The organism is Enterococcus columbae DSM 7374 = ATCC 51263, assembly GCF_000406925.1.
Classification (GTDB): domain Bacteria; phylum Bacillota; class Bacilli; order Lactobacillales; family Enterococcaceae; genus Enterococcus_E; species Enterococcus_E columbae.
Genome location: NZ_KE136350.1, coordinates 159873 through 217543 on the forward strand (window position 1 = coordinate 159873; position 57671 = coordinate 217543).

At 35.7% G+C, this 57671-nt stretch carries 51 protein-coding genes (1 of these 51 only partly in view); 13 read left to right on the forward strand and 38 right to left on the reverse strand.

Annotation, left to right across the window (positions count from 1 at the left end; translation table 11 throughout):
• On the forward strand, positions 1 to 401 hold the 3' end of the coding sequence (locus tag RK02_RS09865) for an ISL3 family transposase (RefSeq protein ID WP_016184099.1). Its footprint begins 895 nt before the window's first position; 401 of the gene's 1296 nt are visible here — the last part of the coding sequence; its start codon lies off the left edge, out of view; it ends in the stop codon at positions 399 to 401.
• Positions 402 to 535: 134 nt separating this feature from the next.
• On the opposite strand, the gene RK02_RS09870 is transcribed toward RK02_RS09865, so the two are convergent.
• The 4 genes from RK02_RS09870 to RK02_RS09885 form a co-directional block, all read right to left on the reverse strand.
• On the reverse strand, positions 536 to 1093 hold the full coding sequence (locus tag RK02_RS09870; RefSeq protein ID WP_018451676.1) for a dTDP-4-dehydrorhamnose 3,5-epimerase family protein: 558 nt from the start codon (positions 1091 to 1093) through the stop codon (positions 536 to 538).
• A gap of 54 nt (positions 1094 to 1147) precedes the next feature.
• Positions 1148 to 2290: a PIN/TRAM domain-containing protein gene (locus RK02_RS09875; RefSeq protein ID WP_016184101.1), complete on the reverse strand. Its 1143-nt coding sequence runs from the start codon at positions 2288 to 2290 to the stop codon at positions 1148 to 1150.
• Positions 2291 to 2714: 424 nt separating this feature from the next.
• On the reverse strand, positions 2715 to 4097 hold the full coding sequence (gene radA / locus RK02_RS09880) for a DNA repair protein RadA (RefSeq protein ID WP_016184102.1): 1383 nt from the start codon (positions 4095 to 4097) through the stop codon (positions 2715 to 2717).
• 21 nt (positions 4098 to 4118) lie between these two features.
• Positions 4119 to 4646, reverse strand: a complete 528-nt coding sequence (locus RK02_RS09885) for a dCTP deaminase/dUTPase family protein (protein WP_016184103.1) — start codon at positions 4644 to 4646, stop codon at positions 4119 to 4121.
• A gap of 201 nt (positions 4647 to 4847) precedes the next feature.
• Here RK02_RS09885 and proB point away from each other — a divergent pair, with 201 nt between their 5' ends.
• The 5 genes from proB (at position 4848) to RK02_RS09910 (ending at position 12133) form a co-directional block, all read left to right on the forward strand.
• Positions 4848 to 5648 (forward strand): glutamate 5-kinase, encoded by an 801-nt coding sequence (gene proB / locus RK02_RS09890; protein ID WP_016184104.1) that lies wholly within the window; start codon positions 4848 to 4850, stop codon positions 5646 to 5648.
• Positions 5649 to 5650: 2 nt separating this feature from the next.
• A complete protein-coding gene (locus RK02_RS09895; RefSeq protein WP_016184105.1) occupies positions 5651 to 6898 on the forward strand; it encodes a glutamate-5-semialdehyde dehydrogenase in 1248 nt (415 codons plus the stop codon).
• Between the two features lie 293 nt (positions 6899 to 7191).
• Entirely contained in the window at positions 7192 to 8820 is a 1629-nt protein-coding gene (locus RK02_RS09900; protein ID WP_016184106.1) for an ABC-F family ATP-binding cassette domain-containing protein, read from the forward strand.
• A gap of 241 nt (positions 8821 to 9061) precedes the next feature.
• Entirely contained in the window at positions 9062 to 10774 is a 1713-nt protein-coding gene (locus RK02_RS09905) for a methyl-accepting chemotaxis protein (protein WP_016184107.1), read from the forward strand.
• A gap of 165 nt (positions 10775 to 10939) precedes the next feature.
• A complete protein-coding gene (locus tag RK02_RS09910; RefSeq protein WP_016184108.1) occupies positions 10940 to 12133 on the forward strand; it encodes an MFS transporter in 1194 nt (397 codons plus the stop codon).
• 173 nt (positions 12134 to 12306) lie between these two features.
• Here the strand turns inward: RK02_RS09910 and RK02_RS09915 are convergent, their stop codons facing one another.
• The 6 genes from RK02_RS09915 to RK02_RS09940 form a co-directional block, all read right to left on the reverse strand.
• Positions 12307 to 13137, reverse strand: coding sequence for an energy-coupling factor transporter transmembrane component T family protein (locus RK02_RS09915; protein WP_016184109.1), 831 nt, complete (start codon positions 13135 to 13137; stop codon positions 12307 to 12309).
• Positions 13127 to 14842, reverse strand: coding sequence for an ABC transporter ATP-binding protein (locus tag RK02_RS09920; protein WP_016184110.1), 1716 nt, complete (start codon positions 14840 to 14842; stop codon positions 13127 to 13129). Before RK02_RS09920 ends, RK02_RS09915 begins: the two co-directional genes overlap by 11 nt.
• A 16-nt stretch (positions 14843 to 14858) precedes the next feature.
• A complete protein-coding gene (locus RK02_RS09925; protein ID WP_016184111.1) occupies positions 14859 to 15413 on the reverse strand; it encodes an ECF-type riboflavin transporter substrate-binding protein in 555 nt (184 codons plus the stop codon).
• 217 nt (positions 15414 to 15630) lie between these two features.
• The gene (locus tag RK02_RS09930; protein WP_016184112.1) at positions 15631 to 16923 is read right to left on the reverse strand and encodes an adenylosuccinate synthase; all 1293 of its coding nucleotides are present in this window, start codon (positions 16921 to 16923) and stop codon (positions 15631 to 15633) included.
• A gap of 175 nt (positions 16924 to 17098) precedes the next feature.
• Positions 17099 to 17911: an endonuclease/exonuclease/phosphatase family protein gene (locus tag RK02_RS09935; RefSeq protein WP_016184113.1), complete on the reverse strand. Its 813-nt coding sequence runs from the start codon at positions 17909 to 17911 to the stop codon at positions 17099 to 17101.
• A gap of 307 nt (positions 17912 to 18218) precedes the next feature.
• Positions 18219 to 20378, reverse strand: a complete 2160-nt coding sequence (locus RK02_RS09940; protein ID WP_016184114.1) for a PTS transporter subunit IIBC — start codon at positions 20376 to 20378, stop codon at positions 18219 to 18221.
• 289 nt (positions 20379 to 20667) lie between these two features.
• Here RK02_RS09940 and RK02_RS09945 point away from each other — a divergent pair, with 289 nt between their 5' ends.
• Positions 20668 to 20970 carry a hypothetical protein gene (locus RK02_RS09945; protein WP_016184115.1) on the forward strand — a complete coding sequence of 101 codons (303 nt, stop codon included), beginning with the start codon at positions 20668 to 20670 and terminating at the stop codon, positions 20968 to 20970.
• Between the two features lie 116 nt (positions 20971 to 21086).
• Here RK02_RS09945 and RK02_RS09950 read toward each other — a convergent pair whose 3' ends face one another.
• From RK02_RS09950 to RK02_RS10040, 19 genes are all read right to left on the reverse strand, one after another.
• Positions 21087 to 22307, reverse strand: coding sequence for a sensor histidine kinase (locus RK02_RS09950; protein WP_248623574.1), 1221 nt, complete (start codon positions 22305 to 22307; stop codon positions 21087 to 21089).
• Between the two features lie 73 nt (positions 22308 to 22380).
• On the reverse strand, positions 22381 to 23121 hold the full coding sequence (locus RK02_RS09955) for a LytR/AlgR family response regulator transcription factor (protein ID WP_016184117.1): 741 nt from the start codon (positions 23119 to 23121) through the stop codon (positions 22381 to 22383).
• 81 nt (positions 23122 to 23202) lie between these two features.
• Complete coding sequence (locus tag RK02_RS09960; RefSeq protein ID WP_016184118.1) at positions 23203 to 24771, reverse strand: ABC transporter ATP-binding protein; 1569 nt, start codon at positions 24769 to 24771, stop codon at positions 23203 to 23205.
• Positions 24772 to 24983: 212 nt separating this feature from the next.
• Complete coding sequence (locus RK02_RS09965; RefSeq protein ID WP_016184119.1) at positions 24984 to 25394, reverse strand: hypothetical protein; 411 nt, start codon at positions 25392 to 25394, stop codon at positions 24984 to 24986.
• A 15-nt stretch (positions 25395 to 25409) separates the two neighbouring features.
• On the reverse strand, positions 25410 to 26027 hold the full coding sequence (locus RK02_RS09970) for a CPBP family intramembrane glutamic endopeptidase (protein WP_016184120.1): 618 nt from the start codon (positions 26025 to 26027) through the stop codon (positions 25410 to 25412).
• Positions 26028 to 27191, reverse strand: coding sequence for an ABC transporter permease (locus tag RK02_RS09975; protein WP_016184121.1), 1164 nt, complete (start codon positions 27189 to 27191; stop codon positions 26028 to 26030).
• Positions 27166 to 27849: an ABC transporter ATP-binding protein gene (locus RK02_RS09980; protein WP_016184122.1), complete on the reverse strand. Its 684-nt coding sequence runs from the start codon at positions 27847 to 27849 to the stop codon at positions 27166 to 27168. Before RK02_RS09980 ends, RK02_RS09975 begins: the two co-directional genes overlap by 26 nt.
• Before the next feature lie 280 nt (positions 27850 to 28129).
• The gene (gene dnaB, locus RK02_RS09985) at positions 28130 to 29500 is read right to left on the reverse strand and encodes a replicative DNA helicase (RefSeq protein ID WP_016184123.1); all 1371 of its coding nucleotides are present in this window, start codon (positions 29498 to 29500) and stop codon (positions 28130 to 28132) included.
• A gap of 183 nt (positions 29501 to 29683) precedes the next feature.
• Entirely contained in the window at positions 29684 to 30136 is a 453-nt protein-coding gene (rplI, locus tag RK02_RS09990) for a 50S ribosomal protein L9 (protein WP_016184124.1), read from the reverse strand.
• A gap of 14 nt (positions 30137 to 30150) precedes the next feature.
• A complete protein-coding gene (locus tag RK02_RS09995) occupies positions 30151 to 31602 on the reverse strand; it encodes a GGDEF domain-containing protein (RefSeq protein WP_016184125.1) in 1452 nt (483 codons plus the stop codon).
• A 392-nt stretch (positions 31603 to 31994) separates the two neighbouring features.
• Positions 31995 to 32231 carry a 30S ribosomal protein S18 gene (gene rpsR, locus RK02_RS10000; RefSeq protein WP_016184126.1) on the reverse strand — a complete coding sequence of 79 codons (237 nt, stop codon included), beginning with the start codon at positions 32229 to 32231 and terminating at the stop codon, positions 31995 to 31997.
• A 29-nt stretch (positions 32232 to 32260) separates the two neighbouring features.
• On the reverse strand, positions 32261 to 32773 hold the full coding sequence (gene ssb, locus RK02_RS10005) for a single-stranded DNA-binding protein (RefSeq protein ID WP_016184127.1): 513 nt from the start codon (positions 32771 to 32773) through the stop codon (positions 32261 to 32263).
• Between the two features lie 41 nt (positions 32774 to 32814).
• Positions 32815 to 33114, reverse strand: coding sequence for a 30S ribosomal protein S6 (gene rpsF / locus RK02_RS10010; RefSeq protein ID WP_016184128.1), 300 nt, complete (start codon positions 33112 to 33114; stop codon positions 32815 to 32817).
• Positions 33115 to 33309: 195 nt separating this feature from the next.
• The gene (locus RK02_RS10015) at positions 33310 to 34305 is read right to left on the reverse strand and encodes an aldose epimerase family protein (protein ID WP_016184129.1); all 996 of its coding nucleotides are present in this window, start codon (positions 34303 to 34305) and stop codon (positions 33310 to 33312) included.
• A 2-nt stretch (positions 34306 to 34307) separates the two neighbouring features.
• Entirely contained in the window at positions 34308 to 35720 is a 1413-nt protein-coding gene (locus tag RK02_RS10020; RefSeq protein ID WP_016184130.1) for a glycoside hydrolase family 43 protein, read from the reverse strand.
• 87 nt (positions 35721 to 35807) lie between these two features.
• Positions 35808 to 37610 carry a glycoside hydrolase family 2 protein gene (locus RK02_RS10025; protein WP_016184131.1) on the reverse strand — a complete coding sequence of 601 codons (1803 nt, stop codon included), beginning with the start codon at positions 37608 to 37610 and terminating at the stop codon, positions 35808 to 35810.
• 20 nt (positions 37611 to 37630) lie between these two features.
• A complete protein-coding gene (locus tag RK02_RS10030; RefSeq protein WP_016184132.1) occupies positions 37631 to 38464 on the reverse strand; it encodes a carbohydrate ABC transporter permease in 834 nt (277 codons plus the stop codon).
• A 12-nt stretch (positions 38465 to 38476) separates the two neighbouring features.
• Positions 38477 to 39358, reverse strand: coding sequence for a carbohydrate ABC transporter permease (locus tag RK02_RS10035; RefSeq protein WP_016184133.1), 882 nt, complete (start codon positions 39356 to 39358; stop codon positions 38477 to 38479).
• A 122-nt stretch (positions 39359 to 39480) separates the two neighbouring features.
• Positions 39481 to 40722: an ABC transporter substrate-binding protein gene (locus RK02_RS10040; RefSeq protein ID WP_016184134.1), complete on the reverse strand. Its 1242-nt coding sequence runs from the start codon at positions 40720 to 40722 to the stop codon at positions 39481 to 39483.
• A 301-nt stretch (positions 40723 to 41023) separates the two neighbouring features.
• Between RK02_RS10040 and RK02_RS10045 the strand changes: the two genes are divergently transcribed.
• Positions 41024 to 41938 (forward strand): ArsR/SmtB family transcription factor, encoded by a 915-nt coding sequence (locus RK02_RS10045; RefSeq protein ID WP_016184135.1) that lies wholly within the window; start codon positions 41024 to 41026, stop codon positions 41936 to 41938.
• Positions 41939 to 41989: 51 nt separating this feature from the next.
• On the opposite strand, the gene RK02_RS10050 is transcribed toward RK02_RS10045, so the two are convergent.
• The 9 genes from RK02_RS10050 to dnaA form a co-directional block, all read right to left on the reverse strand.
• Positions 41990 to 43066, reverse strand: coding sequence for an endonuclease/exonuclease/phosphatase family protein (locus tag RK02_RS10050; protein WP_016184136.1), 1077 nt, complete (start codon positions 43064 to 43066; stop codon positions 41990 to 41992).
• Positions 43063 to 43428, reverse strand: a complete 366-nt coding sequence (locus RK02_RS10055; protein WP_016184137.1) for an MmcQ/YjbR family DNA-binding protein — start codon at positions 43426 to 43428, stop codon at positions 43063 to 43065. Before RK02_RS10055 ends, RK02_RS10050 begins: the two co-directional genes overlap by 4 nt.
• Positions 43429 to 43548: 120 nt before the next feature.
• Positions 43549 to 46023, reverse strand: a complete 2475-nt coding sequence (gene gyrA, locus RK02_RS10060; RefSeq protein ID WP_016184138.1) for a DNA gyrase subunit A — start codon at positions 46021 to 46023, stop codon at positions 43549 to 43551.
• 25 nt (positions 46024 to 46048) lie between these two features.
• On the reverse strand, positions 46049 to 47998 hold the full coding sequence (gene gyrB, locus RK02_RS10065) for a DNA topoisomerase (ATP-hydrolyzing) subunit B (protein WP_016184139.1): 1950 nt from the start codon (positions 47996 to 47998) through the stop codon (positions 46049 to 46051).
• Positions 47999 to 48001: 3 nt separating this feature from the next.
• A complete protein-coding gene (gene recF, locus RK02_RS10070) occupies positions 48002 to 49120 on the reverse strand; it encodes a DNA replication/repair protein RecF (RefSeq protein ID WP_016184140.1) in 1119 nt (372 codons plus the stop codon).
• Positions 49107 to 49349: a S4 domain-containing protein YaaA gene (gene yaaA, locus RK02_RS10075; protein WP_016184141.1), complete on the reverse strand. Its 243-nt coding sequence runs from the start codon at positions 49347 to 49349 to the stop codon at positions 49107 to 49109. The genes recF and yaaA overlap by 14 nt, the downstream gene beginning before the upstream one ends.
• Positions 49350 to 50173: 824 nt before the next feature.
• Positions 50174 to 51382 (reverse strand): MFS transporter, encoded by a 1209-nt coding sequence (locus RK02_RS10080; protein WP_016184142.1) that lies wholly within the window; start codon positions 51380 to 51382, stop codon positions 50174 to 50176.
• Positions 51383 to 51728: 346 nt separating this feature from the next.
• Entirely contained in the window at positions 51729 to 52859 is a 1131-nt protein-coding gene (gene dnaN, locus RK02_RS10085) for a DNA polymerase III subunit beta (RefSeq protein ID WP_016184143.1), read from the reverse strand.
• A 168-nt stretch (positions 52860 to 53027) separates the two neighbouring features.
• Positions 53028 to 54374, reverse strand: coding sequence for a chromosomal replication initiator protein DnaA (gene dnaA / locus RK02_RS10090; protein ID WP_016184144.1), 1347 nt, complete (start codon positions 54372 to 54374; stop codon positions 53028 to 53030).
• 529 nt (positions 54375 to 54903) lie between these two features.
• Between dnaA and rpmH the strand changes: the two genes are divergently transcribed.
• The 5 genes from rpmH to RK02_RS10115 all read left to right on the forward strand — a co-directional run bounded on the left by rpmH (position 54904) and on the right by RK02_RS10115 (position 57665).
• Positions 54904 to 55038: a 50S ribosomal protein L34 gene (rpmH, locus tag RK02_RS10095; RefSeq protein ID WP_016184145.1), complete on the forward strand. Its 135-nt coding sequence runs from the start codon at positions 54904 to 54906 to the stop codon at positions 55036 to 55038.
• 119 nt (positions 55039 to 55157) lie between these two features.
• Entirely contained in the window at positions 55158 to 55508 is a 351-nt protein-coding gene (gene rnpA / locus RK02_RS10100; RefSeq protein WP_016184146.1) for a ribonuclease P protein component, read from the forward strand.
• Between the two features lie 15 nt (positions 55509 to 55523).
• On the forward strand, positions 55524 to 56339 hold the full coding sequence (locus RK02_RS10105; RefSeq protein WP_016184147.1) for a YidC/Oxa1 family membrane protein insertase: 816 nt from the start codon (positions 55524 to 55526) through the stop codon (positions 56337 to 56339).
• A gap of 29 nt (positions 56340 to 56368) precedes the next feature.
• Complete coding sequence (gene jag / locus RK02_RS10110) at positions 56369 to 57178, forward strand: RNA-binding cell elongation regulator Jag/EloR (protein WP_016184148.1); 810 nt, start codon at positions 56369 to 56371, stop codon at positions 57176 to 57178.
• A gap of 292 nt (positions 57179 to 57470) precedes the next feature.
• Positions 57471 to 57665 carry a hypothetical protein gene (locus tag RK02_RS10115; RefSeq protein WP_016184149.1) on the forward strand — a complete coding sequence of 65 codons (195 nt, stop codon included), beginning with the start codon at positions 57471 to 57473 and terminating at the stop codon, positions 57663 to 57665.
• Positions 57666 to 57671 lie beyond the last annotated feature (6 nt).

Below are 57671 nucleotides of genomic sequence, written 5' to 3' on the forward strand. Positions count from 1 at the left end.
AATATAAATCCTGGCGCAGTTTTCGCCAACCTAAATTTCCACTTTTAACAGAAGAAATGATGGTTGACCGGTTATTGGCTTTTTCTCCTAAACTCAAATTAGGCTATCAGTATGTCCATGATTTATTAGAAGCTTTTGATAATAAAGATCCAGATACATTTTTTGAGATATTAAAAACGTTACCAGATACACTAGATGAAGTACTGAAAGAGAAGTTACAAAACTTAATAAACTATGAAGAAGGAATAAGAAATGCACTGATTTATCCTTATTCTAACGGAAAAATAGAAGCCAAGAATACACATATTAAAACTTTAAAACGGGTTAGTTATGGTTTTCGATCATTTGTGAACATGAAATTAAGACTATTTCTGATGAATGGTTTAATTGAATCGAAATAACAAAAAGAGCAGAGATAGCAAATAGCTGTCTATCTCTGCCTATTCCTTTTGTAAAACTCATCAGTCCAATTTGACAAAGAGCCTTTTATTTTAGAGAAAAATAGCTTTTAATACACTTCCTTGTTTACAGGCAACTAGCCGATTACTTCTTTTAATGTCGGTGCTTGACTGTCTTTTTCAGAGATTTGTTCTCGATTATTAATATCAATGGAGATTGGCCATGAAATATTTAACGCTGGATCTAATGGTGTAAGAGCTACTCCTGACATTCCTGCTTGCCACTCATTATCGAAGAAATACAAATATTCAGTATCCTCTAAAGCTTGAAATCCATTGCAAACACCTTGCGGAACAAAAACCTGTACGCCAGGCTTTAACTCAACTGTTACCACTTCACCTTTAGTTGGACTATCTAAACGTGTATCTACATAGACACCAAAAGCTGAGCCAAACGCTACCGTGACTAGTTTAGCCATCGCCTCTCCATGTAGACCACGTACTGCACCCTTTTTAGTTCTAGTTAAATTAATTTGCTGCCAAGAACCTAATGTATTTGGTAAAAAACTCGTATATAAACTCCCACGATACAATTCACGCACAGTCCCTCGATCATCTGTCACCGTTTTAGAATGAATAATTTTCAATCCAGCAATTTTTGAATCCTCTACAGTACAATCCTTCAATTCAAACATTTCATCACCTACAATACATTTATTTATCTCTAGCATTAATACTCGCTAAATCAATTATTTCTCTTCTTTTTTCTCATCCTTGTGTTCTTTATTATCGATTCCTCTTCTAGAATGAGCTGGTTTAGCAAAAATCATACGACCAGCAGCCGTCTGTAAAGCAGAAGTAACCACCACTTGAATGCGTTCATTCATATAATGTTGACCGTCCTCTACTACAACCATCGTTCCATCATCAAGATAAGCAACCCCTTGCTGACGTTCGGTTCCGGCTTTTACCACAAGGACCTCCATATCTTCGCCCGGAATAACGACCGGTTTTACGGCATTCGCCAAAGCGTTGATATTTAACACTGGCACATTTTGAAACTCGGAAACCTTATTTAAATTATAATCATTAGTAACGATAATTCCATCTAGCATTTTGGCCAGCTTAATTAGCTTACTGTCCACCTCTGAAATATCCTCAAAATCACCGTCGTACATCTCCACCGCAATCCCCTCTTCTTTTTGTAGGGCATTTAAAATATCTAATCCACGACGACCACGCACACGTTTTAAGCTATCGCCTGAATCAGCAATATATTGCAATTCATATAGCACAAAATTAGGAATTAAAATAACACCTTCTAAAAATCCTGATTTCGTAATATCATAGATACGCCCGTCAATAATGACACTAGTATCCAAAATTTTATACTTATGGAAATGATCTTCTACACGACGCTCTAGCATCTGCTGCTCAACCTGAGGCTCAACTTTCTTCGACTTAATACTAAATAGCTTCTTCCATTCCTCAATCCGACTTGTACCAATTCGAAAACCAAAATAGCCTAAAATAACCATTAAAATAATCGGCATAAAACCTTTTAAGAAAGGAATATCCCAATTATAAAAAGGAATAGCCAAAATCGCACCTAAAACTAAACCTAAAATCGTTCCCACCGTACCAAACAAAAGATACATCAAACTAAACTCGCTTAGCTTCTTCTCGATTTTCGTAATGGCTGTTGAAATATAACCGGCTAATAATAAAGAAAGTAAAAAGAAAATAATTGCACCAATCAAGCCGTTAGTTACATTATTATTCAACCACATACTCTTCTCCTGCCCAATTGCTGTCCAAGCAAGGGGCAACAACGAAATACCTAAAGTCGTCCCCGCAAGGACAAATAAAAAATTAATCACACGTCTCTGCATACTCTCTCTCCTTTACCAAAGGCTATCAAGCGAGCGCTTTGCTATGAGTAAATAAGGTTAACTAGTCACAAAAAGTGCGTAACTTTTAACACTTTTTGGGGATAGTTACTTATTTACCGAATAGCAGCTCGATTGATGCCGTTTAATCCAAAGGCTATGTGTTGAGCGCTTTGATACGAGTAAATAAGTTCCAAGTGGATGGAAAAATCCATCACATTTTAAGATTTTTTCAGCAACTTGGCTTATTTACCGAGTATCAGCTCAATCACATGCCGATTTCAAAGGCTATGAGACAAGCGATTTGGTTTGAGCAATAAGTCGAAGCAGGCGATAAAAGTGCGTGTGTGTTAACACTTTTTCGACTGCAAGCTTATTGCCAAACCTAGCTTGGCTCGGTTAATAAAATACACTCATAGCCTGTCTGTTAAAAATTCTGAACACCAAATACTCGTTTTAGGGTTTCAGCTAAGGTGGCAACGCCGATTACCTCAATCCCTTCAGGAACTTGCCAACCTGTTAAATTATTTTTAGGCACATACACGCGCTTGAAGCCAAGCTTTTGTACCTCCTTAATCCGCTGATCAATAAAGTTTACTCGGCGAATTTCACCAGTTAATCCGATTTCACCGATAAAACAATCCGTTGCCTGCGTCCCTTTTTCCTTATAGCTAGAGGCAATACTTACCGCTATCGCTAAATCGATGGCTGGTTCGTTTAATTTTACTCCACCAGCTGCTTTTAAGTAGGCATCTTGATTTTGAAGTAGCAACCCAGCTCGTTTTTCTAAAACCGCCATAATCAACGAAACCCGATTAAAATCTAAGCCAGTCGTTGTGCGTTTCGCATTACCAAACATGGTTGGAGTTACTAGCGCTTGAATTTCTACCAACAACGGACGAGTCCCCTCCATGGTTACCACAATAGCCGAACCAGTTGCTCCTTGCAATCGTTCTTCTAAAAAAACTTGGGAAGGATTATTGACTTCTTGCAAGCCAGTATCATGCATTTCAAAAATACCAATTTCATTCGTGGAACCAAAACGATTCTTCACAGCCCGTAAAATTCTAAAGCTCTGATGCCGCTCACCTTCAAAGTACAATACCGTATCCACCATGTGCTCTAGCATCCTTGGACCAGCCAAAGCGCCTTCTTTGGTCACATGACCGACAATAAATATTGCGATTTGATTGGTCTTAGCAATGCGCATTAATTCTGCTGTCGTCTCTCTAACCTGACTGACACTACCAGCAACGCTACTGATACTAGGCTGAATCATGGTTTGGATGGAGTCGATAATCACATATTCCGGCTGTAAGCTTTCGATAGCCTGCTTAATTGCTTCTAAATCCGTTTCCGCATAAAGATAAAAATCCTCTTGCAAAACACCCAAACGTTGGGCGCGCATTTTAATCTGTTCAGCACTTTCTTCACCAGAAACATATAACACCTTGCCACCGGTTAAAGCTAATTGTTGGGATACCTGTAAAAGCAAGGTTGACTTACCAATTCCAGGATCTCCACCAAGCAACACCAATGAACCAGGTACCACGCCCCCACCTAACACCCGATTTAATTCATCCATTTGCGTTTTTACGCGCGGGGTTTTCTTGGGCACAATTTCCGTAATCTTGGTTGGCTGACTACGTTTACCAGTAAATGAAACGGCCTGTCTACGATCGGTTGATGTGACAATTTTTTCCTCAACCATAGAGTTCCAACTGCCACAATTCGGACATTTACCTAAATATCTAGGTGAAATATACCCACAATGCTGACATTCAAATTGGGTTTTTTCTTTTTTTGCCATAAAGTGACAACCTCTCCATGATTATTTTTCCGTATTGGATGAACCAAAGCCGCCTGTACGTTCACCTAATGTCTCGTCTTGATCGGCTTTTAAGAATTGTAAAAAGATTCCCTGGCCAATCCGTTCGCCTTTTTTAATCACGACATCCTTGATACCAAAATTGGTCAATTGAAACATAATATGCCCTTCATTACTTTCATTATTATAATAATCGCTATCAATAACGCCGATACCATTTGATAATACCAAAAAACGTTTTAGCGGATTACTTGAACGATTCGCCAGCTGCAAATACTCATCTTCTTGCATATAGGCTTTAATGCCAGTTGGTACTAAAGTCGGTTTAAGCAAGGCTTCTAACCTACTGCGATCAGTAAATAAAGATTTCCCTAATTCCTTTAAATCAATGCCACTTTTCCAAATACTTGGAATAACGACCTCTTCTGCTGCCTGAAAATCATAGCCTGCTGCATGATGGGTCGCACGTACCGGTAGCTCAATATTCGCATTTTGATATTTTTTAACGACTTCAAATCCTCTTTTTTTCATAAAACCTCCTTAGATATCCATATTAAATATACGCTTATTTTAACATAAAGGATGAAATTAATCGCCTGTCAAACTAGGAAATTAAGCACTTTTTATGTTTTTTCAATTAAATTCAGTTTTGTAATAAATATAAAAAAATACATGACGAAACGCACTTTTGCGAGTACAATAGAATCAATATATTATAAAGGAATTTGAGATATGCGTGAAAAATTAAAAAATGCTAAAAGAATTGTCATTAAAATCGGGACTAGTTCGTTAGTTTACCCTAATGGCAACATTAATCTATCTGGAATTGACGAGCTGTCTTTTGTCTTAGCGGATTTAAATAACCAAGGCAAAGAGGTTGTTTTGGTTTCCTCTGGGGCAATTGGTGTCGGGATGAATCAGCTTGGTCTTACCGCTCGTCCAGCTACAATTCCAGAACAACAAGCGGTAGCTGCATTAGGGCAAGCTACTTTAATGAATATTTATAGCCAACGCTTAGCTAGCTACAGTAAAAAAGCCGGACAAGTTTTACTGACTCGAGATGTGATTGAATATCCTGAGAGTCGCAAAAATGTAACCAATACCCTAGAGCAATTACTAAAGATGGGCATTATTCCTATCATTAACGAAAATGATACGGTTTCAGTAGATGAATTAGATCACTTAACGAAATTTGGCGATAATGACCAGCTTTCCGCCATTGTTAGTCAAATTATTCAAGCGGATTTATTAATTATGCTTTCGGATATTAATGGTTTTTATTCTGATAATCCTAATACAAATCCTCAAGCCAGCCTACATACACATATTGCTCAAATCACTCCAGAAATTATGCACCAAGCGGGTGGTAAAGGCAGTATGTTTGGAACCGGAGGCATGAGTAGTAAGCTAAAAGCCGCTAAACGAATTCTCGATTGCCAAAGCGCTATGGTTTTAGCGAATGGTAAACAACCTAAAATTATTTTTGATATTTTAGATGGTCAACAAATTGGTACATTATTTATGGAGGGATGATTATGACAGATATTCAATTACTTGGTAAACAAGCTAAAGAGAGTAGCCACCAGCTGGCACTGCTTTCAACTCAAGAAAAAAATCAAGTTTTACTAAAAATGGCTGATGCATTAAATACTCACACCGATAAAATCCTGCAAGCCAATGCCTTAGACTTAAGCCAAGCTGATGCTAATGGCATTAAAGAGACGATGAAAGACCGCTTAAAATTAACGCCTGAACGCATTAACGACATGGCTGACGGTATTCGTCAAGTAGCCAGCTTACCCGATCCAATTGGTGAAGTCGAAAAAATGTGGAAAAATGCAGATGGCCTAACAATCGGTGTTAAACGTGTACCTCTTGGTGTTATCGGTATTATCTATGAATCACGACCAAATGTAACAACTGATGCAGCCAGCCTTTGCTTTAAAACAGGAAATGCTGTGATCTTACGTGGGGGTAAGGAAGCCTTTCATTCCAATCAAGTATTAGTTGAGATTTTACAAGCGGTGTTAAAAGAAAGCCAGATTTCTCCTTTTGCCATCCAATTCGTCGATGATCCTTCACGTGAAGTAGCTAATCAAATGATGCGTTTAAACGAATATCTAGATGTTTTAATTCCTCGAGGTGGTGCAGGACTCATTCAAAGCGTGAAAAACAACGCGACGGTGCCTGTAATCGAAACCGGGACTGGAAATAATCATGTCTATGTTGATAAAGATGCGCAGCTTGATATGGCCGCTAAAATTGTTATGAACGCTAAAGTCCAACGACCATCTGTATGTAATGCCATCGAAACAATTCTTATTCATCGAGACGTTGCACCAGCTTTCTTGCCAGCTATCGAACAACAATTAGTTGCCAAAAATGTTGAACTACGAGCGGATCAAAAAGCGCTAAACTATTTAACTACGGCTAGCTTAGCAAATGAAGAAGACTGGTATACTGAATACCTTGATTATATTTTAGCCGTTAAAGTGGTGGATTCTTTAGAAGAAGCGATTGCCCACATTAACAAATACAACACCAAGCACTCTGAAGCAATCGTCACTGACAATTATTTTGCCGCTCAAAAATTCTTGAATGAAGTCGATGCAGCGGCTGTTTATGTCAATGCCTCAACGCGCTTTACCGATGGCTTTGTTTTTGGTTTTGGTGCTGAAATTGGCATCTCTACGCAAAAATTACATGCCAGAGGTCCAATGGGCTTACCTGAATTAACCTCAGTCAAATACATCGTCTACGGTGAAGGACAAGTCCGTAATTAGCGCTAAAAATAGACATTATCCTGCTATTAATAAGCGGATAATGTCTATTTTTCATTTACTCATCAAAAAACTAATTTTACAGTAGCTAGTAATTGTTTTCACTCTTCGCTAACCTCGACTACCTAATTATCACTCAAGAAGCATTAAAGTGCTAGCAAGCATTTTTTAATTAAATTTGACAAATTGCATTCTCCTAAAAATTACTTTGCCTTTAAAAGAACGACAGTATTTATTGAAACTTTCTGAAATCATCGCTATAATAAAATGACTATGAAAAAAAGTGAGGAAATGCCTTGATTACAGTAAGTGATGTAAGTTTGCACTTTTCAGATCGCAAACTTTTTGATGATGTGAATATTAAGTTTACACCGGGAAACTGCTACGGATTAATTGGTGCGAATGGTGCTGGTAAATCAACCTTTTTAAAGATTTTAGCTGGTGAAATTCAACCTTCAACCGGTGCGGTTACACTAGGACCTGATGAACGGATGGCTGTTTTAAAACAAAACCACTTCGATTATGAAGAATATACAGTCATCGAGACCGTGATCATGGGACATAAACGTCTCTATGATATTATGAAAGAAAAAGATGCAATCTATATGAAGCCAGACTTTTCTGATGAAGATGGGATTCGTGCCGCTGAATTAGAAGGCGAGTTTGCTGAATTAAACGGTTGGGAAGCTGAACCAGAGGCTGCTGTCTTGTTGCAAGGTTTGAATATCCCTGAAGAATTGCACCATGTTTACATGAGCGAATTAACTGCCGGCCAAAAAGTGAAGGTATTATTAGCCCAAGCTTTATTCGGCAAGCCAGATGTATTGCTTTTAGACGAGCCAACAAACGGATTAGATATTCAATCGATTAGCTGGTTAGAAGAATTTCTAATTAACTTTGAGAATACCGTTATTGTCGTATCTCACGACCGTCATTTTCTAAATAAAGTCTGCACACACATGGCTGACCTTGATTTTGGTAAAATTAAATTATACGTCGGTAACTACGACTTTTGGTTAGAATCTAGCCAGCTAGCAGCCAAATTACAAGCGCAACAAAATGCCAAAAAAGAAGAACAAATCAAGGAATTACAAGAGTTTATTGCGCGCTTTAGTGCAAATGCATCTAAATCTAAACAAGCTACTTCTCGTAAGAAAATGCTAGAAAAAATTACCCTTGAAGACATTCAACCTTCATCTCGTCGTTATCCATTTGTGGGCTTTAAGCCAGAACGTGAAATTGGTAATGACTTGTTGCAGCTAGATAATGTCAGTGTGACTATCGATGGCAAGAAGATTTTAGATAATATTACCTTTACTTTAAATAAAGACGATAAGGTTGCCTTCATTGCGGATAATGATATTACCACAACAACCCTTTTTAAAGTAATTATGGGTGAAATCACTCCTGATACCGGGACTGTCCGTTGGGGAGTAACAACTAGCCAAGCTTATTTACCTAAAGATACTTCTAAAGAATTTGATACTGATTTAACGATTGTCGATTGGTTAAGACAATATGCAAGTAAAGAAGAAGATGACAATACCTTCTTGCGTAGCTTCTTAGGTCGTATGCTATTTTCTGGTGATGAAGTGCTAAAACCAGTGAATGTGTTATCTGGAGGCGAAAAGGTGCGCTGTATGCTATCTAAGATGATGCTATCTAAAGCCAATGTTTTAGTCTTAGATGACCCTACAAATCATTTAGATTTAGAATCAATTACAGCCTTAAACGATGGCTTGATGGCCTTTACTGGTTCGATGTTGTTTGCTTCACACGACCATCAATTCATCCAAACCTTAGCTAACCGAATCATTGTTGTTTCTAATAAAGGGGTAGTCGACCGTGCTGAAACGACCTATGATGAATTCTTAGAAAATGAAACGGTTCAAGCACAAGTAAAAGCCTTATATAGTGAAGAATAGAGTGATTCTAAAGCAAGAGTGAATTTGTCAAACTATCTTCATAAATAATTCACATCTATGCTTTATAGTATAAGTATCCCAACAAACAACCCTATATAAACACTTTTTCATTTTTAACTCCTTTTCCTGCTAGAGCTTTCTAGCAGGTATTTTTTTGGGAAATTTTTCAGAAAATGTATAAATTTCTCTATTATTAGCCGATATCTTCCTTACTAATGATAAATGAAAGGCTAGATGAATAATGAAATTCAATAGTATTCGCAATAAAATTTTGATCCCTGTAAGTCTATTAATTATTGTTATTTCTGTCTGTTCTGGTATCGGTTCCTATTGGCAATTAAGAAATTCCATTATCGACATGGGCATTGAAGAAGCGCGCTTAGCTGCCACCAATGTCAGCAAGGTCATCGACCAAGAAAAATTGCAACATCTAAAAAAAGGGGACGAACAAAGTAAAGATTATCAAGAAATCCTACAATTAATGCGGAATCTAAAAGAAGACAGTGGGATTAAATACCTGTATACACTAACTACTGACGGCAATCAGGTCTATTATGGTATAGATACGGACACGACGAACAATCAAGCGAAAATCGGTGATACCTTTGAGAGCAATTATCAAGATTTAAAAACGGCTTTTGATGGTCAAACTTATAGTAGTCCGGCGATTGATTATGAAGGTAGTGACCGATTGATTACAGTTTATAAACCAGTGACCGATGCTTCTGGAAAGGTCATCGCTTTAATCGGTTGTGATTACGACGCTTGGCCAATTATTAAAAAATTACGACATTTAATGATTCAAACCATTTTAATTACTTTACTATTCTTAATTTTAGCATTAATTTTATTACAATTAATTTTACGCACAATCAGTAAAAATTTAAAAACAATCAACGAAAAAATTTATGAATTAGTTCATCATGAGGGCGATTTAACCCAATCACTAACCATTAAAACAGGCGATGAATTAGAAGAAATTGCTGAGAATATCAATCATTTACTGCTTTACATGCATAAAATTATGACAAATATTCAGCAAAACACTCACCAGCTAACCAGCAGTACGGATCAAATTAGTCAATCCGTCGATCAAGTAAATGGGAATGTCGAAGAAGTCTCCTCTACCATGGAAGAAATGAGTGCTGCTATGGAAGAAACTGCTGCATCAATGGCTGAGATGATTCAATCGATTCAATCCGCCTACCAAATTGTCGAACAAACGAATCAAGATGCCAAGATGCAGCAACAATCAGCTGAACAAATTACTCAAGTTGCTAATGATATTTTCTATCAAGCGCAAGATGATCAGCAAAAAGCGCAAAACACTGCTCAAACAGTCATTCAAACGGTCAATGAAAAAATTGCTGCTTCTCAAGCGGTAGAACAAATTGATACCTTAACCAAGAATATTATCGATATTACCAAACAAACCAATTTACTCGCTTTGAATGCCAGCATTGAAGCCGCTCGTTCCGGTGAAGCAGGTAAAGGCTTTGCAGTAGTGGCTGCTGAAATCGGTAAATTAGCGCAACATTCAGCTGCTACAGCTGCCGATATTCAAAAGGTTAGCCAAACAGTCTTGATTGCTGTTAAAGAACTCTCTCAAGAAGCAGAAAAGATGCTGACATTTGTGCAAGAGGATGCATTAGACGGCTATCAAAAACTCATGCACACGAGCCAGCAATATCATCAAGATTTAAGTGATATTTCACTAGTAATGGAACAATTTGCACAAAGCAGCCAACAGCTACATCAATTAATGAATGAAATCAAACATGCGATTACTTCCATCCAAATTGCCAATGATGAAAGCACACAAGGTGTCGTCAATGTCACGCAATCAATGATGGAGACCGCCAATAATATGCAACAAATTCATCAAGAAGTGGGTGCTAACCAAAAAGTAGCCCATCAATTATCAACAGAAGTAGACAAATTTAAGCTCTCTTAGTCTAGAGGACCAGATAAACAAAGCGTGTAGCAGCTTTACTTTATCTGGTCTTTTCATTGAATAAACAAGACTTCTCTCTTGAATCATGCTAAAATAGGCGCTAATGTAGTAAATCAAAAATTTAGATTCACAGAAAACATTTTTCTTTAGAAATGGAGATTGATTATGTTCACAGTACTAAAAACAAAGCTCAATTATTTAAGCTTTGTTATGACTTATTTTTTCTATTATTTCTCTTTTGCGATTTTTTCTTGTTTGATTGCAGTCTATCTTTTAGATAAAGGTTTTAGTCCGGCTGAAACTTCCTTAGTGGTCTCTAGCTCCTTTTTAAGCTCGATGATTGCCCAACCTATTATCGGCTCATTAAGTGACCGTTATTCCCTTAAGCGTGTCAACCAAGCCGTCTTTTTACTCGCTTGCTTTGGCGGAATCTATTTTGCTTATGCTTCTAGTCTGATTGCTTGTATAATCGGCTACAGCTTTGTTTTAGCCCTAATCAATGGCAGTAATCCGATTTTAGAAAAGCTCGCTACTCTTAGCCCATATAAATATGGTGCCATTCGCGTTTGGGGAACGATTGGCTATGCAGTCGGCTCACAGGCTGCTGGAATTATCTATGCTTTTATTGCACCACAAGCGATATTTTTTACCTTTGTCCTCACACTAGTTTTAGCCATGGTTGGTTTATATTTTGCCAAACCAGATATGAAAAAGCAGCAACTCTTACAAAAGGCGAAAAACAAACAGCAACATACTAAGCAAAAAACGCATTTATTTTCTTTATTTAAAAACCATTTATTTGTGCAATATTTATTGATTGCTGGGGTATTTTTTAGCCTGATTAATATTGCCAACACCTATATTCCAGCGATGTTTCAAGCAGAAGGACTCAAGCTTACGGTTGTTTCAAACATCTTATTTTGGGCGGTGCTATGTGAAGTACCCGTTGTCTTTTTTTCTTATTTATTCATGGATCGACTCAGCAACAAAATCTTATTAATCATTCCAACGTTGATTGTTTTAGCGCAATTTTTTAGTTTTGGTTTTAATCTTTGGCTACCGATCCAAGTCTTTTGGACCCTATTTGCCAAACACCCGGCTAGCATGATTTTTGTGATGATGAATCTAAAAATTGTCGCAACCTTAATTCCTGAAGATCAGCAAATCTCAGCACTTGCGCTCATTCAAACGATTAGAAATTTAGCCTCGATGCTCGCGCAAAGTCTATTTGGCTGGTTACTTGAAAAAAGTGGCTATCATCAAATGTTTCTAATTGCTTTTGGTTTGATTGCTTGTGTATTGCTGGCTTTAATTTTCTATCGCATTCCTAAATCACCTAAACAGAAGATTTTTTCTTGATTATAAGGCAATAAATACAGCACCTACGCTAGATTTACATTTTTACCTTTTTTCATGCGCAGATACTGCATAAATTTTTAAATTTGTGCAGTGTTTGCGCGGAATTTAAGCCAAACTCTAAAATAAAAAAGTCTTAACTGATGGTTTTTTCCCATCAACTAAGACTTTTTGTTTTATTTAAATGGATTATAAAATCGACCGCCGTTAACATAAAATAAAGCGATACTCAAAGCCAATAGCAAGCAACAAATCAATAAAGCTAAAAGATCACTCGCTACAATCGGCTTGTTCGCATACCAAGTTCGGCGTTTCTTTTGTCCAAATCTCCTTAATTCCATCGCATGAGCAATGACTTCAATTCGCTCAAAGCTAGTTAGAATCAGTGGCAATAAAATCTGCATACTCCCTCTCACTCGCTGCATCAAGCGAGCTTTTTGGCTTAATTCCAACCCTCGAGCCTGCTGCGCCATTTTTATTTGCTGGAAATCCTCCTGAATATCCGGAATATAGCGTAAGGCTAGGGCAAAGGCGTAGCTAATTCGGTAACTAATGCCTAAACGATTTAAGCTAGCCGCAAACTCACTCGGATTAGTGGTCAAAATAAAGACTAGGGCGATGGGAATCGTTGAAAAGTATTTCAACAATAGATTGAATTCATAGAACAATTGCTGGCTCGTCAATTGATAAGCCCCTATTCCCTTTAACAGTACCGTTTGACTATGATAGAGTGTCACCCCATAGTTAGGAGCAAAGAGATACACAAATAGTAAATTTAATACCGAGAAGATAAACACCAAATGCAAAACAAATTTGACTTGTTGATATTTGATTTTCGCTTGTACAAATAATACCATCGAGAAAACCATCATCAAAAGTAAAAAGCGCGTATCATAGGTAATCATCGATGCGATCGTTAAAAGCAAAAAACAGGCTAGCTTAATCGCTGCATTCATTCGATGTAGATAGGTATTGCCAGCAACATAGCCTAATAGATTATTTTGCATCTGCTTGTTCCCTCGCCTTTCTCTCAAAATCAATAAATGCCTGCACGAAGCTTGCCGGTGTAGCCAAACCAATACGTTTTGCTAAATAATAAAGACTCGTTGCCTTTAATGAGGCTTGTTCAATCAGCGCTTCATTGGTTAAAAGGTCTGCTGGTTGGATGTCAGCAATCAGCTTACCGTCGACAATAACCAACGCGCGATTGGTATATTCAAGCATTAGGTGCATATCATGGGTCACCATTAAAATAGTGATTCCTTGGCGATTGAGCGATTCAAGAAAAGACATCATTTTCGTATAATGCGCATAGTCCTGACCAGCAGTAGGCTCATCTAAAATCAAGATTTCTGGCTGTAGCACCAGCATTGAAGCAATCGTCACACGTTTTTTCTGACCATAGCTTAACGCTTGAATCGGCCAGTTACGATAAGGATATAATCCACAAATCTTTAGGGCTTCATAGACACGCGTTTTAATTTCATCTTCAGCAACCTGACGCAGTCGTAAGCCCAGTGCTACTTCATCAAAAATCATCGTTTGTGAAATCATTTGATTGGGATTTTGCATAACATAACCAATTTTATCCGCTCGTTCCTTAATCGAAGCCTTGGTAAAATCCTCCTCTTTATAAAGCAAGGTACCGGCTGTTGGCTGTAAGAAGCCACAGATTAACTTGATTAATGTGCTTTTGCCTGCACCGTTTTGACCGACAATTGCGGTCATTTCGCCCTTTTGAATCACTGTAGTCATATCCTTTAATATCGGCGTTTGCTGATAGCCTGCTTGAATATGCGCTAAACGCAGTAAAGGCGTGCTAGTAATTTTTGGACTGGTTGCTTGATATTGCTGATACCAGTCCTTCAGCTGTGCTTGTGCTTGAGTGAAGTCTAAAGCCTGAATATCTGCTAAATTAGACAATCGGCTTAAGTCAACACCAGCATATTTCAAGGCGCTAATATATAACGGCTCACGAATACCAAGCTTTGTTAAAGTATCACTGGCTAATAATTCAGCTGGTGTATGATCACTGACTAATCTACCTTGGTCAAAAACTAACATCCGGTCAAGTGGGCAATGTAAGACATCTTCTAATCGATGCTCAATAATGATAACTGTTGCATTTAACTCCTGCTTTAGCTCATGAATATATTCCATCGCTTGCTTGCCGGCAGCTGGATCCAGATTGGCTAAAGGTTCATCAAATAATAAAATCGGTGTCTTCCCAATCATCACACCAGCCATTGATACTCGTTGCTTTTGACCTCCAGATAAATCCTGTGGTCGATAAGTTAATTGATTTTGTAAGCCAACTTTTTCTGCCCAGTATTGGACTTGTTGATGCATCTGCTCAGTTGGCACGGCTTCATTTTCTAAAGCAAAGGCAATATCTTCTGCCACCGTTAAACCTAAAAATTGTCCATCTGTATCCTGTAAGACTGTACCAACATAGGTTGATAAAGAAAAAATATCAGCCTTCCCCACCTGCAAATCACCCACCGTCATCTCACCAGTAATCGTACCAACATAAGCGTTAGGAATTAATCCATTGATTAAATGCCCAAAAGTTGATTTACCTGAACCACTTGGCCCTAAAATTAAGACGGTTTCCCCTTCATAAATCGTTACATCAATGGCTTGTAGGGTAGGCTCTTGTTGACTATCATATTGAAAGGATAGCTGTTTACATTCGATTATCGGTTTTTTCACCTGCATCATCCTCTATCTAATCGTTTTCTTTAGATAAGCTACCCTTTTGCACGCGTGTTTTGGCATAAGAATAGAGTAAAATCGTACCAATAATCGCCACACTGATGCTATTAAGTGCCGCACTTGTTAAGCCTTGTAGGTACACCTTATTCGCTGGCTCAGAATAAATCAAAATATCTAAAGACGGAGCAATCACACCCCAAGCAACGATATTGGTAACAATTTGACCAATATTAAAAATAATCGCATCTTTTACACCAAATATTCCTTTAGTAACAGATAAAAACTTACCAATAAAGCCATAACAAACGCCACAAATACCTGAGCATACAATCCAACTCCACCACGGTCCATATAAAGTCATATCCGTCAAGGTATGGCCTAAAAAGCCAACTAAGCCACCAACGATTGGTCCAAAAACGCTAGCGATTAACGCTAAAAAACCATAGCTTGTTTGTAAAGTCGTATTTGGAACAGGTGTTGGAATAGCGACATATCTGGCTAAAACAAAATAAATTGCTGCTCCTATCCCAATAGCGACAATTGCCTGTATTGAATTTCCTTTTTTCATAGATTCATCCCCCAAAAGATTACATATTTTTTTCAAATCAATTTTTACTATACCTATTTTTAGGCTATCCGTCAAAAACAAATGTTAGTCGTGATACATTTGGATAATCAAGACTAATTGAAACATAAAAACAGGTACTCAGCATCCTGTCTTACTGAGTACCTGCTCTAACCAAAATAAACCTTTTATGCTTTTCCGCTAAAATAATCACTAACGCTTAGATTTGAGACCAAACACTTTCTAAAACGTTGGTCTGTGTACGATCTGGACCTACTGAGAAGGTTGAAATACGTACACCAACTAATTCAGACACACGTCGAACATAGTTACGCGCATTTTCTGGTAAATCAGATAGACTCTTACAATTAGTAATATCTTCAGACCAACCAGGTAATTCTTCATAAACTGGCTTACAACGTTGCAATTCTTTTAGACTTGCTGGATAGTGATAAATTAATTCACCATCTAATTCATAAGCTGTACAGATTTTCACGGTTTCTAAGCCACTTAATACATCGATTGAGTTCAGACATAGATTCGTGATACCAGAAACGCGTTTAGAATGACGCATGACAACTGAGTCAAACCAACCCACACGACGAGGACGGCCAGTTGTTGTCCCATATTCGTGACCAACCTCGCGAATTTGATGACCCACTTCATCAAATAGTTCTGTTGGGAAAGGTCCATCGCCTACTCGTGAGGTATAAGCCTTACATACACCAACAACCTTATTGATTTTAGATGGACCAACCCCACTACCAATAGTTACACCACCAGCTACTGGATTTGAAGAAGTTACAAACGGATAAGTCCCTTGATCGATATCCAGCATAACTCCTTGTGCACCTTCAAATAATACACGTTTGCCTTGATCTAAGGCATCGTTTAAAATCACAGATGTATCTGTCACATATTGCTTAATCTGTTGACCATAAGCATAGTATTCTTCAAAAATATCTTCAAAGGCAATTGGCTTAGCCCCATACATCTTCACAAATAAACGATTTTTTTCTTCTAAATTAATGCGTAATCTTTCTTCAAAGATTTCACGATCCAATAAATCAGCGATACGAATTCCCACACGTGCGGCTTTATCCATATAAGCTGGCCCAATCCCTTTAATCGTGGTACCAATCTTATTATCACCTTTTGCCTCTTCTTGTAACTGATCTAATTGAATATGATAAGGTAAAATCACATGCGCACGATCAGATATACGCAAGTTATCTGTTGGGATATTCCGTTCATGTAAATAAGCAAGCTCAGTTACTAACGATTTCGGATTAACAACAACCCCATTCCCTATCACACTAATCTTATCTTGATAAAAAATCCCTGATGGAATTAAATGCAACTTATAGGTAGTACCATTAAATTTAATCGTATGACCTGCGTTATCACCACCTTGATAACGTGCAATTACTTCAGCATTTTCACTTAGAAAATCAGTAATTTTTCCTTTTCCTTCATCGCCCCATTGGGTTCCTACAACAACTACAGATGACATCTGCATGACCTCTTTCTTTCTTTTAAATTGCATTCCTTATGTATTTTAACAATAAACCAAGAAAGTTGCAATGAAATTATCGAATATTATTTTCATTTTCGATTAATTATCAACCAAAAACCGAACATTTTATTTTTTATAAACATTTTAAAAGAAAAAAACCGAAAAATACCCCTTATTTAGCAAATTCAACCAAGACACCTGCATGATCACTGACCATAGGCTGCTTTATTCCATCAAAAATCACCTTGTATTGTTTCACGTGGAACATTTCGTCTAAAAAAACATAATCAATTCGTAATTTTTGCGTATTTTCAGACCAACCATCAATTGCTTTTACTACAGTATGCTCACCTTGTTTTGCTTGAGCGACCAAAAAGGCATCATTGAGTTGTAAGGGGCTAGCTAAAATGGCTTGATGTTCTTTAGTATCAGCAGGATTATTAAAATCGCCCATGAATAATAGGGGATTCGTTTCTGCTTTTAAATAGTCAACGGTTTGCTGCCACTCATAGCTAAAGCCATCTTCACCCGCCCAAGAATAATGACCGGATAATACTGTCAGTCCGCCAACCGAGCTGGTTAGTCGAGCAACTAATTGCTTACGTGCCAATTTTTTAGGATCTTGTTCGATAGAAGCAATAAATGCAGCTGGTTGTAACGGATTTTTAGCCAAAATTGCTAGGCCTTCTTCGTAGATATCATAACCGATATGTGCATAGGTCCAGCTCCAATAATAATGTACGCCCAGCTTAGCTAATTCTTCTACTAAAAGATAGGCAAAATTATCCTCGTGAATGGGCGCTTGCTCATCTAGTGGGCAAAAATATTGATTAGGGGTGATAGCTGGCGAATCGATTAATTGATTGATTTCTTGCAAGGCAATTATTTCAATCTCTTGCTTGGCGATCCATTCAGCAATTTGCGTTAATTTCTCTAATGGATTTTCCTCCATCCAGCTATGGGTATTTAATGTCATTACTTTCATATAAATATCAAATTCCTTCCTACTTTTTCATTTATTAGTACGCTACCACAAAACAAGCATTTAAGCTAGCCAGATTATGCTAAAGGGCTAAAAGTTGATAACACAACAACCTTATCTGCGGTATTTTGTCAGTAGCGACTTCATCAAATAAGCTCGTCTGGCTAGTAAAAACTTTATAACTACGGATTTTGCTGCCAGACAGGTGCTTATTTGCTCGTAGCTGATCGACTGACACAACAACCTTATTTCATCAATGAAAAAAGCGAAGAAATCTCCTCGCTTTTTTCAATCATTCAATTTATCAAGGTTAGCACTCTACTTCCCCAATCACACTACCTGCTGTTTGTGTTCCTTTATTTGTTAAGTCAAACGCACTTACTTGATCCATATTGGTAAAAGCGACAATCATCGTTGCTTGTTTATCAGCCTTTTGTAGAGCAGCTAAGTCAACTTGTGCCACCACTTGTCCTGCTACCACTTGACTTCCTTCAGTCACCTTAAGCGTAAATGGTTTACCCTCTAAGCTAACCGTATCAATACCCATGTGCAACAATACTTCTAAGCCAGCTGCAGTTTGAATACCGATTGCATGTTTGGTTGGGAAAACGCTGGTAACCTTACCAGAAACTGGCGCAACAATCGTACCATTTGTAGGTTCAACAGCAAAGCCATCACCCATCATTTTACCTGAGAAAACAGGATCATTTACTTGTTCAATACTGATTACTTCTCCATCAGCTACACTAACAATTTGTTCACGAACACCCTTAGACTGTTTATTCGTTTTTTCTTCAGTAGCTGCTAATTGTACCTCAGGAATTTCCATACCTGAATCTAAAATATCTTGAATATCTGATTTCAGCACATCAGCTTTTGGTCCATAAACTGCTTGAACTCCATTATCTTTCATGATTAAGCCCATCGCACCAGCTGCTTTCCAAGCTTCCTCACTACCAACTTGACTAGCCTCTTTCACTGTTACACGTAAGCGAGTCATACAAGCATCTACATCCACAATATTGCTACGACCACCTAACAAATTGATAATCGCAAAGGCTTGATCATTCCCTTGAACCGGCGTTTGATTACCTTGAGTATCATTTGTATCTAAATCATAGTTTCCATTACGTCCAGGAGTAGCAAAATTAAATTTCTTAATTAAAAAGCTAGCTAAAAAGTACGTAAATACCCCAAAACCAATTGAGACTAAAACAAAGTGAATTAAATCGCCACCTAAACCAGCTTTAATAGCTAGTGGTGTTCTCGTTAATAATTCAATATTACCAAATGAGTGTACACGTAAATTGATTAAGTCCGCACTTGCAAAGGCAGCTCCCTGAATGAAAGCATAGACAACATATAATGGAACCGCAGCAAACATAAACATAAATTCTAATGGTTCAGTTACCCCTGTTAAGAAAACGGCCAATGCTGCTGAAACAAACATAGATTTATACAAATGACGTTTGTCTGCATCCACATTGCGATACATTGCTAAAGTCATACCCATTAAAATTCCGGTTGCACCAATCATTTGACCCACTTTGAAACGTGCAGGTGTCCAATGCGTTAAAACATAGTGATATTGGCTCATATCGCCAGCACCTTTTAAGTTCACTAAGTCTGTTGCCCAAGCTAACCATAGTGGATCTTGACCAAATACTTTGGTACCAGCCTGTGCACCAGATAAAATTTCGTACGTACCACCTAGTGCAGTATAGTTAATTGGAATAGTCAGCATGTGATGCAAACCAAATGGTAGTAATAAACGTTCCAATGTTCCATATAAAAACGGTGCTAAAATTGGTGCTGTATCTTGAGATTGTGCAATCCATAAACCAAAATGATTAATTCCTGATTGAACTGCTGGCCAAACAACCGCTAATATTAAAGAACAAATTACAGACCATAGAATAACAACAAACGGAACAAAACGTTTACCATTAAAGAATGATAGCGCATCAGGTAGCTTACGATAATTGTAGTATTTATTGAAGGCCATCGCCCCAACAAACCCAGCGATAATCCCAACAAATACTCCCATATTTAAAGCCGGCGCTTCTAAAACGCTAGTGAAGAAACCTTTAACCATAATCTTCGTACCAAATAAGGTATGCGTATACGCTTTCGGATTACTTAACATTTCACTAGTTACACCGAAGATTGAGCCAGTAATACGATTAATTAAAATAAATGCTAAACCTGCCGCAAAAGCGCCACCAGCTCTTTCTTTAGCCCAGCTACCACCAATTGCCAAGGCAAATAAAATATGAAGGTTGCCGATAATTGCCCAACCAATATTTTCAATTACCCCACCAGTAGTCACTAAAGCTGCCACATCTGGATTGATTAGGGGAATCGTTTTACCAATACTAATCATTAAACCAGCAGCCGGCATTACAGCTACCACTACCATCAAGGCTTTACCAAATTTTTGCCAAAATTCAAAACTAAAAATTTTCCTCATTGTATTTCTCCTTAATCCTTTTTCCGGTTTTTACGCAACCGATTTCGTTAAAATGATTATATATCTTATTTATCTGTTTGTAAACACTTTAATTTAAATTTATTTAATTAATACGACGTTGATGCAACCGATTGCTAAAAATTATAGCTGTTTTGACTAATTGCCCCCTTTTTTCCACTAGCTTTCTCTCTTATCAAAAAATTTAAAAAATAAATAAGATTCTAAGTAAACGCTATCTTTAAAAAGACGCTTTGCTAAAATAAAGAAAATAAACAACTAGGAGTACATAATGTTAGATAAGAAAAATAAATTAGATTACTATTTAAAAATTACATTAATCGTATTTTTTGTCGGTGGGATTATCACCCATCTTAGCCCTGAAATCGCCATGCGTTCTTGTTTTATATTTGATCTTCAATCCGCCTTCACAGCCAAATTTACTACTGTCGATAACTACCAAAATGCCAATCCCTATATTCATGAAACAGCCTATGCAGTGACCTACAAGGATCCTTATAAGTCTTACCCTTACTATTTTGTTGTCAGAAAAGTAGGCTTTCTCTACTTTGCCTCTCCAGCTAGTGGATTATAATTTAACCACTCTCCTTGGCTCTATCCGGTGATTAAAAAAACTGCCGTAGCCGGTTTACTCTTTTTTATAAAAATAGCCTCTTTTGACTAAATGACTCTAGTCAAAAGAGACTACTACTACATAAAGAGCTTCACACTGAATACTTTCTCGCTGCTCGCTAAACTCAAATAGCCCTCATATTTTTCTACTGTTGCCGCTACATTTTTTAAGCCAATCCCATGATTTATCCCATCGGCTTTCGATGTTGTAATTTGATTGTCTTTAATCTCCACCTTTTGTGAGATAGTATTTTTTATTTCCATCACAAAATGCGTTTGATCGACATAATCTACAAAAATATCAATAACACGTTCTTCCTGTACACTTACCTGACTAACGGCTTCTAACGCATTTTTAAATAAATTAAAACAAATAGTCGTCAAATCAAAATCTTCTATAAATAATTGATTAGGTAAATAGCCATCAATCCTTACTTCGATTTCATTAAGGTGTGCTTGATTGCATAAATCAAGTAGCAAAATATCCACGACCTTATTCCCAGTATATTTGGTCTGTAAATGAATGTTAGCTTGTTGCGCTATTTTTTGCAAATAATGCTCTAACTCTTGGGAGGATTTTTGGGAATTTAAATAGCGAATGGTCTGTAAATGCCCATTAAAATCATGCTTAAAACGACGAATATCTTCATTTTGCTTTAAGATACTCTCATAATACATCTGCTGCATTCTCTGAAAATCGATTTGCAATTGATTTTTTTCACGCAAAAGCTGTTGATTGGTATTCAAATACGCTTGATAGACGGCTAGGAATAGTAATAACAAACATAATAAGATTGAAATTACTAGCAATATTTTCGTATCATTGATAATCGGTAATTTTCCATCGAGATACTGTAAGACAGAAATCAACACAGTAATAGCTAGAATTATTAAATTAAAAATAACATATTGACTTTTATTAAATTTTATATATTTATCTTTGAATATTTTTTTCCTTAGATAATAAATGATGAAAAGAAGAGAAATTTGTCCAAAATCAACTGCTATCACTATATTCATATTATTAGAAAGTTGTTCAAACGACTGTTGATAAACAGACATTAAAATAAAAATTTCAGCAACTCCTATGGTTGAAGTTCCCAGAAATATAAATAAATAGATACCAATACTTTTTAGCCTATCTTCCTTTTCCAAAGTAAGCAAAATTAGTACTAATGTTGATGACAGACTAATTGAAAAATAATCTTTGAAGTCAAAAAAATAAAAAACAAAAAGCGAGAAACAGACAATAAATATTATTGCTACTCCCCATCTTTGAATTCGATTAATAAACTTCATTCCACCTAAGATACTATATCCCAAATAACAAGAAATACCATCAAATAAAAGCGTAATTAGCAAAAAGAACAATTCATTTCTCATTATTTTTTGCCATACCTGTTTTTAGATAGTTAATAAATGATTCTTGAAAATCATGTTTATACGCTCGTCCTAGATTAAATTTTTGTCCATCTACTGTAAAAATCGTTGTACTATTTGCTTTGATAACATAATTTAAGGAAACAGCAACTGACTTAGAAATTCTAACCATTTGTGCTTTAGCTATTTTATGAATAGCTTCGTTTAGCATTTCTTTAATCACAATTTCTTGTTTACCACTATTTAAATATAACACTGACCACTCACCAGCAGCCTGTAAATAGGCAACTTCATTTAATTTAATATTATGAGGAATACGGTTGATGTCATATATAAGGAATAACTCTTCTTGTTGGAATAATTGATAAGCTTTTTGTAATAGACGATTAAACTTATCCATTATGAGAGGTTTATCCAAAAAACCAAGTGTTTTATTACCGAAAGTTTCATCAATTCGTTCACGAAAGCTCGAAATAAATATAATATACTTAATTTTTGACTGATAAAAAAGATTATCTTTCAAATGAATACCATCCATACCAGACATCTCAATATCTAGCAAAAGTAAATCAATTGTTTGACTATTTTCTTTTTTACAGTAGTTTAATACCTGTTCAGCTGAATAAAATTCTTCAATTGTATAATCTGCTTGATATGAATTAAGGAAATCAATTAATCTTGAACTAATTTGTTTCCGACATAACCTATCATCGTCACAAATAATAATATTCATCTTATCATCCTTTTCCTAATTTATATTCAGCAAATTATATCATATTTACCTCTATAAGTCATAAAAATCCGGTGAAATTGACTAACTCAATTCTAAAATCTTGTCATCTAATCGAAATAATTCTCTCTTATGTGAAATAATAATTAATATAGAATTTTTACACTTCTCTCTAAATAAATAATCTATCTTTTTAGCACTATTTATATCTAAATGAGAGTATGGTTCATCTAAAATAGTAATTTCTGCTTCTTTTTTTAAAAACTCTCGTGCTAAGGCTATTCTTGCTAATTGTCCTGTCGATAGATTTTCTTTACTAACTATTGTATTTAATATATCGTCTCTTTTATCTGTGATTATCCCAAATAGTGATAATACTTGTAATATTTCTTTATCTTCATAATTTTGAAAATATTTTAGATTCTCCTTTATTGTCTTTCCTACAATAATATTTTGTTTATTATGGTAATATGATATTCCATCGCTCATATATTTTGTAGATTCAAAACTTATCTTGACATCACCACTATATAAATTAGAAAAACCAAGTATTCTTTCTATAAGTGTTGATTTTCCAATGCCAGATATGCCTATAATTTGATAAACATTACTAGGACTAAATAGATAATGATTTATATTTACTTTTCCATTTGATAAGTTATTGAGTTCTATAAAAGTTCCATTATTGACTATTTGAGAAACTTCATCTGCTTTGTTTTTTGAAAAAGATTCAACTTGGCAATATAAATCTGTTAATAAAATATGATTATCAACTATTATAGTGATTTCTTCTATAATGGTCATAATTGCTGGCAACATCTGAATGCAATACATAATATATAATCTAACATTTGAATTAGTGATATTATCGCTACTTATCTCTTTATTAATGAAATAAACTGTCAAACCTATCACACCTATTATCATTAATTGTTTTATAATATACTGAATTGAATTAAACAGTAATATTCTCTTTGATAAAATATATAAATGATGTAATTTAGAAAAAATGTTCATTTTTTCTTTTTTCTCAGTTCCATTTAGATGTATTAACATTCTTCTTTCAAATATCTCTGTTAATGATTGATTAATTTTTGAAATCAGATTTTGATAATAAAGATGAAATAATCCCATTTTTTTACCTAATATTGATGAAATTATAAATACAATAATAACTTGCATAGCAATCAAAGAAGTTAGCTTTAAACTTATCGATAAAATAATATAAATGATTATTAATAATTGAATTGAACTTATTATTAATTTTGGAATCTGTTGAGAAATTAATTCCGAAAATATTTCAGAATTATAGATAACTCTACTAGATAATTCTGTATAATTAATATCCTTTATATATTTTTTTAAATACTTTTCTATAATATGTATCCGTATTTTTTTTACATATTTTTCTCCTGTTATACCTAAAATGTACAATGATAAACTTATAAATAGCAAATGAACTAAAAATAATAAAAGAATTATCTTTAATTCATCAAAGTCAAATTTTGGTATACATTCTAGTATATGATTAAATATAATTGGATAATACAATGCAACTATTGATGAAACTAACATGAATATCATACCTAAACACCATAACAATTTATCTTTTGTATTGGTATAATTTATCAAAGTAAACACTATCTTTTTCAAAAATACTCATTCCTTTTTATATTAATCAAAAAAGTGGATTTAAGATCATCATCTTTCATCCACTTTTTCACTCATATTAAGATTTTAACTTACCATTCTTGTAATAAGTTTTATGAGTATATACTCCCCATAAATATTGCGTAGTGAATTTTTTTTAAAATTTAAACATGGTATATCCCTCCTCATATTTTATTTATTTAAACAAAACTTCATTAGAATGCACCTAACTTGATTTTGTTAAATACTTTAACCATCAGCATTACAAATGCTGTTAAAAATATTTCCTGTATAAAAAAACCTACATAACTACCAAACTGTATATTTTTATTAAATTCAAATACAGAGCTCGCTGATTGAACAGTATTTGCCTCTATTGTAGACATAGGTGTATATTTTATAAGAATATACATTAGTCCTGCATATACAATCCCTGATAAAACCAAAAGCATCCATTTTTTTTTCATCTGACTGGCAATTCTTCCCATAAATAGAGCTAATAAAAGTGATGGTAATATTTGTGCAAAAAACATAAATTGAAAAATTGTCAATTTATTTAACAAATAAAAGCAAACAACCATTTCTAAGATGCCACTAATTAGTAAAAAAAAATCTAATTTTTTCATAACAACATTCACCTCTCAGATATAATTTATAATAATATTCCAAACGGAATGTAGCGATGTAGAATAAATAATATTTCCAGTTTTATCTTTCAAGTAGTATAAGAAAAAGGACAATGGTATCCGATATATCAAATTATCTATCAAACTATCTCCCATATGACCTATATATACAAATATTATTGCCTGTAAAATATAAATTATTTTATTAGAACAAAATATTTCTTTTAATAATTTTGGAATCATGTAACGATAAACAAATTCTTCTTCCCAAGCAATCAAATAATTTAATATTAGAAAAAAAATTAAATATATATTATCTTTATTACCATTTGATACTAACTTTAAAATAATAAATACTAATATAATTTGAAATGTATAGCTCAGAAGTTGACCAATGGAAAATATATATCTTTCGTTTACTCCAATTAATTCACTCTTGCTTAGAGCAATATAAATTCCTAAAGAAACTAATATAAACGATATACGTTCAGCATACATTTGGAGTAACATATCTGCCTGATGTACCATCATCGAAACCAATGCATCACCTACCAAAATAAAGCACACAGGTACAATTGCAACAGAAATAGTCAAAAATAAATATTCTCCAAAGCTTAATCTTCCCACCTTCATCTATCTTAATCCTTCTGCAATATTTTTATGTGCTGCTACCATTGCAGGAAGAACGCTAAATAACATACCGAAAAATAGTGTAGCTAATAAAGTAATCATAACTTGCATTCCTGAAACCATTGCTTGCATTCCCATAAAATTCATCATTATAATAAAAACTCCCGCAATAATTGTACCTACTACACCGCCAAATAAAGATAATAAACTTCCTTCCATTAAATAAGTAATCATAATCACTCTTTTCTTAGCACCCAAAGCACGCCGCATACTAATTTCTTGCGAACGTTCACTGATAGAAGATAACATTGCATTCATTACTCCAAAACCTGATACAAAAATAGAGATACTTGCTAATAGAGCAATAAAATTCAAAATAGTATCTGCCTGACTTTTTGTTTCCTCATAAATAGCTTTTTTATCAATCCATTGATAGCTTCCTAGTAATCGATTTTCTCCTTGTTGATCTAATACTTTCAATACCTGATTTATCTTTTTTTCCTGACTTGTAGTTAGAATTAATTCATCATAATAAATTTGCTTATGAAAGACTTGGTTAACAATCTGCTCAGATACAATGATTGCTGGATATTGCTCAGATATTGATGAAGATTGATAAATAGTAGCGATTTTATATTTTTGATTTTGTAATATTATCTCTTTTTTTAGATACTTCGCTATATTATTTTCGTGTACCAACGAACGAAGTGCTTGATCGCTGATTGCTATCTCTTGTACACTATTTTTTATTTGTGACCAGCCTTTTCCATAAACAATAGTTGGTAAAGATAAATCATTCTCTGCTAATTGTTGAACTGTTCGTATCGACAAAGGCTTAGTCATTTTATTTAATGAACTTTCTACATATATATCATAGGAACTAGTGTGCAGTTTTGATTTTATTGCAAATTTTTTTTCTATTAATTCACTATCTGCTTTCGTGAAACCTTTTTTGTTAAATAAATTATTTGAATGAAAATTGAGTGTTGTCGTTTGGTTATCCAAATCAACTCCTTGCGCAATCGAATTAGTTGTAAAGCTACTACTAGAAAGAATAAACAATACAACAAATACCGAAATAGCAAATGATATTGCCGTTAGGATACTTTGTCGTTTATTTCTTGATAAAGATTTTATGACATCAATTATAATGCGTTTCATATTCATCGAGTTTTTTCTCCACCAATTTTCCTTGTTTTAATTGATAAATCTTATCGGTTTTTTTAGCTACTTGTTCATCGTGCGTTACTATTATAATGGTTAATTTTTCTTCACGATTTAACCTCAATAATAATCTAACTAATGCTTGACTATTTTTTTCGTCTAAAGCACCGGTTGGCTCATCCGCAATTAAAAGCTGTGGCTTACGAGCCAAAGCGCGAATAAGAGCTACTCGTTGTTTTTGTCCACCAGATAAGTTTTTACATAGTTCGTCTTTTTTGTCCATTAAATCCATTTTTATTAATAATTTTTCAATATATTCCTCGTCTACTTGGTCTTTGGTGTACAAATAAGGTAAACGAATATTTTCTATAACTGTATATTCTTTGATTAAATGAAAATTCTGAAAAATAAAACCAATATTTTGATTACGATACGCACTTTTCTGATTATCATCCAAATAATGTATTTCTGTATTTTGAAATATATAACTTCCTGTATATGCTTCATCTATTAGCCCTAAAATATTCACTAAAGTAGATTTTCCTGTACCTGAAGTTCCCATAATCGACACAAAATCTCCCATACTAATTTTTAAGGAAAGATTATCTAATATGTTTGAACTATTTGAATAACATTTACAAATATTATTTAGTTCTAGCATTATTTAGCTCCTGTCAACCATTTATAAAAAGATCTAAAATCGATGTAAAAATTTGTAAACATTTTAACTTCCTCTCACTTTTCTAAATTTATTTGCAGAAACAATATAACTTGTGAATATCTCGTTTACAATCACTTTCCAATAAGTAACATCAAATTCCGAATGAGTGACATACTGGCTCACAATTTTTATTCAAAATAACTGCTTCTAGCTTTTTTTCTATATTTAACAGGACATATAAAAAGACCAGCACATTTCAAATGATTTGTGCTGATCTTTTTTAAAAATCATCGCGTCTTGAGATAGAGGCGAATTTATTATATTCCTTTTTAAAGAGAAGCTCGACGGTTCCCCGTGCGCCACTTCGGTTTTTTTCAATAATCACTTCAATCACATCATCAACAGCTTGCTCTTCTTGTGCCTTGTCGTCTTCAGTTCCTTGGCGTTGATAATAGTCTTCGCGATATAAAAAGGCGACAATATCGGCATCTTGCTCGATAGATCCTGATTCACGAATATCACTTAAAACAGGTCGCTTGTCTTGACGCTGCTCCACACTACGCGATAGCTGTGATAAGGCGATAACAGGTACCTTCAATTCCTTAGCTAATTTCTTCAATTGACGAGAAATTTCTGAAACCTCTTGCTGGCGACTTTCTCTACCAGAGCCTTCAATCAGTTGCAGATAGTCAATTAAAATTAGCCCTAGATTGCCCTTTTCCTGAGCTAAGCGCCGACAACGAGCACGAATTTCTGATACCTTAATCCCTGGTGTATCATCGATATAAATACTCGTTCGTGACAAGCTTCCCATCGCCATAATTAAATTACGCCATTCTTCTTCACTCAATTGGCCCGTACGTAAATGTGCTGCTTCAATGGTTCCTTCTGCACAAAGCATCCGGTTAACTAGTGATTCCGCCCCCATTTCCAGACTAAAGATTGCCACTGTCTGTCCAGTACGAGTACCGATATTTTGAGCAATATTTAACGCAAAGGCTGTTTTCCCTACAGCAGGTCGAGCCGCCAAAATAATTAATTCCTCTTTTTGTAAGCCAGCAGTCATGCGATCTAATTCAGGATAACCGGTTGGCAGACCCGTAATTTCTTCATTTTGAACCGATAAACGGTCAATATTTTCAATCGTTCGATTCAATACGTCTGCAATGGTTTGAAACCCTGTACTATTTCGCTTTTCGGAAACCGTCAAAATTCCCCGTTCAGCTGCCTCAACGATTTCTTCGACACTTTCTTCTTGGTTGTAGCCATCAGTCAAAATACGATTAGCTGCTTGGATTAGCTCTCGCAAGGTGGATTTATCCTTAACGATTTTGGCATAGTGCGCCACACCAGATGCTGAAGGGGTTGCTTGGCTCAATTCAGTTAAATAAGCAATACCACCCACATCTTCAAGTGACTGATCCTGTTCAATTTGCGCCTTCAACGTGATAATATCAATCGCTTCACTTCGATCATTTAAAGCAATCATCGCCTGATAAATAATCTGATGACTTCGCCGATAAAAATCACGTGGTTCAATTTGTGACATTGCTTCAATGAGCGCATCACTATCTAAAAAAATCGCCCCCAGCACCGCTTGCTCTGCTTCAATATCTTGTGGGGGAATACGCTCTTGTAATCCTTCGTTCATAAAATTTCTCCTAGCTCTAGTCTATTCATTATTGTAGCGAATTATCAACAAAAGTACAATTTATTCTTTTCATTTTAAAACGTAAATCAATGAAGCCTTCGCTTGCATCATTAACGACACAAAAAACCTACGATAGCCTATAGTTAGTCTATCGCAGGTTGATTAGCCCATACCTAGCTTGGCTTATTCAGCAACAACATGAACACGAATCGTCGCTGTTACCTCATGATGTAATTTCACTGGCACATTCGTAAAGCCTAATGAACGAATCGGTTGCTTCAATTCAACTTTACGTTTGTCAATTTTTAATTGATATTGGGCATTTAAGGCATCTGTAATCTGTTTTGATGGAATAGAACCAAATAAACGGCCGTCTTCACCTGCTTTAGCTTTGATGGTTACGACTGTTTCTTCCTTTTCAATAAAAGCCTTTAATTCTTTTGCTTCTGCCAAGATTTCTGCTTCGTGCTTAGCTTGTGCCTTTTGTTTCCCTTTTAATTCAGCCATGTTTTCTTTGTTAGCTTCTTTTGCTAGCTGATTTTTGATTAGGTAGTTTTGTGCGTAACCAGTTGGTACTTCCTTTACTTCGCCTTTTTTACCTTTACCTTTCACATCTGCTAAAAAAATAACTTTCATCTTTATTCACTTCCCTAGCTTAATTCTAACTTCTCTACTTCATTAAATAGCATTTTACGAACTTTTTCAAGTGATTGGCCCTTTATTTTTGTGGCAGCATTCGTAAAATGACCGCCACCTTCTAAGGCTTCCATAATCTTTTGGACATTGACATTGCCCATACTTCGCGCACTGATTCCAATAATCTCTTCTGCTTGCTTGGTAATGACAAAGGCCGCTTCTACACCGACCATAGAAACCAAGGTATCCGCTGCTTTAGCGGTAGTCACTCGGCCATAGATTCGATCCTCTAAACCAATTGCACAAACGATTCTCGGTGCGATATATTGACTGGTACTGATTAATTGACTCATCTCTAAATAAGAATCCAAATCAGAGCTTAATAAATACTGAACCTGCGTGGCATCTGCACCTTGCGCTTTAAGGTAGCTTGCAATATCAAAGGTCCGTGAAGAACTTCTGAAGGTAAAGTTTTTCGTATCCACATACATCCCAGCTAACATCATCGTTGCAACAAATTTAGATAGCCGAATCTCGGCGTTGGTTTGATACTCTAGTAATTCGGCCACCAATTCTGAAGCAGAAGAGGCAGAAGCTTCGATATAATTTAATAACGGTTTATTCGGATATTCCTCTCCTCGACGATGATGATCAATCACAACAATTTTTTCAAAGGCATCGTATACCGCCTGTGAAATAGACATCGATGGTCGATGATAATCAACCATAACCAGTACACTCTTTTCATTAAGCATGGTCAAAGCTTCCTGATCAGAAATCAATAGACTCTCTAATTCAGGATATTGCTTTAATTCATTAATACAACGTTGCAATTCTGGAGTAATCTCCTCACGATTAAGGATAATCCAACATTTTTTATGAATCATTTTAGCCAAGCTAGCAATCCCAAAGCTTGCGCCAAAAGCATCCATATCTGGAAAACGATGTCCCATGATAAATATCTGATCATTTTCTTGCATGACACGCTTCAAAGCTGTACTCATCGCCTTAGAGCGGACTCTAGTTCGTTTAATCGTACCATCTGAATTGCCGCCGAAAAAGATTGGTTTGGAATCTAGCTGATCATCTTTTATTACCACCTGATCACCACCACGAATCAAAGCTAAATCTAAATTGTCCTGAGCAATTTCACCAATTAATTTTAACGAACCGTTCCCATAGGCAATACCCATACTCATCGTTAATAGTAACTCACGCTTATGTGCTTGATCTTTAAAGTTGCTTAAAATATCAAATTTTTGACTTTGCATCTTTTCGATATCTGCTTCACTCGCTACAAAAAAATGACGTTCTGCATTAATGCGCTTATAAAAAATTTGATGTTCACTCGCCCAATCAGAGATAATCGACGTAATCATCGTATTTAAATAAGAGCTTTCCTTATCATCAAGCTTATCAATTACATCATCATAATTATCGATGGAAATAATCCCAATTGCTGTCATAATTTTTTCCTCTATTACTTTTCCTTTAATTCCTAATTAGTCCCATTTTACCACAAAGCAAAAAAAATTGCATAAGCAGTTATGAAACATACTACAATCACTAGCATTTGACAACATCAACCTTTAACTTAAACAGCTTATAATCAAGCCAAAACTATCGCTTATTCAAATAAAATTAAGCTACTTACTTAAACAGTTAAACAGATGAAATTAACTAGAAATCCCCCGAATTTAATTATGTAAATCTTTATTATTGATTAGTCTTGCCCCAAGGAGATACTAGTATAATGTATTCTATCAGAGCTTATATACATAGACTAATCGATTTACCAAACCGCTTTGAGCCAAAAAAACACTCCAAAGCGCATTGCCTTGGAGTGTTTGCTTTATCATTAATCTTCGTTAACGAATGGAAGTAATCCCATAATACGTGCACGTTTGATAGCAACAGTTAATTTACGTTGGTTTTTAGCACCAGTACCTGTTACACGACGTGGCAAGATTTTTCCACGTTCTGAGATAAATCTCTTTAATAATTCAACATCTTTATAATCTACATGTTCAATGTGATTTGCTGCAAGAAAGTCAACTTTACGACGTTTACGTCCGCCTCTTCTTTGTTGTGCCATCCTATTTCCCTCCTCTATCAAAAAATTAATTAGAATGGTAAATCATCATCTGAAATGTCTACGCTCGAGCCACCAAATGGATTGGCGTTATTGTCTCGATCAAAGCTAGGCACTCCGCTAAATGGTTGAGATGAAGGTTGTTGATTAAAGCCAGGATTAAATGGTGCAGATTGATTCCCATCAAATGAAGCGCCATCGTGTGAGCGACGTTGCTCAGAAACAGCTTTTGATTCTAATAATTGGAAATTATCAGCAACTACTTCAGTTACATATACTCTCTGACCTTGTTGATTATCATATGATCTAGTTTGAATACGACCAGTCACACCAACCAAGCTACCTTTTCTAGCGTAATTTGCTAAGGTTTCAGCCGGTTTACGCCAAATCACACAATTGATAAAGTCAGTCTCTCTTTCACCACTTTGGCTCGTAAAATTACGATTCACAGCAAGTGAAAAAGTAGCGACTGCAATCCCATTAGCAGTATAGCGTAATTCTGGATCTCTTGTTAGTCTTCCAACTAATACAACATTATTAATCAAGGCTATTCATCTCCCATCGTTTTTGTTTCACGTGAAACTAATTATGCTTCTTCTTTAACAATCATGTGGCGAATGATGTCTTCGTTGATTTTAGCAAGACGATCAAATTCGCTAATAGCGCTAGCGCTTGATGGAGAAGATACTTTAACGATGTGATAGATTCCTTCGCGGAAACCGTTCATTTCATATGCGAAACGGCGTTTTTCCCAATCTTTAGATTCGATAACTTCAGCTCCGTTATCTTTTAAGATTGCATCGAAACGTTCGATTAAAGCAGTTTTTGCTTCTTCATCAATGTTTGGACGAATAATGTAAAGAATTTCATATTTCGTATTTTCCATTGATTATTTCACCTCCCTATGGACTTTGGCTCTTGTATCTTAGTCAAGAGCAGAGAGAGCAGTTTAGACTACTCACAATGATTTATTATACACAGATTTTCAAAGAATTGCAAAGGTTTTTCACGCATTTTTTTAATTACCTTGCTACTAGATAAATACGCAAAAGCTCCTTGAAATTTTATTTGATTAAAAGCTTTATTTTGTTTGATGCGTGAAAGTAAAAGTTGTCCAATGTTTTACTGATTCCCTTGCATTAATGAGACTACTTGGAAATAGCTCATGATGCGGGCTATCTGGGAAAAATTGCGTTTCTAAACAAATTCCCGCATGCTTTTGATACATACTCTCATCTTTGCCTGCTTCGTTTTCGATAAAATTTCCCGTATAAACTTGAACACCAGGTAGATCTGTAGTAACTGTTAGGATAATACCACTTTCGTCACCAATTAATTGAATCTCTCCTTCTGGCTCTAAGACAAAATTATGATCAATTCCTCCTGCAAATTGCAGTTGCGCATGATTTTGACTAAGTGCTTGCTTAACTTGTTTACTTTGAGTAAAGTCAAAGGGCGTATTGGTTACTGGCATCAATTCACCTGTTGGAATCAGCGTATCTTTTATGATTGGCGTAATTTTTTGTGCAGGAATTTGTAATTGGTGATTCTCAATTGTTCCGCTATTATGTCCATTTAAATTAAAATAAGCATGATTTGTTGGATTGAAAATGGTTGTGGCATCACTCAAGCCTTCATAGATAATCGAAAGGCGATTATCAATTAATTGGTAACACACCTTCATCACTAAATTACCTGGCAATCCTTGATCCAAATGCGGGCTTTCAAGAACAAAGGTAACCGCTGTTTTTTCCTGTTTTTCCACCTGCCAAATACGTTCATGAAATCCATGTAATCCACTGTGAAGGGTATTTTCGCCTTCGTTTGCTTCCAGACTATAGATTTTCCCTGCAATTTCTACCTCGGAGTGGGCAATTCGGTTCGCATTTCTACCAACAACTACACCAAAATATGTATTGGAGTTGCTTAAATAATCAGTAGCCTTTTCATAACCTAAGACAACATCTCTGAGCTTGCCATTAGCATCTTTTACCCAAAGACGATGAATAGCGCACCCTACATTCAAAAGCTCTAATTTCAAATATTCATTTTCGAGTAAATAAGTCTGTACTGCCATCGTTATTCTCCTTGATTTTCAATTATTTCTATTCGATCTACACTCAAGGTATCCACTCCTATAACTGATTGAAAATGGATTGTTTGTTTCCCTTGGTTCAATTTTATTTTTATTTGTACGGGCTGATAATATTGTGAAGGATAAATTTTAGCTATTTTTTCTTCCTGCTTAACTGAAAATTTGGCTTCTAAGATATTTTCTGGATCATCATAATTTTCCATTTTCACATAAGCCATCACGGTGTATTCTGCTGTCTTAGGTGCTTGAAAATGAAAAGTTAGTTGATCATTTGGATTTTCAAAACCAGTAATCACCTGATGGTTCAAAGCATAGTCATCATTGATTACAGATAATCCTTTAGTCTTTTCGGCCTGCGTTGCTGCTAAGGTAAAACGCGATAACTCTTGCGAACTCGGGCGAGAAATCAATTCATTATCTACAGTCGGTGAACTCAATTTAATTTTATTTCCTTGCCATTTCACTTGATTCATCCGAACAAGCCGATGCCAACCACTATGATCCCAGCGAGCAGTATGGTAGATAATCCAATCTTGCTTACCATCTTTTGTTGACACAATCGAGTGGTGTCCGGGTCCATATACTTCTGCATTACTTTTTAAAATGGGTGCCTTTGCTTTGCTCCATGATGCAGGATTTAGTAAATCAGCCTCTACTTTAGCCGTTAATTCTCCCAAACAATAATCATTGTCCCAACTCCCACTTGCTGAATAAATTAAATGAATAGTATCGTTTTTAATCGTTACTTGTGGCCCCTCATTGATGAATGGTTTTTGACGCATTTCCCATTCATACTCTGGGTGAGAAAGTTCAATTTTTTTATTTTCTACTTCTGTCGGTGAAATCATTGGACTAATATAAATATTTTGCGCAACATTTTCATAACCTTGCCAACCAGACCAGATAAAATAATTTTTATCTTTTACTGTTAAGATGGTGCCATCAATAGCAAATTTATCATCCATCCCTTTAATGGGCGTAAGTTGCCAATTGCCTTTATATGGGTCTTTAGAAGGATTGGTTAATGCATACATCCGATGCGTCTCATTGGCTTTATTAGCAGCAAAATAAACGACCCATCGCCCATCAAGATAATGAATTTCAGGAGCCCAAATACTTTCCAGTTCATCTGGTATTTTAAAAATTGTTTTCTGCTTACCAGTAAAAACGGTTTCTAATTGCTTGCTTCGCCAAAGTGTTACAGAATCTCCTGTAGTTTTAGTATAGTAATACCTACCTTTTTCGTAGCTTACCCAAGGATCAGCTCCGTTGTTATCAACAATATTGGTCATTTGCTTCGTCATAGTAAATTTTGCCGACTGATTAAATTGACAAGCCGCTATGCCTAAGACTAAACCACAAGTTAAAATTGCTCCTAACAACAGTTTCTTCTTCAATCTCCTTCCCTCCTTCAAATCATTAAAATAAAAGCCCTCTCAATGAAAATCACTATATATTGACTTTCTACTTTGAGAGGGGTAATTTTATTCGACTACTGGAATATGATACTGGTCATTGATTTCTTTAATTTTGCTTAAATCACATTTTGGTTGACGATCATACGTTAGCAAGCCGTTAATTTCTTGTTCAACATCAGTAATTTGTGTATAACAGTAGCCCCATAAACCTCGAGATTGATAAACAGCCTCCATGATACGTTGATAATCTGCAATAAATTCCATTTCATCATTTACCGAAGTATAACCCCAACCTGGTTGTCCTGAAACATCAAAGCCTATTCCACCAAATTCAGTAAGTAAAATTGGTTGATTTTGATATTCAAATCCTTCAGCAAAAATTGGCCAAGCAGTTGAATGATGATGTAGTAAATTTTCTCTAGTACTCAAGGTCTCAATAAAGTATTGATATTTGTTTACCTCTTCTTTTTGACCATGCATATAATTATGAATAGCACAAATATCTGTTTCTGTAGCTGCCCAACCATCGTTAGAAATAACTAAGCGCGTGGTATCTAAAGAATGGATGAAATGATACATTGCTTGAGAAAAATGCTGCTCTTGGCGATTAAAAGCAATTCGTGGGACACCCCAACTTTCGTTAATGGGTACCCATGTAACGATTGAAGGATGATTGTAATCACGATCTATGATTTCCATCCATTCTTTCATCGAACGTGTAATGGCATCTGTATTATAAATAGCTGGTGCGGCACATTCTCCCCATACAAGATAACCTAATTGATCAGCCCAATATAAAAAGCGTGGATCCTCTGTCTTTTGATGTTTTCGACAACCATTAAAACCCATTTCCTTTGCCAATCGAATATCTTTTACAAAAGCTTCATCATTCGGAGCCGTTAACAATCCTTCTGGCCAATACCCTTGATCTAACACTAGCTTTTGGTAATAAGGTTTATTATTAAGATAGACCATACCCTTAGCTGTATGAATTTTACGCATACCAAAATAAGAACTAACTTTATCAACTATTTGTTCGTTTTGATAAATTTGCAATTTTAAATCAAATAAATTAGGGTTTTCAGGTGTCCAGCTCCAGCCATCATGATGAAAATTCGTTCTAAAAATATGTTCTTGAATCAAATCTACTAAAAAGTCAACTTTCCCTTGTTGAAAAGATTGTTTTCCTTGTACAATTAATTCTTCTTTAAAATAAATCTGATAAGCTAACTGAATAGCAGCGACTAATTGACTTTGATTAATCTGTGCTTGAATTTGAACCTTCCCCTCATCAAAATGTGGCGTTAACCGCAATTTAGATAAATGAATCGCACTGACTTCTTCTAACCAAACGGTTTGCCAAATACCAGTAGAATTTGTGTACCAAATGCCTGCTGATTCTTCTTCCCAGAATTGTTTCCCTCGTGGAATGGACTCATCTTTTAATGGATCATATACGCGAACAGTTAGCTTTTGTTGAGTATCCACCACCTCTAAAAAGTCGGTGATATCACATTCAAAGGAAGTATGTCCACCAATATGGTTGCAGACATGTTGCCCATTTACATAAACATCAGCTTCATAATCTACTGCACCAAAATGTAAAAGATATCGTTTGTTTGGATTTTTTACTAATGAAAATTCTCTTTGATACCATACAACTGGATGTGATTTTCTTTGATGAATTCCACTTAATTTAGATTGATAAACAAAAGGAACTTCAATCTTTAAATCAAACAGCGATTTATTTTGATACCATTTTTCTTTTTGACCTATATTTTCATCATCAAAAGCAAATTGCCAGCTACCATTTAAATCTTCCCACTGATTTCTGACAAGCTGTGGTCTTGGATAACCTTTTTTTATCATTTATTTTCCCCCTAAAAATTTTATTTAATTCCACTTTGTAGTGACATTGATTCCATAAAGCTTTTTTGTGCGATTAAATATAGAATAAAGGTTGGAATCAAGGCTAATAAAGCGCCCGCAGTACCAATACCTGGATAAGTTAAATACTGACCTTGTAATAACTGTAAACCTGGTGTTATTGGCAATTTATCAATGTCGCTAATCACTATTGATGGCCATAGAAAATCATTCCATGAACCTGTAAAACTAAATAAGGCAACTACAGTTAAAACCGGACGAATCAACGGTAAGATGATGTAATAAAAAATTTGAAATTCGTTAGCTCCATCAACCACTGCGGATTCATCTAACTCTTTTGGTATCCCCAAAATAAATTGGCGAACAAGAAAAATATTGTATACTCCAGCTGCCCCTGGTACAATTACCGCTAAAAAAGTATTCGTCCAGCCTAGAGTATCGACAATTTTAAAATTAGGAATCAAATTCATTACACTTGGAAACATCATTGTTCCTAAAAGAATACTAAATAACAGATCCCGTCCTTTAAAAGTCAAACGCGTATAACCATAGGCTGCAAAAGAAACGATAAATAACACTAAAACAGTATGTGACAATGAAATAATCAAAGAATTAATGAACCATGATAATACTGGAGAGGAATCATTGCCAAAAAGTAATTTTGTGTAGTTTTCTATAGTCCAATGTTTAGGAAATAGACTAAAACCAACTTTTTGAATTTCTATATCAGACTTAAAAGAAGTTAACACTGCCCAGACTAATGGAAAAATCCAAACGAGACAGACAATTGCTAAAATAATAAATGCGATAATTTTTCCCACTCGATTCTGCTTCATTCTTTTTTCCTCCTATTTTTCTAGTCTACGCATAACCACAAATTGAATAACCGAAACAACCATGATAGCAAGTCCTAACAGAATTGCCATTGCAGAAGAAATACCTGCATAAGAATCACTGCTACCAAAAGCATTTTCTTGAATATACATCATTAACACCCGAGTAGAATTATTTGGTCCACCTTGTGTTAACATTAGTGGTTGTCCATAAATATTGAACTGTGCAATTGTCGTCATAACCGTTGTAAAAATCAATTGATTCTTAATGCTAGGCAACACAATTTTGAAAAATTTCACAATAGCATTAGCACCATCTAAATCAGCGGCTTCTAATTGCTCTTTTGCCACCCCATTTAAGGCTGCTACATAGATAATTAAATTTCCTCCTGAAGTCCACCAAATTGTTACTAATACTAATAAAATCCAGGCCCAAGGTTGTGTTCCGGCAAAATTAATATCTATACCAAACAAGGCTCTAATTGGACCAAATGAACGACTCTGTAAGAAGCTCCAAATAATCATGACTGCTGAAATTGCAAATAAAGTCGGTAAATATAAAACAGATTGAAAAGTACGACTAAATTTTGGCTTTGCATGTAATCCAACTGCCAATAATAATGGAATAATGATACAGCCTGGAACTGAGAATAAGACAAAAAGTAAGGTATTTTTCATCCCATTCATAAACTGCGTATGATAAATTGAACTTTTATCAAATAAAATCGTTTTATAATTATCTAATCCAGTAAAAACCGGACTATTATATAAATCCCAATGTGTAAAGGATACATAAATTCCAATAATAGCAGGTGCTAAGAAAAAGATTAAAAACAACAACATATGCGGGCCAATAAATAAAGCTGGCCACAGATTAAATTTCGTTTTCGACTTCATTATTCTTTCCCCCTTTTATAATTAACAAACTTAAAGAATCATTGATAAAAAATAATCCCCATTCTTTTAAAAAAAGAGGCTGCAGATAGATTTTGCAGCCTCTTTACCTTCAAATTTAATACTTATTGCATTTTTTGGTCTACAATTTGTTGAATTTCCCCAAAGGTATCTTTAATGTCTGCTTTACCTGTAATCATATCCCATGAACGTTTATCATATTCTGAAAAGACATAAGATAATCCGTCTTGAGTATTAATTGCAAGTGAATCTTGACCCTTTTGTGTTTTTATCAAGAAAGATTGAGGCATCTTAGCATATTCTTCATTATCTAACATCGCTAAAGCAGTTGGATTTGCACCTGATTTGATCCATTCCAATTGATTCGATTGTAACCATGTTAAGAAATCAACCATACCTTTTTGTTTATCTTCAGAACGTTTTGTTTTTGTCTTAAACATTGCAAATTGGTCAACCCCTGATCCTTGAACAATGTGATTTGCATCCCACTGTGGTGTGAACGTTTCTCCCCACTTGAAATCAGTAATCTTTTGCATATTACTTAACATCCATGTTCCTTCTGGTAAGAAAATTAATTTTTGATTTACAAATAGCTTATTAGCGTCTTCACCGTCTGGAACCATATAACCAGCATCAAATAATTTTTTAAATTCACCAACTGCTTTGTATGAGTAATCATTATTAATGTTTAGCTTTTTATCTGTTAACCATTCTCCACCCATCTGTAAATAAAGATTTGAATAGTTTTGCATTCCCCAAGTATATCCATAGCTATAAATACCATCTGCCTTGGCTTTAGCACCCGCTGCTTCAATTTCTTCATAAGTAACAACACCATCATCCGTTGCTCCTGGTGCATATTTGTCCACTAAGTCTTGGTTATAATACATAACCCATGAACCCATTGTTGCCGGAATACCATATTGTTTTTTATCCACTTGACCGGTTTCCCAAGCTGCTTTTACATACTTGTCTTCATTTAAGTCTGTTCCTTTAATTAAGCTATCCCAGTTTTCAAGCATGCCTTTTTTCTGATAACTAGGTAAAGCTTCAGAAGCTACTAAAGCTAAATCAGGAACCCCTTTACCTGTCTTACCGGCCGTTGTTAATTTGGAATTAAACGTATCTGCTTGCATACTGACAATTTTCACTTTGTAAGTTTGTTTTGTTGCATTGTAATTGTCGATGGTCTTTTTAATTTTTTCACCATCAGGACCTGTTGTAGAAGACCAAAGCAAAATTTCTTTAGATTCTTTAGCGCTATCCGTTGATTTACCACAAGCTGCTAAGAAACTTGCACATACTAACATTGTTCCCAATAATTTGACAGATTTTGAGATTTTCATAATTTAGCCTCCATATTCATTTTACATTCTAGTAAAATGTATTTCATTTTAATTTGATAAGTCGTTTTATATTTTTGGATAATGTTTATTGACTTATCGCTTGCACATTAAAATTAACACACCGAGAAAGCGTTGTCAACATGATTTTTTACATGTTTTTAGAATTGTTCATTTTAAAAAAATGTAAAATAATAATCTGCAACCTACTTAACTTTTCACAAATTTCATTTTACGATATTGAAAAATAATAAAATTTAAGTTATACTAATTAACAATAAACGTTAAGAAAGGTTAGATGATTATGGATTTAGCTTTAGATAAGACTTCTTTACCTGTATATGAAGCATTAGCCAACGAAACCCGATTAGAAATTTTAAACATTATCGGCAAGAATCAACGAAGCATTTCTGATATCGCTGAGGAATTAAATATTTCAAATGCGGTAATGACTAAACATATAAAAATATTGGAAAAAGCCCAGTTAATCGTCATTGAACATGGAATTGGTGAAGAATGGCGAAAAAAATACATCCGTTTAAAAGTCGACCAAATTCAAATACAATTTCCCGAAAAAATATTTCCAGATTTATCATTGCAATCTGTTAAAGTGAAAATTGGACATTTTGTTGACTTTCATGCTGAGCCTTCTTGTGGCATGGCAACAACGCAACAAATCATTGGCTCATTAGATGAACCTAAATCTTTTTTAGATCAAGATAGAGTCAATGCTAGTATCATTTGGCTAAACAATGGTTTTTTGGAATATAAAATTCCTAATCCTTTTAGTCATCAAGAACGTGTCGAAATGTTAGATATTTCTTTAGAATTAGCTTCTGAGTTTCCAATTTCTAATAATTATTGGCCCAGTGATATTGATTTTTATTTGAATAATGTCAAAATTGGTTCTTATACTGTTCCTGGGAATTTTTCTGATGTTCGCGGAAAATATACACCAGAATGGTGGAATGATGCTTTTAGTCAATATGGTTTATTAAAACATATTCGAATCAATCGCTATGATACTTCTATCGACGGACAAAAAGTTTCGAATTGTAACTTAAATGAAGTCGCCATCGATCACTTAGATTTTATTACTTTTAAAATTGCAGTTGATAAACAAGCAAAAAATGCTGGTGGCCTGACTGTTTTTGGTGAACAATGGGGCAATCATCCGCAAGATATTTTCTTCAATTTTTACACGGCTCATTCTTCATAAAAAAATACCGACAAAATTTGAATGGCGTACCCAAATTTTGTCGGTATTTCATTATTTGATTTCAAATTCCAGCGTTACAGGATTATGATCTGAATATTGGAAATGATAATCCCAAACTTTTAGCTGATTGACTTTAATCTCTTCTGACACGATAAAACCATCGACCAAATTGACATAGCTATCTTTGGTAAAAGGACGATCATTCGCGCGAACGGAAGGAATTTTGGCTGCAACAATATCCTGATTCACTAAGGTAAATCCAGCAGGAAGGGCGGCTTTTGGAAAAGCGTGTGTCCAGGTGAGCTGTTCTTGTTTCGTGCCAAATCGCTTAGGCGTATTGCCCAATAAATCATGATTATAATCACCACCAACAATGACTGCATAGCCTCTTTGTTGATAAAGCTGCATATATTTGGTTAATTTTTTGATCTGAGCGGCTTGAATCGTCGGGTCTTTCGTAAAAGCTGATAGATGTACATTGATCAGTGCTAGTTTTTTCGGCTGAGTAGCCAATACTGTCACGGTAAATGCTCGATCCAAGTCCGTAAATTTACTCAAATCAGTAGCAATCGGCAGTGAATAACGTCTGCTTTGTTCCATTGTAGCCTTACTTAAAGTCAACAATCCTGATTTGGCACTACCGATGGGCTGCGTAAAAGGATAAAATAAATAAGCTGAATCATAGTTCAAGGCAAAGCTATAATTGTAATTTGCAAAAGCTTGCGTTACCTTTTGTACTTCATTTATCTGATAGGAACGTGTCGCTAACTGATCAATTTCTTGTAGGAGAATAAAATCAGCTTGCGTTTGCTGCAATTGTTCGATAATCCCTGCTAGATTATACTGCACATTTGCTTTACTAAATCCACGCGCATACTTGCCACCATCCATAAAAAAGCTATAATTTTGTGGATTGGCTGCATAACCAATATTAAAAGTGGTAATCCGATAGCTTTGATTATGATTAGCTGACTGAGTGGTTTGCTCAATTTTAGCCTTTTCGATTGCTATCTTTTGGTCATCGGCAATACGCTGATAGCTCAAAAATAAATAACATATATAAGAAACTAATATAGCGAGTAGGATAACAAATATAAAGACGATACTCCGATAAATTTTTTTCTTCATTTTTTCCTCTTTTCCATTGTCAAATAATAGCTTTCTTCGATTAACGGGATTAATTCTTCTAAAGTAATTGCTGTTAGATGGATGCTGAGCCAATAGTTTTTATTCATGTGGTAGGCTGGATAATAGCCAGGCTGCAAGCGTAAAAGTTCAATTAATTCCGGGTTTAATTTAACATTTAGGATTGGCCAAGTTTCTTGCTTGTCTATATTAAACACGCTTGGGTAAACCTCCATATAAAGGGCATACCATTTCTTATTTTTTAAATGTCTAAAAACGGCATACTCCGGATGTTTTTTGAATAAATACTCCGGCTTGGTTGAAAAACGTTGGTCAAGCCAAGTAAATAGGGCTGTCTTATCCATTTCCTTTCCCACTTTCTATATAAGTCTACTTGCTCATTCTACACAAAAATACCAACCTTTTCTAAACTCAATTTTAGAAAAGGTTGATATTCTCTTACCTATGTTTCACGTGAAACAAAATTATTCTGCTGCATTTTCGCCGGTTGTTTCTGTAACTTCTTCGTCTTCTTCCGGCTCAACCGTTGCCATAGTCACTACTTTGGTATCCTCTTCCATCTTCATCAGACGAACGCCAAGTGTAGCACGTCCGGTTTGTGAGACAGAATCGACATTAAAGCGGATAATCACTCCTTTATCGGTAATGACTAAAATATCCTCACTACCATCGACGGTTGTTAAGCCTGCCAATGGGCCATTTTTCTCGGTGATATTCGCTGTTTTAATTCCTTTACCACCACGGCCCTTAATTGGATATTCGCTAGCGGCTGTTCGTTTACCATAGCCATTTTCAGTAATCACTAGGACTTCTTGATTTTCTTTCATGACTGCACTGCCGACAACATAGTCATCCTCACGCAGCTTAATACCTCGTACACCGGCAGCTGTTCGACCCATATCACGAACCTGAGTTTCAGCAAAGGTTACGGAATAACCATCATGGGTACCGATAATAATCGTATCTTCGCCATGTGTTTCTAAAATATTTACTAATTCATCACCATCTTTTAGACCGATAGCAATTAAACCGTTACTACGAATATTGGCAAAAGCAGTAACCTCTGTTCGTTTCACCACACCATATTTTGTCGTAAAGAATAGATATTTGCCTTCTTCTGGTGTTGATGAAACTGGGATAATCGCTTGAATTTTCTCATTAGAATCAATGCCTAATAGGTTAATGACCGGAATTCCCTTGGCTGTTCGACCATATTCTGGAATTTCATAGCCTTTTGCTTTATAAACTTTCCCTTGATTGGTGAAGAATAATAAAGTGTCGTGCGTTGAACTAGAAACTAGGGTTTTGACAAAGTCTTCATCATGGACACCCATTCCTTGAACCCCACGGCCTCCTCGACGTTGCGCACGGAATTCACTCTTAGCCACTCGTTTGATATAACCGTTATTCGTTAAAGTGAGAACGACTTCTTCTTCTTCAATCAAGTCTTCATCTTCTAAGCTTAAAACTTCACCCACTAGTAGCTCAGTTCTGCGGTCATCGCCAAAGCGACTACCAATTTCACCTAATTCTGTTCGGATAATTTCCACTACTCGTTCAGGCTTAGCTAAAATATCAGCTAAATCAGCGATAAAAGCCAATAATTCTTGATATTCATTTTCGATTTTTTCACGTTCCAAACCGGTCAATCGACGTAAACGCATATCCAAAATGGCTTGTGCCTGACGGTCTGATAAAGCAAAACGTTCAATCATCGTCGCTTTCGCCTCATCATCAGAATTAGAGCTACGAATAATATGGATAATTTCATCAATATGATCTAAAGCAATACGCAAACCTTCTAAAATATGCGCGCGTGCTTCAGCTTTTTTCTTATCAAATTCCGTTCGTCTAGTGATGACTTCTTTTTGGAATTCAATATAATCAATTAAGATTCGTTTTAAGCCTAGGATTTTAGGAATTCCTTTTTCAATCGCTAGCATATTGATTCCAAATGATGATTGCAAAGCTGTTAGCTTATAAAGATTATTTAAGATAACAGATGCACTCACATCTCTACGTACATCAATAACAATTCGCATACCTTCACGGCTAGATTCATCGCGTAAATCGGTAATTCCTTCAATTCGTTTGTCTCGATGCAATTCCGAGATTCTTTCGATTAACTTAGCCTTATTCACCATATAAGGGAGTTCAGTAACCAAAATACGTTCCTTACCGTTTGCAAGTTGTGTAATCTCTACCTTACCGCGAACCGTAATCGAACCTTTCCCCGTTTCATAAGCCCGACGAATCCCAGATTTTCCCATCACTAAGCCACCGGTTGGAAAATCTGGACCTGGCAAGACCTCCATTAGTTCACTAGTGGTTACTTCTGGATTATCCATCACTAGATTGATGGCCGCAATAACTTCGCGTAAATTATGTGGAGGAATATTGGTAGCCATCCCAACGGCAATCCCAGTCGTTCCGTTCACCAATAGATTTGGAAAACGTGAAGGTAAAACAACGGGTTCGGTTTCAGAATCATCATAGTTTCCTTGAAAATCAACGGTATTTTTATTAATATCTCGAATCATTTCCAAGGCAAGCTTACTCATTCTCGCTTCAGTATAACGCATCGCCGCCGCACTATCGCCATCGACTGAGCCGAAGTTTCCGTGACCATCCACCAACATATTGCGGTAGCTAAATGGTTGCGCCATCCGTACCATGGATTCATAAATCGCACTGTCCCCATGTGGATGGTATTTACCCATAACATCCCCAACGATACGTGCGGATTTTTTGTGGGGTTTATCTGGCGTTACTCCTAGTTCATTCATACCGTAAAGGATTCGACGGTGAACAGGCTTTAAGCCATCACGTACATCAGGCAAAGCCCGAGATACAATTACACTCATGGCATAATCAATAAAAGAGGTTTTCATCTCACTGGCTAGATTGACGTCATGAATATTTTTTCTTTGGTCTTCCATTACAAGTTTCTCCTCCTATCGATTATTAAATATCTAGATTCTTCACATAATGGGCATTTTCTTCGATGAAGGCGCGACGTGGTTCCACCTTATCCCCCATTAACATTTCAAAAATTTGGTCAGCCTCAATCGCATCCTCTACGCTAACTCGTAGCATCAAGCGATTTTCAGGATTCATCGTTGTTTCCCATAATTGATGATCATCCATTTCCCCTAGACCTTTATAACGTTGGACACTAGGCTTAGGTGTTTGTGGTAGACTATCAATCACTTTTTGTAAATTCGCTTCAGCATCCTTACCAGGTTGCACATAAGTGATATTTTTGCCTTGTTTTACCCCATATAAAGGTGGCTGAGCGATATAGACATAACCCGCTTCAACAACTGGACGCATGTAACGATAAAAGAGCGTTAATAAAAGCGTACGAATATGGGCCCCATCGACATCGGCATCGGTCATAATTACTAATTTATGGTAACGAGCCTTGCTGACATCAAAATCTTCACCAAAACCTGTTCCCATCGCTGTAAAGAGTGAGCGGATTTCTTCATTCGCTAAAATCTTATCCATGCTGGCTTTTTCTACGTTTAAGATTTTCCCACGGATTGGCAAGATTGCTTGGAATTCACGATTACGTCCTTGCTTAGCAGAACCACCGGCTGAATCCCCTTCGACAATGAATAATTCGCATTGCTCTGGATCATTGCTTGAGCAGTCCGCTAGCTTACCAGGTAAATTACTAATTTCCAATGCACCCTTACGACGAGTCATTTCACGTGCACGTTTGGCTGCTAGACGTGCCTTAGAAGCAAGCATCCCTTTTTCAACAATCTGTTTACCTACTGTTGGGTTTTCCATCAAGAATTTTAACAAATGCTCTGAAAATAAGCGATCCGTTACCGCACGAACCTCAGAGTTACCTAATTTAGTTTTGGTTTGACCTTCAAATTGTGGATCCGGATGCTTAACAGAAATAACTGCCGTAATCCCTTCACGTACATCTTCACCGGTTAGATTTTCATCATTTTCTTTCATCAATTTTTGCTTACGGGCATAATCATTAATCACACGCGTTAAAGCTGTCTTAAAGCCAGACTCGTGTGTTCCCCCTTCATAGGTATGAATATTATTAGCAAAGCTCAATAAATTGCTATGATAACCATCTGTATATTGTAAAGAAACCTCAACGGTAATATCTTGTTGTTCGCCTTCTAAATAGATTGGTTCTTCAAAAAGAACCGTTTTATTTTGATTCAGATAATCAACATAGCTCTTAATACCACCTTCAAAGTAATATTCACGCTTGATTGATTCTTCTGGTCGTGTATCTTCAATTGAGATATGTAACCCACGATTTAAAAAGGCTAGCTCACGAATACGTGTGGCTAATTTGTCAAAGTTATATTCTGTGGTTTCCGTAAAAATTTCTGGATCTGGTACAAAGTGAACCGTTGTCCCATGACGATCAGTATCGCCGATTACTTTTAAGTCAGCGACCACTTGACCACGGCGGTATTCTTGGAAATACACTTTACCATCTTTATAGACTTTCACATCTAGGCTCGTTGATAACGCATTAACAACCGAAGAACCCACCCCGTGTAGTCCACCAGAAACCTTATAACCGCCACCGCCAAACTTACCCCCGGCGTGTAAAACAGTAAATACCGTTTCTACGGCTGGTCGGCCTGTTTTTTCTTGGATATCTACCGGAATTCCTCGGCCATCATCAATCACTGTAATGCTATTATCTTTTTCAACAATTACTTGGATATTCGTCGCAAAGCCCGCTAAAGCCTCGTCAATCGAATTATCGACAATTTCCCATACAAGGTGATGTAAACCTTCCGAGCTGGTTGAACCGATATACATCCCTGGACGCTTTCTTACCGCTTCAAGTCCTTCTAAAACTTGAATCTGACTCGCATCATATTGCTTAGCTAATTCGGCTAAGTTTTTTTCTTCTTCAGTCATGCCTTACGCTCCTTTAATAATTTTTCCTTGATCGACATAGTAGATTTCAGGCTCTACTGTCATTTTATTTTTTAAATGTTCTAAAGTTGTAGTCGTTAAAAAAGTTTGGACCTTATTTTCAATCGCTTCTAACAAATGCATCTGGCGCACATCATCTAATTCGCTCATCACATCATCTAATAACAAAATCGGATATTCACCCGTTTCTTCGTGCATCAAATCAATTTCCGCCAGCTTAACACTTAAAGCCGTTGTTCGTTGCTGACCTTGTGAGCCAAAATTCTGAACATTTTTTTCATTGATAAAAAAAGCCAAATCATCCCGATGTGGACCGACTAAAGTCATTTGACGATATTTTTCTTTATCCTTCACCTTAGCTAGTGCTTGTTGATACTTTTCCTGAATGATTGCCAAATCATCCGTACCTTCAAAGTCCACGGTTGAGCTATAGTGAATCGTGAGTGTTTCTTTAGATTGACTAATTTTTTGATGCAGTTGATTGGCCCAATTTTCTAAACGCTGCGCAAATCTTTGCCGCGTCAATAAAACCTTACTGCCAGCTTCAACTAACTGCTCAGTTAAAATACTTAAATACAGTTCATCCGTCGCCTTTTGCTCAGCCATTTGTTTTAAATATTGATTACGCTGCTTTAAAATTTTTTGATACTGCTGCAAATCATACAGATAAACGGCATTCATTTGGCCGATTTCCATATCTAAAAATTTTCGGCGTAACTGTGGACTGCCTTTGACCAAAGAGAGATCCTCTGGCGCAAATAAAATAACGTTTAATTGACCGATATAGCTACTCAATTTCTTTTGTTCGATATGATTAACCTTTGTTTTACGACCTTTTTTGGTCAAAAATAATTCTAATGGAATCTGCTGATGACCTCTTTTTACCTCACCAGCTACATAAGCCTCGGTACAATCCCAGTGAATCAATTCCTGTTCATTGGTCGTTCGGTGACTTCTAGTCATCGCTAAAGCAAAGATGCTTTCTAAAATATTGGTTTTTCCTTGGGCGTTATTACCAAGAAAAATAACTAATTTTTTAGAAAAATCCAAGCTAAGCTCGGTATAATTACGGAACTGCTTTAATTGCAAATTAGTCAGCAGCATCCGTTTTAGCCCCTTTAGCAGCCATGAAAAAAGTACCTTCTCCAGGTACTTCAAGCATCATGCCAGCATATAATTTACGACCACGGCGATTTTCTAACTCACCATCAACATAAACTGGATTTTCAGCTAAATACCATTTGGCTTGACCGCCACTTGAAATAATATTGGCCTCTTTTAATACTTGACCAAGTGTCATATATTCAGTTTCTAAGAAAATTTTTTGTTTCATTTTCATCCTCAATTCTCTTTAGGGCATATAGGTATATTATACCTTTTTTAAAGTAAGAAAACAAATGAATATCTATTTTTTAATGGTTATTTTTCGATTTCAGCAATTTTAATTCTTTTAAGGTTTTTTGATACTTTCTCACCAACTCTGCTTAAAAATAAAATTAGACCTACTTTCGCTAAAGAAAGCTTTTCTGAAAAAAAGAAAAAAAGCAAGTCTGCTCCAACATTCCATTAGAAAAACTGAATAATAAAAAGCTCCGAATGTTCAACAATAATTTTATCAAAATTACGCTGAACATTCAGAGCTTTAGTTTTATGCATTAGACAATTTTAGGCGCATCGACTTAGCCTAACGATTAATATCCAACTAACAATATTAATCAAAAAACTGAGCTACTTATAGCTGACCAGTCGCATCACATCCTTGGAGCAATCTGTGCCTAACGACTAGCTACTCGGAAAATTTGCCTCGTCGTTTGAAAAAATTTTAAAATCATTCATTTTCAAACGGCGAGTAACACTCAAATTTTCTCGTAGCTGTGCGAGTCGTTAGACATCCTTTAAATAATCTGTGTTCAGTAGCTAGACATGCCGAAAATTCGCCTCTCCAATGAGAAATCCCTACATCATTCTGATTCCTTCATTGGAGAGTAGCACTCGAATTTTCTCATGTCTGAGCAAGCTACTTCACATCCTTTAAACAATCTGTGCTCTGCGACTAGCCTCTCGGCGTATAAGCCAGCACGTCTAGGAAAGTCTTTTAATTTGTTTAACTTTCCTGCCGCGCTGGAAAGCTTATCCGCTCGCGACTGACCAGTCGCATCACATCCTTAATATTAATAATTTGTATAGTGCGACTGATAGGATAATGCCCATTCCTGAGATGAGCAGGACGATAAGATTGCTTGGATTTAATATAAAACCAAAGACAATTGAGCCAATTGGCATAAATAAAATTGCAATAGTAAAAATAACTGAATATACTCGACCGATATATTCACTAGCGACATTTTTTTGAACAATTGTAAAAAATTGAATATTAAACAGAGTCAAAAATCCACCCATCAAAGCAAATGGAATCAGTGATAAATAAGCATTTTTTAGTATTGCATCTTGAAGTGGTAATAGAACAATTGAAAAGCCACATAAAACAAGGAATAATAACATTTTATTTTGAGAAACTTCCTTTTTTTCTTTAGAAAACTTAGTATTAATCGCTGAAAAAAGAATCGCTCCAACTGATTCTGCGATTAAGGCTACCCCAAAGAAATTGCTGATCTCTTTAGCAAAATAATTATTCAGATAAGGCATACTTAAGTTATAGCCACTTAAGAAAAAGTTGACCAATGTTGAAATCAGTAATAAATACATAATTGTTTTATGCTTGAGCATATACTTTAAGCCTTCAGCAATTTGCTGAAAGATAGACTCTTTTGCTTGTTTAGCTGTTGGCGGCAATTGAATAACAATTTTGCTCGAAATAAATGCTGAAAATAAAAACGTTACTGCATTAAATAAGTACGAAATTTTCAAACCAAATAACTGCCAAACGACTACACCGATACTTGGCGAGATAATCGAAAAAATTTCTTTAACGAGTGTGAAGCGTGAAAAATGGGTTTCGATATAATCTTCGGTGATACTTTCTTTGATCATCGCATTATAACTTGGGCTGTTGTACGTGGACAAAATAGCTAATAAAATATTGCCAATCAGCATCGCCAAATATAAATAAGGCGTGTCTAAAAATAAAAAACCAATCAAACAAGTCAAACCACTTAATAGGTCGGTAACAATTAAGATTTTCTTGCGATTCACTTTATCCGCAAAAGCCCCAGCAAACAGATTAAAAATAATGCCTATCAGCGTTTCTGAAGACTGGTACAAAGACATCAGCATCGGTTTACGCGCAAAAATTGAAACCAAAATCATCTTATTTGCGTAATCAAATACTGCATTGCCAACCCTTGAAGTGATATTCGATAACATAATCCGATTAGAATTTTGAATATCTATTTTTTTATTCTCCATTTTTCACTACCCTCTCACATTTTTAATTTTCAAAAGAATAACATGTTTTATCATTTAAGACAAGTAGCAAATGAAAAATGATTTGGTTTAAGAAGCAACATCACATCTTTAAACAAAAAACCAACTATCCCATTATTATCAGGATAGCTGGTTCATTGATTGTTTTGATTCCAAATAAGTGAGCTTTCGAGTCACATCACATCCTTGGAGTAATCTGTGTTCAGTAGCTAGACATGCTGAAAATTCGCCTCTCCAATGAGAAATCCCTACATCATTCTGATTTCTTCATTGGAGAGTAGCACTCGAATTTTCTCATTTCTGAGCAAGCTACTTCACATCCTTGGGTTTAATTGGTTCTAACTGGTGTGATTAGTTGGATAAAGCCGCCATTGCCTTCAGTTGGTTCTAAGGTAAATGGTCTAACAGCTGAGATAAAGTGAATTACAATGTTGGTATCCCCAAATGCTCGTAAAGCTTGGCGCATGTAATCTGGATTAAAGGAAATTTCGATTGGCTCGCCTTCTACTTTTTCATAGTTTAATTTTTCTTCAACTTTACCAATTTCTGGTGAACGTCCATATAAAACAACGCCAGCTTCGGTAATTGATAGACGAACGATATTGTAACGACCTTCATTTGATAATAATGAAGCACGTTCAACAGCTTGTAAAAATTGTGGGACGCTAAATTCAATTGAAGTTTCAAAATTAGTTGGAATTAAGCGACGTGTATCTGGATAATTTCCTTCTAACAAGCGTGAATAGAATTTCATTGTTGCTGTCGTAAATAATACTTGGTTATCCATAATCGCAATTTCAACAAATTCTTCATTTTCCGATAAAGCACGAGATAATTCCACCAAACTTTTACCTGGAATAACGATGTCAAATTGTTGTCCTTGACTTTCTAAAGGAATGATTCTTTGGCTTAAACGATGTGAGTCCGTTGCAACAGCCAATAGCTGATCATTTTCCAAAATGAAATGTACCCCTGTTAAAATTGGTCGATTTTCTTGTTGAGAAACCGCAAATACTGTTTCACTAATTAATTGATTAAATAATGGAACAGATAAACGCAATGGTGATTGACTGTTTACTTCTGGTAATTGTGGATATTCACTCGCACTTAAGCCATTAACGATAAAGTTGGCTTTACCAGATGTAATAGAAACTTGGTTAGCTTCTAAAACTTCAATGGTAACTTCATTTTCTGGTAAGCGCCGGATAATTTCCCCAAAAAAACGGGCTTGTAAAACAATTGAGCCAGTTTGTTCGATTTGCATTTGCGCTTTTTCATTTTCTTTGCTTAGAAAGGTTTCAATGGAGACATCGGCATCACTACCGGTCAAATACATACCCTCGGGGGTTAATTCCATCTTGACACCAGTTAGGATAGGCATGGTAGATTTACCAGGAATTGCTCGTTGAACGGTTTGCAATTCTTGCATAAATATACTGCGATTTAAAGTGACTTTCATTTTGAGATAATCCTCTTTTCTATTCTCTTTAATTAAGTAAATAAAATTAGTAGTAGTAGTAGAGCTGTTAGTATTGTGGATAACTAACGCCTAAACTAGATAAGATAAGGTTTTCCACTTGTGGAAAAGTTGTGGATATCTTTTTTCTTTTTGCTAAGGTTGTCCACACTAGCCTTGAAGCAGATTTTTGATTTCTGAAACTTCATTTTGTAAGGTCGTATTGACAGCGAGTAGCTGTTGAATTTTTTCGTGAGCGTGAATCACTGTTGTATGATCCTTCCCACCAAATTCAGCACCAATTTTTGGTAAGGAACTATCCGTTAATTCTCTAGCTAGATACATAGCAATTTGTCGAGGTACGACAATACTTTTTACCCGTTTCTTCCCTTTTAAGTCTTTTACTTGTATATGGTAGAATTTTGCCACCTGTTCTTGAATTTCTTTGATGGTTACTTGGGCTAATGGTTGGCTATTTTTCAATGCTTTTAATGCTTCTGCCGCTAAACTAGTTGTAATATCAACGTTTTGCATAGTTGCAAAGGCTTGAACACGGACCAATGCGCCTTCAAGCTCACGGATATTAGAATCGATTTGACCAGCGATGTAGCTTAAAGTATCATCTGGAATTTCTAGATTTTCTGCTTCAGCTTTTTTGCGTAAAATAGCCGTTCTTGTTTCTAAATCAGGTGGGGTAATATCAACTGACAGTCCCCAAGCAAAGCGTGAAACCAAACGTTCCGGTAAGGTTGGAATTTCGTTAGGTAGACGGTCACTTGTGAGGACAATCTGTTTATTGTTGCGATAGAGCTCTTCAAATGTATTGAAAAATTCCTCTTGTGTCCCTTCTCGATTCACTAAAAATTGAATATCATCGACTAACAAAAGGTCAACTGTGCGATATTCATTACGAAAATCTTCCATTCTATTCTTTTGAATTGAATTGATGAAATCATTGGTAAAGTTTTCGCTACTTACATATTTAATTTTTGCATTTGGCCGTTCACTTAAAATTTGATGACCAATCGCGTGCATCAAGTGAGTTTTCCCTAAACCAACACCACCATAGAAAAAGAGTGGATTATAAATGGTTCCAGGATCATCTGCGACCACTAAAGCAGCGGCATGGGCCATTTGATTTCCCTTACCAATGACAAACGTATCAAAGGTATATTTAGGATTTAACATATTTTTATCGGTTTTGGCCGCTTCCGTTTTTTCTTGTGCTTTTGGTTTAGGCGCAGGTGCTTCTTTTTGATTAGCTGCCTGTTCATCTGGCGTAGTAAATACCGGAATAACGTCAGTTTCATAGAGCATATAACCAACTTCAACGATTTTGGCCGCTAAATTTTTAGTCCAAAAGGTAATATGTAGTTGACTAGGTAATTCAATGAGTAATTGATAATTCTTAAATGAGATGGGACGGGCACTTTCAATCCAAGTTCGATAGCTTAAAGCCCCAAGTTCTGTTTTGTAAGTTTTTAGCAGCTCCTGCCAAAATTCTTCAAGTGAGGGCATGCTCCCGATCCTCCTAAAAATAGAATAATTGTGAATAAGTATAATGTACCATGTAAACAAAAAGTTTTCCACAATAACTAGATTAAAAATTTTTCACAAAATTGTAAAATTGTGTAAAACTTTATCGACAATAAGGATAATTATTTATCCACAAACGATGAAATTCTGTGGATATCGGCTTTTTAAAATCATTTTTCCACAGAAGGTAGGTGAAGGTTATAATGCTTTATATCAAGGAATTGAATACTTTTATCCACAACTTTAAAAACGTATGTGGATAAATCTATACACACCTGTTTTTATGTGGATAACCTGTTTACAAGGATGTGGATGCTCGTTTTGTGGAAAACTCTTTTTACACAAAAAATTCGACAAATTTTTTAGCAATTGTGGAAAAGTTGGCTAGAAAAACTTGTTTTTTACTACTGATATTCGTAAAATAGCAGTTGACAAAAGCTATAGGTACTCGTTATACTTAAAAGGTATGTCGTAAGTAAAAAATTAGTTCTCTATTTTGGAGGTGGAATAAATGAAAAGAACTTATCAACCAAATAAACGTAAACGTCAAAAAGTTCACGGATTCCGTAAACGTATGAGTACAAAAAATGGACGTCGTGTATTAGCTAACCGTCGTCGTAAAGGCAGAAAAGTATTAGCTGCTTAAGCCACTGAAAGTCAGTGGTCTTTTTTTTATCCTTTTTTGCGATAAATGGATGAAGATTAGGTAACAGATATGGTATTATGAAATGGTGAGTAAGATATAAAGGAATTGATGAAGGCAACATGAAGAAATCTTATCGAGTAAAAAAAGAAACGGATTTTCAACGTGTTTTCCAGCAAGGAACTTCCTATGCTAATCGAAGGTTTGTGGTATATGTTTTGCCTAAGCCTGAGCAAAAGCATTTTCGTATAGGAATCTCTGTTGGTAAAAAGGTTGGCAATGCGGTAACTAGAAATGCGGTAAAACGAAAAATAAGAGCTTGCGTTTTTCAGATGAAAGATCAATTAGTAAGCGAAATGGATTTTATCGTTATTGCACGTCAATCCACGGCTGAATTAAGTTCTACAGAAGTCTACTCAAATTTACAGCATGTATTTAAGCTGGCAAAAATATTTAATGAAACTGAGCAATAGAAAGGAATTTGTGTAGTGAAAAAAAGAAAGCGTATCATTTTACTGATGGGCTTAATGTCTGTAGTTTTATTTTTAAGTGCTTGTGGGACGAGTGAAGTATCTGCCCAGAGTACAGGCATTTGGGATCGGTATATTGTTTATTATTTTGCTAAAGCAATTGAGTTTTTATCTTTTGGGAATACGGGAATTGGGATTATCCTATTTACATTAATTATTCGCTTGCTACTTTTCCCATTGATGAGCTTCCAGATGAAGAGTATGCAAAAGATGCAAGATTTGCAGCCTCAGCTAAAAGCGCTGCAAGAAAAATATGCGTCGAAAGATTTAGAAACCCAAAATAAATTAAGAGAAGAAACCCAACGTCTATATGCTGAAAATGGCGCAAATCCTTATCTGGGCTGTCTACCATTATTGGTGCAGCTGCCTATTTTAACGGCTCTTTGGCAGGCCATTTCAAGAGTGCCTGCGTTGCAACAGGGGCATTTTCTATGGTTGCAATTAGGTCAGAAAGATCCTTATTATATTTTGCCAATTTTAGCAGCTGTTTTTACTTTTGCGAGTATGTATCTATCCAATATGAGCCAAGTACAGTCTAATCCAAGTATGAAGATTATGACATACTTTATGCCTTTTATGATTCTAGCGATGGGGGTTAATCTTGCTAGTGGGGTTTCCTTGTACTGGGCAGTGTCCAATGCCTTTCAAGTAGTCCAAACCTTATTAATCAACAATCCATTTAAGATTAAAAAGGAACGTGAAGAAAAGCTTAGAGCGGAACGTGCGAAAAAACGTGAATTACAAAAAGCAATGCGTAAAAAATTAAAGAAATAAAAAGTGAGTGAGAAAGAGGGATTTGGAGTATGGCAATTTATGTCGGTGCAAACGTCCAAGAAGCGATTCAAATTGGTTTAAATGACTTGAATTTGACGAAAGAGCAGGTCACAATTGAAATTTTAGATGAAGGTAAAAAAGGCTTTCTTGGTATGGGGAGAAAAAATGCGCAAGTTAAGCTTACCCCTAAACAAACAGCTGTAGTTGCCAAAGAACAACCACTTAGTCAACCTGAGGCTAAGACAGCTGACAAAGAAGAGGTAGCCGCAGTAGCAGAACCTGAACACAAAACAGCAAATACAGCTTCTCCAGCAGCTACAGAGCCTTTAACAACAGAGCCAGCTGTTGAAGAAGTGGTTTTAGAAAATGAAGGCTTAGATGATGAAGAAGCCTTGAAAAAAGTTGCCTTATACTTAACGCAAGTGACTCAAAAATTAGGTGCGCCAGCGTTAGTGAAGATGAAACGCGAGGATGGTTTAATCATTTTCCAATTAGAGACTAAAAAACAAGGGATTTTAATTGGAAAGCATGGGAAAACGTTAAATGCATTGCAATATTTGGTGCAAGTATATGTTCATCGTATTGCAACGAACAAGTTATCCGTTGTTTTAAATGTGGGTGACTACCGTGAAAAACGGCAAGCGATTTTACAACGTTTAGCTGATAAAACAGCAGAAAAGGTTAAACGGACAGGTCGACCAGTTTTCTTAGAACCAATGCCAGCCTTTGAGCGCAAGCAAATTCATGCAGCTTTAAGTAAGGTTGAATACGTTCAAACTCATTCAGAAGGCGATGAACCATTCCGCTATTTAGTGGTTGAACCAGTAAAAACCATCTAAAAATTTTGACTTTTATTTTCTATGATGATTTGACATTTATTTAAAAAATCAGTATATTCATAGGGTAATCATTCTTATCAATTGAATGGAAGTTCTTTCTATTCAAATAAAAAAGAGGAGCGCACTTAAGTTGGTGTGTTCCTCTTTTTTTAGCTAAAGCTACTTAGAAAATGCCAGCTATCAATCAAGCAGTTGATCAAAAGGCAGATGCCGCTAAATCGCTAAGGAAATGGCGATAGAACTATGCTATAATGATAAAAAAGACTAGCTTTAGTGGATAGGAGATGTCTGGATGAAAAGAGAAGTGCTAATTTCATTTTTAACTATTTTATTGTTTGAATTGATGGTAACTGCCGGTATCTACAACAGTATTCAAGTAAAAAGTCGCTGGTTTGTCTTGGTGATGATACTATTATTAGTTATTTGTACCTTACTACAGTGGTTTAGAATCGTCCGCTTTATTAATAAAAATGAAAATAAACGTTAAAAAAAA

What these genes read in the sequence shown, in the direction of transcription:
- RK02_RS09870 (WP_018451676.1), bottom strand. Translation starts at nt 1,093, where the DNA reads ATGTTTGAATTGAAGGATTGTACTGTAGAGGATTCAAAAATTGCTGGA.
- RK02_RS09875 (WP_016184101.1), bottom strand. Translation starts at nt 2,290, where the DNA reads ATGCAGAGACGTGTGATTAATTTTTTATTTGTCCTTGCGGGGACGACT.
- radA (WP_016184102.1), bottom strand. Translation starts at nt 4,097, where the DNA reads ATGGCAAAAAAAGAAAAAACCCAATTTGAATGTCAGCATTGTGGGTAT.
- RK02_RS09885 (WP_016184103.1), bottom strand. Translation starts at nt 4,646, where the DNA reads ATGAAAAAAAGAGGATTTGAAGTCGTTAAAAAATATCAAAATGCGAAT.
- proB (WP_016184104.1), top strand. Translation starts at nt 4,848, where the DNA reads ATGCGTGAAAAATTAAAAAATGCTAAAAGAATTGTCATTAAAATCGGG.
- RK02_RS09895 (WP_016184105.1), top strand. Translation starts at nt 5,651, where the DNA reads ATGACAGATATTCAATTACTTGGTAAACAAGCTAAAGAGAGTAGCCAC.
- RK02_RS09905 (WP_016184107.1), top strand. Translation starts at nt 9,062, where the DNA reads ATGAAATTCAATAGTATTCGCAATAAAATTTTGATCCCTGTAAGTCTA.
- RK02_RS09910 (WP_016184108.1), top strand. Translation starts at nt 10,940, where the DNA reads ATGTTCACAGTACTAAAAACAAAGCTCAATTATTTAAGCTTTGTTATG.
- RK02_RS09915 (WP_016184109.1), bottom strand. Translation starts at nt 13,137, where the DNA reads ATGCAAAATAATCTATTAGGCTATGTTGCTGGCAATACCTATCTACAT.
- RK02_RS09925 (WP_016184111.1), bottom strand. Translation starts at nt 15,413, where the DNA reads ATGAAAAAAGGAAATTCAATACAGGCAATTGTCGCTATTGGGATAGGA.
- RK02_RS09930 (WP_016184112.1), bottom strand. Translation starts at nt 16,923, where the DNA reads ATGTCATCTGTAGTTGTTGTAGGAACCCAATGGGGCGATGAAGGAAAA.
- RK02_RS09935 (WP_016184113.1), bottom strand. Translation starts at nt 17,911, where the DNA reads ATGAAAGTAATGACATTAAATACCCATAGCTGGATGGAGGAAAATCCA.
- RK02_RS09940 (WP_016184114.1), bottom strand. Translation starts at nt 20,378, where the DNA reads ATGAGGAAAATTTTTAGTTTTGAATTTTGGCAAAAATTTGGTAAAGCC.
- RK02_RS09945 (WP_016184115.1), top strand. Translation starts at nt 20,668, where the DNA reads ATGTTAGATAAGAAAAATAAATTAGATTACTATTTAAAAATTACATTA.
- RK02_RS09950 (WP_248623574.1), bottom strand. Translation starts at nt 22,307, where the DNA reads ATGAAGTTTATTAATCGAATTCAAAGATGGGGAGTAGCAATAATATTT.
- RK02_RS09955 (WP_016184117.1), bottom strand. Translation starts at nt 23,121, where the DNA reads ATGAATATTATTATTTGTGACGATGATAGGTTATGTCGGAAACAAATT.
- RK02_RS09965 (WP_016184119.1), bottom strand. Translation starts at nt 25,394, where the DNA reads ATGAAAAAATTAGATTTTTTTTTACTAATTAGTGGCATCTTAGAAATG.
- RK02_RS09970 (WP_016184120.1), bottom strand. Translation starts at nt 26,027, where the DNA reads ATGAAGGTGGGAAGATTAAGCTTTGGAGAATATTTATTTTTGACTATT.
- RK02_RS09975 (WP_016184121.1), bottom strand. Translation starts at nt 27,191, where the DNA reads ATGAATATGAAACGCATTATAATTGATGTCATAAAATCTTTATCAAGA.
- RK02_RS09980 (WP_016184122.1), bottom strand. Translation starts at nt 27,849, where the DNA reads ATGCTAGAACTAAATAATATTTGTAAATGTTATTCAAATAGTTCAAAC.
- dnaB (WP_016184123.1), bottom strand. Translation starts at nt 29,500, where the DNA reads ATGAACGAAGGATTACAAGAGCGTATTCCCCCACAAGATATTGAAGCA.
- rplI (WP_016184124.1), bottom strand. Translation starts at nt 30,136, where the DNA reads ATGAAAGTTATTTTTTTAGCAGATGTGAAAGGTAAAGGTAAAAAAGGC.
- RK02_RS09995 (WP_016184125.1), bottom strand. Translation starts at nt 31,602, where the DNA reads ATGACAGCAATTGGGATTATTTCCATCGATAATTATGATGATGTAATT.
- rpsR (WP_016184126.1), bottom strand. Translation starts at nt 32,231, where the DNA reads ATGGCACAACAAAGAAGAGGCGGACGTAAACGTCGTAAAGTTGACTTT.
- rpsF (WP_016184128.1), bottom strand. Translation starts at nt 33,114, where the DNA reads ATGGAAAATACGAAATATGAAATTCTTTACATTATTCGTCCAAACATT.
- RK02_RS10015 (WP_016184129.1), bottom strand. Translation starts at nt 34,305, where the DNA reads ATGGCAGTACAGACTTATTTACTCGAAAATGAATATTTGAAATTAGAG.
- RK02_RS10025 (WP_016184131.1), bottom strand. Translation starts at nt 37,610, where the DNA reads ATGATAAAAAAAGGTTATCCAAGACCACAGCTTGTCAGAAATCAGTGG.
- RK02_RS10030 (WP_016184132.1), bottom strand. Translation starts at nt 38,464, where the DNA reads ATGAAGCAGAATCGAGTGGGAAAAATTATCGCATTTATTATTTTAGCA.
- RK02_RS10035 (WP_016184133.1), bottom strand. Translation starts at nt 39,358, where the DNA reads ATGAAGTCGAAAACGAAATTTAATCTGTGGCCAGCTTTATTTATTGGC.
- RK02_RS10040 (WP_016184134.1), bottom strand. Translation starts at nt 40,722, where the DNA reads ATGAAAATCTCAAAATCTGTCAAATTATTGGGAACAATGTTAGTATGT.
- RK02_RS10045 (WP_016184135.1), top strand. Translation starts at nt 41,024, where the DNA reads ATGGATTTAGCTTTAGATAAGACTTCTTTACCTGTATATGAAGCATTA.
- RK02_RS10050 (WP_016184136.1), bottom strand. Translation starts at nt 43,066, where the DNA reads ATGAAGAAAAAAATTTATCGGAGTATCGTCTTTATATTTGTTATCCTA.
- RK02_RS10055 (WP_016184137.1), bottom strand. Translation starts at nt 43,428, where the DNA reads ATGGATAAGACAGCCCTATTTACTTGGCTTGACCAACGTTTTTCAACC.
- gyrA (WP_016184138.1), bottom strand. Translation starts at nt 46,023, where the DNA reads ATGGAAGACCAAAGAAAAAATATTCATGACGTCAATCTAGCCAGTGAG.
- gyrB (WP_016184139.1), bottom strand. Translation starts at nt 47,998, where the DNA reads ATGACTGAAGAAGAAAAAAACTTAGCCGAATTAGCTAAGCAATATGAT.
- recF (WP_016184140.1), bottom strand. Translation starts at nt 49,120, where the DNA reads ATGCTGCTGACTAATTTGCAATTAAAGCAGTTCCGTAATTATACCGAG.
- yaaA (WP_016184141.1), bottom strand. Translation starts at nt 49,349, where the DNA reads ATGAAACAAAAAATTTTCTTAGAAACTGAATATATGACACTTGGTCAA.
- RK02_RS10080 (WP_016184142.1), bottom strand. Translation starts at nt 51,382, where the DNA reads ATGGAGAATAAAAAAATAGATATTCAAAATTCTAATCGGATTATGTTA.
- dnaN (WP_016184143.1), bottom strand. Translation starts at nt 52,859, where the DNA reads ATGAAAGTCACTTTAAATCGCAGTATATTTATGCAAGAATTGCAAACC.
- dnaA (WP_016184144.1), bottom strand. Translation starts at nt 54,374, where the DNA reads ATGCCCTCACTTGAAGAATTTTGGCAGGAGCTGCTAAAAACTTACAAA.
- rpmH (WP_016184145.1), top strand. Translation starts at nt 54,904, where the DNA reads ATGAAAAGAACTTATCAACCAAATAAACGTAAACGTCAAAAAGTTCAC.
- rnpA (WP_016184146.1), top strand. Translation starts at nt 55,158, where the DNA reads ATGAAGAAATCTTATCGAGTAAAAAAAGAAACGGATTTTCAACGTGTT.
- jag (WP_016184148.1), top strand. Translation starts at nt 56,369, where the DNA reads ATGGCAATTTATGTCGGTGCAAACGTCCAAGAAGCGATTCAAATTGGT.
- RK02_RS10115 (WP_016184149.1), top strand. Translation starts at nt 57,471, where the DNA reads ATGAAAAGAGAAGTGCTAATTTCATTTTTAACTATTTTATTGTTTGAA.